This is a genomic window from Siphonobacter sp. SORGH_AS_0500, assembly GCF_031453245.1.
In the GTDB taxonomy this organism is placed as follows: Bacteria; Bacteroidota; Bacteroidia; order Cytophagales; family Spirosomataceae; genus Siphonobacter.
In genome coordinates this window covers 4352501-4410171 of record NZ_JAVIYT010000001.1, presented here as the reverse complement: position 1 = coordinate 4410171, position 57671 = coordinate 4352501, and the positions used below count along the sequence as shown (strand labels likewise).

Annotated in this window: 50 protein-coding genes and 4 tRNA genes (1 of these 54 cut by a window edge); 47 read left to right on the top strand and 7 right to left on the bottom strand. The window is 44.3% G+C overall.

The annotated features are described in order from the left end of the window. Positions 1 to 23: 23 nt before the first annotated feature. Positions 24 to 416: a DUF1398 domain-containing protein gene (locus QE357_RS18610; RefSeq protein WP_106637201.1), complete on the bottom strand. Its 393-nt coding sequence runs from the start codon at positions 414 to 416 to the stop codon at positions 24 to 26. A 187-nt stretch (positions 417 to 603) separates the two neighbouring features. Here QE357_RS18610 and QE357_RS18605 point away from each other — a divergent pair, with 187 nt between their 5' ends. Further along, entirely contained in the window at positions 604 to 2892 is a 2289-nt protein-coding gene (locus QE357_RS18605) for a GH92 family glycosyl hydrolase (RefSeq protein ID WP_106637202.1), read from the top strand. 195 nt (positions 2893 to 3087) lie between these two features. On the opposite strand, the gene QE357_RS18600 is transcribed toward QE357_RS18605, so the two are convergent. Continuing rightward, positions 3088 to 4608 carry an RtcB family protein gene (locus QE357_RS18600; RefSeq protein WP_309710597.1) on the bottom strand — a complete coding sequence of 507 codons (1521 nt, stop codon included), beginning with the start codon at positions 4606 to 4608 and terminating at the stop codon, positions 3088 to 3090. A 312-nt stretch (positions 4609 to 4920) separates the two neighbouring features. Here QE357_RS18600 and QE357_RS18595 point away from each other — a divergent pair, with 312 nt between their 5' ends. Then, positions 4921 to 6186, top strand: coding sequence for a HAMP domain-containing sensor histidine kinase (locus QE357_RS18595; protein ID WP_309710595.1), 1266 nt, complete (start codon positions 4921 to 4923; stop codon positions 6184 to 6186). A gap of 9 nt (positions 6187 to 6195) precedes the next feature. Further along, positions 6196 to 6870: a response regulator transcription factor gene (locus tag QE357_RS18590; RefSeq protein ID WP_309710594.1), complete on the top strand. Its 675-nt coding sequence runs from the start codon at positions 6196 to 6198 to the stop codon at positions 6868 to 6870. Between the two features lie 614 nt (positions 6871 to 7484). Here the strand turns inward: QE357_RS18590 and QE357_RS18585 are convergent. Further along, positions 7485 to 8252 carry a porin family protein gene (locus QE357_RS18585; RefSeq protein ID WP_309710593.1) on the bottom strand — a complete coding sequence of 256 codons (768 nt, stop codon included), beginning with the start codon at positions 8250 to 8252 and terminating at the stop codon, positions 7485 to 7487. On the opposite strand from QE357_RS18585, the gene QE357_RS18580 reads away from it, so the two are divergent. The 39 genes from QE357_RS18580 (at position 8251) to rpoC (ending at position 47660) form a co-directional block, all read left to right on the top strand. After that, positions 8251 to 9276, top strand: a complete 1026-nt coding sequence (locus QE357_RS18580) for a gliding motility protein (RefSeq protein ID WP_309710591.1) — start codon at positions 8251 to 8253, stop codon at positions 9274 to 9276. The genes QE357_RS18585 and QE357_RS18580 overlap by 2 nt on opposite strands. Positions 9277 to 9327: 51 nt before the next feature. Beyond that, positions 9328 to 9771: a hypothetical protein gene (locus tag QE357_RS18575; protein ID WP_106637208.1), complete on the top strand. Its 444-nt coding sequence runs from the start codon at positions 9328 to 9330 to the stop codon at positions 9769 to 9771. A 66-nt stretch (positions 9772 to 9837) separates the two neighbouring features. After that, the gene (locus QE357_RS18570; RefSeq protein ID WP_106637209.1) at positions 9838 to 11655 is read left to right on the top strand and encodes an ABC transporter ATP-binding protein; all 1818 of its coding nucleotides are present in this window, start codon (positions 9838 to 9840) and stop codon (positions 11653 to 11655) included. A gap of 52 nt (positions 11656 to 11707) precedes the next feature. Then, positions 11708 to 12133 carry a Fur family transcriptional regulator gene (locus tag QE357_RS18565; RefSeq protein ID WP_106637210.1) on the top strand — a complete coding sequence of 142 codons (426 nt, stop codon included), beginning with the start codon at positions 11708 to 11710 and terminating at the stop codon, positions 12131 to 12133. A 361-nt stretch (positions 12134 to 12494) separates the two neighbouring features. Next, the gene (locus QE357_RS18560) at positions 12495 to 13724 is read left to right on the top strand and encodes a cytochrome c3 family protein (RefSeq protein WP_309710585.1); all 1230 of its coding nucleotides are present in this window, start codon (positions 12495 to 12497) and stop codon (positions 13722 to 13724) included. Between the two features lie 59 nt (positions 13725 to 13783). Then, positions 13784 to 16846: a TAT-variant-translocated molybdopterin oxidoreductase gene (locus QE357_RS18555; protein ID WP_309710582.1), complete on the top strand. Its 3063-nt coding sequence runs from the start codon at positions 13784 to 13786 to the stop codon at positions 16844 to 16846. 69 nt (positions 16847 to 16915) lie between these two features. Further along, the gene (gene nrfD, locus QE357_RS18550) at positions 16916 to 18328 is read left to right on the top strand and encodes an NrfD/PsrC family molybdoenzyme membrane anchor subunit (protein WP_106637213.1); all 1413 of its coding nucleotides are present in this window, start codon (positions 16916 to 16918) and stop codon (positions 18326 to 18328) included. A gap of 34 nt (positions 18329 to 18362) precedes the next feature. Further along, positions 18363 to 18902, top strand: a complete 540-nt coding sequence (locus QE357_RS18545) for a DUF3341 domain-containing protein (protein WP_106637214.1) — start codon at positions 18363 to 18365, stop codon at positions 18900 to 18902. A gap of 55 nt (positions 18903 to 18957) precedes the next feature. Beyond that, the gene (locus QE357_RS18540; protein WP_106637215.1) at positions 18958 to 19584 is read left to right on the top strand and encodes a cytochrome c; all 627 of its coding nucleotides are present in this window, start codon (positions 18958 to 18960) and stop codon (positions 19582 to 19584) included. Positions 19585 to 19655: 71 nt separating this feature from the next. Then, positions 19656 to 20975: a quinol:cytochrome C oxidoreductase gene (locus tag QE357_RS18535; RefSeq protein WP_106637216.1), complete on the top strand. Its 1320-nt coding sequence runs from the start codon at positions 19656 to 19658 to the stop codon at positions 20973 to 20975. A 54-nt stretch (positions 20976 to 21029) separates the two neighbouring features. Further along, positions 21030 to 22145, top strand: coding sequence for a cytochrome c oxidase subunit II (locus QE357_RS18530; RefSeq protein WP_106637217.1), 1116 nt, complete (start codon positions 21030 to 21032; stop codon positions 22143 to 22145). A 27-nt stretch (positions 22146 to 22172) separates the two neighbouring features. Next, entirely contained in the window at positions 22173 to 24065 is a 1893-nt protein-coding gene (locus QE357_RS18525) for a cbb3-type cytochrome c oxidase subunit I (RefSeq protein WP_106637218.1), read from the top strand. A 172-nt stretch (positions 24066 to 24237) separates the two neighbouring features. Beyond that, on the top strand, positions 24238 to 25257 hold the full coding sequence (locus QE357_RS18520; protein ID WP_309710575.1) for a COX15/CtaA family protein: 1020 nt from the start codon (positions 24238 to 24240) through the stop codon (positions 25255 to 25257). After that, positions 25244 to 26134, top strand: a complete 891-nt coding sequence (cyoE, locus tag QE357_RS18515; protein ID WP_106637220.1) for a heme o synthase — start codon at positions 25244 to 25246, stop codon at positions 26132 to 26134. The genes QE357_RS18520 and cyoE overlap by 14 nt, the downstream gene beginning before the upstream one ends. 36 nt (positions 26135 to 26170) lie before the next feature. Beyond that, on the top strand, positions 26171 to 26677 hold the full coding sequence (locus QE357_RS18510; protein ID WP_309710569.1) for a cytochrome oxidase subunit III: 507 nt from the start codon (positions 26171 to 26173) through the stop codon (positions 26675 to 26677). 13 nt (positions 26678 to 26690) lie between these two features. Continuing rightward, positions 26691 to 26765 carry a hypothetical protein gene (locus QE357_RS25065; protein ID WP_409050271.1) on the top strand — a complete coding sequence of 25 codons (75 nt, stop codon included), beginning with the start codon at positions 26691 to 26693 and terminating at the stop codon, positions 26763 to 26765. A gap of 86 nt (positions 26766 to 26851) precedes the next feature. Continuing rightward, positions 26852 to 27613, top strand: a complete 762-nt coding sequence (locus QE357_RS18505; protein ID WP_232793732.1) for a cytochrome c oxidase subunit 3 — start codon at positions 26852 to 26854, stop codon at positions 27611 to 27613. Positions 27614 to 27632: 19 nt separating this feature from the next. After that, on the top strand, positions 27633 to 27965 hold the full coding sequence (locus QE357_RS18500; RefSeq protein ID WP_198555262.1) for a cytochrome C oxidase subunit IV family protein: 333 nt from the start codon (positions 27633 to 27635) through the stop codon (positions 27963 to 27965). A gap of 42 nt (positions 27966 to 28007) precedes the next feature. Further along, positions 28008 to 28730: an SCO family protein gene (locus QE357_RS18495; RefSeq protein ID WP_309710562.1), complete on the top strand. Its 723-nt coding sequence runs from the start codon at positions 28008 to 28010 to the stop codon at positions 28728 to 28730. Next, positions 28727 to 29281, top strand: a complete 555-nt coding sequence (locus QE357_RS18490; protein ID WP_106637223.1) for a DUF420 domain-containing protein — start codon at positions 28727 to 28729, stop codon at positions 29279 to 29281. The genes QE357_RS18495 and QE357_RS18490 overlap by 4 nt, the downstream gene beginning before the upstream one ends. Then, positions 29278 to 29550, top strand: coding sequence for a hypothetical protein (locus QE357_RS18485; protein ID WP_106637224.1), 273 nt, complete (start codon positions 29278 to 29280; stop codon positions 29548 to 29550). The genes QE357_RS18490 and QE357_RS18485 overlap by 4 nt, the downstream gene beginning before the upstream one ends. 229 nt (positions 29551 to 29779) lie before the next feature. Continuing rightward, complete coding sequence (locus QE357_RS18480; RefSeq protein ID WP_309710558.1) at positions 29780 to 30211, top strand: sigma-70 family RNA polymerase sigma factor; 432 nt, start codon at positions 29780 to 29782, stop codon at positions 30209 to 30211. Next, positions 30159 to 30347, top strand: coding sequence for a sigma-70 region 4 domain-containing protein (locus QE357_RS18475; RefSeq protein WP_309710555.1), 189 nt, complete (start codon positions 30159 to 30161; stop codon positions 30345 to 30347). Before QE357_RS18480 ends, QE357_RS18475 begins: the two co-directional genes overlap by 53 nt. A 4-nt stretch (positions 30348 to 30351) precedes the next feature. Next, positions 30352 to 31119: a hypothetical protein gene (locus QE357_RS18470; protein ID WP_309710552.1), complete on the top strand. Its 768-nt coding sequence runs from the start codon at positions 30352 to 30354 to the stop codon at positions 31117 to 31119. A gap of 54 nt (positions 31120 to 31173) precedes the next feature. Further along, entirely contained in the window at positions 31174 to 32154 is a 981-nt protein-coding gene (locus tag QE357_RS18465) for an outer membrane beta-barrel protein (protein WP_106637226.1), read from the top strand. Positions 32155 to 32423: 269 nt separating this feature from the next. Beyond that, positions 32424 to 32506, top strand: a tRNA-Tyr gene (locus tag QE357_RS18460). A gap of 62 nt (positions 32507 to 32568) precedes the next feature. Beyond that, a tRNA-Gly gene (locus QE357_RS18455) sits at positions 32569 to 32641 on the top strand. Between the two features lie 160 nt (positions 32642 to 32801). Further along, positions 32802 to 32873, top strand: a tRNA-Thr gene (locus QE357_RS18450). A 165-nt stretch (positions 32874 to 33038) separates the two neighbouring features. Then, positions 33039 to 34223: an elongation factor Tu gene (gene tuf, locus QE357_RS18445; protein WP_106637227.1), complete on the top strand. Its 1185-nt coding sequence runs from the start codon at positions 33039 to 33041 to the stop codon at positions 34221 to 34223. 155 nt (positions 34224 to 34378) lie between these two features. Next, positions 34379 to 34449 (top strand) — tRNA-Trp (locus tag QE357_RS18440). 95 nt (positions 34450 to 34544) lie between these two features. Further along, positions 34545 to 34739: a preprotein translocase subunit SecE gene (gene secE, locus QE357_RS18435; RefSeq protein ID WP_094815107.1), complete on the top strand. Its 195-nt coding sequence runs from the start codon at positions 34545 to 34547 to the stop codon at positions 34737 to 34739. 91 nt (positions 34740 to 34830) lie between these two features. Continuing rightward, positions 34831 to 35388 carry a transcription termination/antitermination protein NusG gene (gene nusG, locus QE357_RS18430; protein ID WP_106637228.1) on the top strand — a complete coding sequence of 186 codons (558 nt, stop codon included), beginning with the start codon at positions 34831 to 34833 and terminating at the stop codon, positions 35386 to 35388. A 135-nt stretch (positions 35389 to 35523) separates the two neighbouring features. Beyond that, the gene (gene rplK, locus QE357_RS18425) at positions 35524 to 35967 is read left to right on the top strand and encodes a 50S ribosomal protein L11 (protein WP_106637229.1); all 444 of its coding nucleotides are present in this window, start codon (positions 35524 to 35526) and stop codon (positions 35965 to 35967) included. A 71-nt stretch (positions 35968 to 36038) separates the two neighbouring features. Beyond that, positions 36039 to 36737, top strand: a complete 699-nt coding sequence (gene rplA, locus QE357_RS18420) for a 50S ribosomal protein L1 (protein WP_106637230.1) — start codon at positions 36039 to 36041, stop codon at positions 36735 to 36737. A gap of 3 nt (positions 36738 to 36740) precedes the next feature. Further along, positions 36741 to 37277: a 50S ribosomal protein L10 gene (gene rplJ, locus QE357_RS18415; RefSeq protein WP_106637231.1), complete on the top strand. Its 537-nt coding sequence runs from the start codon at positions 36741 to 36743 to the stop codon at positions 37275 to 37277. Between the two features lie 107 nt (positions 37278 to 37384). Continuing rightward, positions 37385 to 37768, top strand: coding sequence for a 50S ribosomal protein L7/L12 (gene rplL, locus QE357_RS18410; protein WP_106637232.1), 384 nt, complete (start codon positions 37385 to 37387; stop codon positions 37766 to 37768). A gap of 399 nt (positions 37769 to 38167) precedes the next feature. Next, a complete protein-coding gene (gene rpoB, locus QE357_RS18405; RefSeq protein WP_106637233.1) occupies positions 38168 to 42031 on the top strand; it encodes a DNA-directed RNA polymerase subunit beta in 3864 nt (1287 codons plus the stop codon). 70 nt (positions 42032 to 42101) lie between these two features. After that, positions 42102 to 43250, top strand: a complete 1149-nt coding sequence (locus tag QE357_RS18400; RefSeq protein WP_309710538.1) for an acyltransferase — start codon at positions 42102 to 42104, stop codon at positions 43248 to 43250. 90 nt (positions 43251 to 43340) lie between these two features. Next, entirely contained in the window at positions 43341 to 47660 is a 4320-nt protein-coding gene (gene rpoC, locus QE357_RS18395; protein ID WP_106637235.1) for a DNA-directed RNA polymerase subunit beta', read from the top strand. A gap of 127 nt (positions 47661 to 47787) precedes the next feature. On the opposite strand, the gene QE357_RS18390 is transcribed toward rpoC, so the two are convergent. The 4 genes from QE357_RS18390 to priA all read right to left on the bottom strand — a co-directional run bounded on the left by QE357_RS18390 (position 47788) and on the right by priA (position 53465). Continuing rightward, positions 47788 to 48036: a hypothetical protein gene (locus QE357_RS18390; protein ID WP_106637236.1), complete on the bottom strand. Its 249-nt coding sequence runs from the start codon at positions 48034 to 48036 to the stop codon at positions 47788 to 47790. A 77-nt stretch (positions 48037 to 48113) separates the two neighbouring features. Next, the gene (locus tag QE357_RS18385) at positions 48114 to 49283 is read right to left on the bottom strand and encodes a heparan-alpha-glucosaminide N-acetyltransferase domain-containing protein (RefSeq protein WP_309710534.1); all 1170 of its coding nucleotides are present in this window, start codon (positions 49281 to 49283) and stop codon (positions 48114 to 48116) included. A gap of 71 nt (positions 49284 to 49354) precedes the next feature. Beyond that, the gene (locus QE357_RS18380; protein ID WP_309710531.1) at positions 49355 to 50878 is read right to left on the bottom strand and encodes a M20/M25/M40 family metallo-hydrolase; all 1524 of its coding nucleotides are present in this window, start codon (positions 50876 to 50878) and stop codon (positions 49355 to 49357) included. A 91-nt stretch (positions 50879 to 50969) separates the two neighbouring features. Continuing rightward, entirely contained in the window at positions 50970 to 53465 is a 2496-nt protein-coding gene (gene priA / locus QE357_RS18375; protein ID WP_309710528.1) for a primosomal protein N', read from the bottom strand. 136 nt (positions 53466 to 53601) lie between these two features. Here priA and QE357_RS18370 point away from each other — a divergent pair, with 136 nt between their 5' ends. The 5 genes from QE357_RS18370 to trpA form a co-directional block, all read left to right on the top strand. Continuing rightward, positions 53602 to 54318 carry an RluA family pseudouridine synthase gene (locus QE357_RS18370; RefSeq protein ID WP_106637240.1) on the top strand — a complete coding sequence of 239 codons (717 nt, stop codon included), beginning with the start codon at positions 53602 to 53604 and terminating at the stop codon, positions 54316 to 54318. Positions 54319 to 54345: 27 nt separating this feature from the next. Next, positions 54346 to 55146 (top strand): indole-3-glycerol phosphate synthase TrpC, encoded by an 801-nt coding sequence (gene trpC, locus QE357_RS18365; RefSeq protein ID WP_106637241.1) that lies wholly within the window; start codon positions 54346 to 54348, stop codon positions 55144 to 55146. A gap of 45 nt (positions 55147 to 55191) precedes the next feature. Further along, the gene (locus tag QE357_RS18360; RefSeq protein ID WP_309710522.1) at positions 55192 to 55839 is read left to right on the top strand and encodes a phosphoribosylanthranilate isomerase; all 648 of its coding nucleotides are present in this window, start codon (positions 55192 to 55194) and stop codon (positions 55837 to 55839) included. A gap of 435 nt (positions 55840 to 56274) precedes the next feature. After that, positions 56275 to 57474: a tryptophan synthase subunit beta gene (gene trpB / locus QE357_RS18355; protein ID WP_106637243.1), complete on the top strand. Its 1200-nt coding sequence runs from the start codon at positions 56275 to 56277 to the stop codon at positions 57472 to 57474. 24 nt (positions 57475 to 57498) lie between these two features. Further along, on the top strand, positions 57499 to 57671 hold the 5' portion of the coding sequence (gene trpA / locus QE357_RS18350) for a tryptophan synthase subunit alpha (protein WP_309711413.1). It continues 607 nt past the right edge of the window; only the first 173 of its 780 coding nucleotides appear in the window; it begins with the start codon at positions 57499 to 57501; its stop codon lies off the right edge, out of view.

The following is a 57671-nucleotide window of genomic DNA, read 5'->3' as shown; positions in this document are numbered from 1 at the left end:
GGCAGGAAAAGCCGAGTAATAAGTTAGTAACCAGGAATCTGTTCCACCAAAATCTCATTACCTGCCTGATCATAATAAGTACAGGTCATCTGCTGTAAAGAGACTATCCATTTCTCAATGCCCGTTTCAGCACAATGCTGACAGAATGTGTAATAATCCGTTTCTCCTCGCTGGTGAGTTTTCAGGTATTGCTTGAATGCTTCAGATTGATTGGTAGCTGCAATGCTTAGCTCCTCATATTGTGGCTGAGATGAAGTCTGATAATCATTTTCGCCGAAATAGTCCGTGTGACTGTCCTTTACCCAGGTTTCAAATGTCGTTACGCCTAGGGCCTTGATTTCCTGAATATATTTTGGAAAATCGGCTCCTGATTTTACTCTTTCATGAGCCTGTTCAATCTGTTCTACGGTAAACATGAGTGTAAGGTTTGGATTAAGGTTGAGACTAGGAGGGGAATCGTTTGTTTAAAGTCCGAATAGATCAATGGCTACAAACTTCGTTTGGCTTTCCAAAGGTTTTTCGGCTTTCTTCTGCTGGAAAATGAGTTGAAACCACCAAATTGCTACTTTTTCCATTGAATACCACTTTCTAAACATTTCATTAATGATACGCTCTTGTCTGCTTAGCCTGCTGGGCTTGTCGATGTTGACGGCAACCGCTCAGGAGGTGACCAAAGTAGCCGAACCCGTGGAATGGGTGAATACCCTCATGGGAACCCAATCGAAGCACAGTCTCTCTACTGGTAATACTTATCCCGCCATTGCCCTGCCCTGGGGAATGAATTTCTGGATGCCCCAGACAGGTAAAATGGGCGATGGATGGGCTTATACGTATGACTCGGATAAAATTCGCGGGTTCAAACAAACTCACCAACCCAGTCCCTGGATTAATGACTACGGTCAGTTTGCCATCATGCCTACTACAGGTAAGCTTCGTTTCGATCAAGACGAGCGGGCCAGCTGGTTTTCGCATAAATCGGAAGTAGCTAAGCCTTATTACTACAAAGTATATCTGGCGGATCACGACGTAACCACCGAGATTGCTCCGACTGAGCGAGCGGCGGCTTTACAATTTACTTTCCCCGACAGTAAAGAATCCCGTGTGGTTATCGATGCCCTTGACAAAGGTTCATTCGTGAAAATTATTGCTGAAGAGAATAAAATTGTAGGTTACACGACCAAAAACAGCGGTGGAGTGCCTTCCAATTTCAAGAACTACTTCGTTATTCAGTTTGATCGTCCCTTTGCCAACACGATGGTTTGGAGTGGAAAAGATGCTGTCCCCAACAAAATGCAGGTGCAGGATAACCACGTAGGAGCAGTCGTTGGTTTTATTACCAAGAAAGGTGAGAAAGTATATGCTCGGGTGGCGTCTTCCTTTATCAGTGCCGAGCAGGCGGAATTGAATTTAAAAGAAATTGGTAAGGATGACTTTGCGACGGTCAAAGAAAAAGCCCGCAAAATCTGGAATAAGGAGCTGGGCCGTCTGAACGTAGAGGGCGGTTCGGTAGACCAAACCCGGACGTTTTATTCCTGCCTGTACCGTTCGATGCTATTTCCCCGCAAGTTTTATGAGCTGGATGCATCTGGAAAAGTCATGCACTACAGTCCTTATAATGGTCAGGTGTTACCTGGGTACATGTTTACGGATAACGGTTTCTGGGATACCTTTCGGGCACAGTTTCCTTTCTTTAACCTGATGTACCCCAGTATGAATGCCCACATCATGGAAGGTCTGGCGAATGCCTATAAAGAAAGTGGTTTCTTACCCGAGTGGGCCAGCCCTGGTCATCGTGACTGTATGATTGGCTCGAATTCAGCTTCGCTGATTGCGGATGCTTACCTGAAAGGGGCTCGTGGTTTTGATATTAATACGCTGTACGAAGGAATCCTGAAAAATACCCAGAACGAAGGCCCATTGAGTTCCGTTGGCCGAAAAGGGGTAAAGTACTATAATGAGCTAGGTTACGTTCCTTACGATGTCAAAATCAACGAAAACGCGGCACGGACGCTGGAATACGCCTATGATGACTGGACGATTCATCAGTTAGCGAAAGCCCTTAACCGTCCGCAGGCGGAGATTGATTTGTTTGCGAAACGCAGCCAGAACTACCGCAATCTGTTTGATCCTGAAACCAAGCTGATGCGGGGTAAAAATAAGGACGGTAAATTCCAGTCGCCCTTCAATCCTTTCAAATGGGGGGATGCCTTCACCGAAGGAAACAGTTGGCACTACACATGGTCGGTCTTTCATGATGTACAGGGTCTGGCTGATTTAATGGGCGGTAAGAAAGAATTCGTGAAAATGCTGGATTCGGTATTCGTAGTGCCTCCGATTTTCGACGATTCGTACTACGGTGGAGTTATCCATGAAATCCGTGAAATGCAGATTATGAATATGGGCAATTACGCTCACGGCAACCAGCCCATTCAGCACATGATTTACCTCTACAACTACGCGGGCGAACCCTGGAAAGCTCAGTACTGGCTGCGGGAAGTAATGGAGCGGATGTATAAACCCACGCCTGATGGCTATTGTGGGGATGAAGATAACGGTCAGACTTCGGCCTGGTATGTATTCTCCGCGATGGGTTTCTATCCCGTTTGTCCCGGCACCGACCAATATGTATTGGGTACGCCCTTGTTCAAGAAAACAACGGTTGAGCTGGAAAATGGCAAGAAAGTGGTGATTTCAGCGGCTAACAACAATGATAATAATCGCTACGTACAGTCTTTAAACGTGAACGGCAAGGCCTCTACGAAAAACTGGCTGAGCCATCAGGAATTAATGAAGGGAGCCACCATCAATTTCCAAATGTCTGCCAAGCCTAACAAGCAACGTGGAACGGCTGCCTCAGATGCCCCTTACTCGTTCTCAACGGCTAAAAAGTAGTTGTTGGTTGTTGGGTTGAGAGTTATTAGTGCAAAGTTTTAACCACAGGGTTACTCAAAAGTCAACACAGTAAACGCTGTGCATAACTCTGAGTAACTCTGTGGTTTATTAGTTTGACAGGTTTTGATTTCGTTTGAAGATTTGATAGAATCAAAACGTTTTCAAACCCTGTCAAATCAAATCTCTCAAACCAGATTAATCTTCCGCTTTCTCGCGACCATCAGCCATGCGGACGATTTTGGGTGAGAACTTCGCTAATACACTAACCAGATCCGTTTGAGCCGCCATGACATGCTCCAAGTTTTTATAGGCCATGGGAGCTTCGTCCAGATCGGCTCCAATAAGCGTAACGCCCGCCTCTTCCAGAGCTTTCTTTACGTCAGACTTTTGAATCGTCTGGATAGCTTTGGTTCTTGACATGAGTCGCCCTGCTCCGTGTGAAGCTGATTGCAGCGAAGCATCGAGCCCTTTTCCACGAACGACATAACCAGGCTGCGTCATCGAACCGGGGATAATCCCTAAATCCTTTTCACCCGCAGGCGTAGCTCCTTTGCGGTGAACGATCACTTCCCGGCCATCGGCCAGCGTTTCTTTCCAGGCAAAGTTGTGGTGGTTTTCCACCATTACCAGAGGTGACTGATTCAACGCTCGAGCCATTTTATTATGGATTTCGTGGTGATTGGCTGAAGCGTAGTCTCCCGCCAGATTCATGGCAATCCAGTATTCCTGCCCTTCTTGAGAATCTAAATCCAGCCAGGCCAGATGCTGAGCTTCTTTAGGAAGCTTTGTCTTCTGCATAGCCAGTTTAGAATAATGATTGGCAATGTTACCACCAAAACCCCGCGAGCCTGAATGGGAAAGCAAGGCCAGGTATTTTCCAGCGGGTAATAACTCGTTGGAAAGTACTTCCAGCTCGCCCCATTCCACAAAGTGATTTCCCGTCCCGGATGTTCCTAACTGACGATAGGCCTTATCGCGTAACTCGCGAATGGGCTTGGTTGCCGACCATTCAGGTTTTTCAAAAAGGGTATCGTCAAATTTCTTCCGTGACTCACTTCCCATACCAAAATGCGTATGTTCGTTTAAAAGCGACTTCAGCAAACGGGTTTCGTTTTGAATCATCGAAGCAGGTAAGTCAAACACGCTCAGGCACATCCGGCAGGCAATATCCACACCAACGGCGTAAGGAATGACGGTATTAGCCGTCGTTGCCAGCACCCCGCCGATGGGCAAACCATAACCCTGGTGAGCATCGGGCATCAAGGCTCCGGCTTCTGCAATGGGTAACTGCATCGCCGTCTGCATCTGTTTGATCGCTCCTTCTTCGATAAAATCCGGTCCGTAAACCTGGTAGGGCAGGGGTTCTTCGCGTAAAATAAACTCCCGCGTAGTCTGACCGGGCCGTGCAGGTAACTCATATACGGGGGTGCGGGCGGCTTCTACCGCCAGAATTTCCCGGGCATAATCAGTCAGGGTGATGGATAGCCCGGCATCTGCCATCTTCTTTACGGCGAGTCCGAGGTTGGTTAATTTATTTTTAGAGTACGCAAACTTCTTTGGGTTCTCCAACAACTGAGCAAAGAGCGTCATTACCTTATCTTTAGGATAAACGCCGTTTGAAATCAGGCCGTTAGAGACTCGTAGAAATTGCTTTTGTAATTCGGGAGAGTCAATGCCCAGGGCCAGTAACTCGTCCTGGGTAATAAGGGTTTCCATGTGAATTGAGGTTGAAATAAAACAAAAAAGCCCGAAACACGCAGTTCCGGGCTATATAGGGATACTTAGGCCTAAGTCATCCTTGAGGTGCTATCTCATCCGCCCGGAACCATCACGATCCTTCCGTCCAAAATCCGATGCCGGGTTTTGACGTAAGCTCATCTCTTGACGGTATGCTAGGGCGAAATTTTGCATTGCGGGGACAAAGATCGCACTTTTTCTTTATTTCCAAATTGGTAGCTGTCTGATTTTTATGAGTTAATGAAATGTTAATAACAGGCGGGCTTTCAGCACAACTGCTATTTTTGTTACATGTCCAGTCGTACACTTCGCATTTTTACGGTATTATCCGTCCTGCTGTTGCTGGGGTTGGCTCTGGTGCAATTTTACTGGTTCCGACAGGCCTATCAACTGGAAGACCGTGATTTTGATCAGCGAGTTACCTCTGCTCTACGGATCGTTTGCCGGCGAATGATCGACTATAATAATCGCCCCAATAGCTTACCTTTAAGACCCGTCGAACGGGTATCTGCCAATTATTATACCGTTCAGATTAATGATCAGATGGATCCGTCTGCTCTGGAGGTTTTTCTGAAACAGGAGTTTTCCCGGCATGACCTTAAAGCTAATTTTGAATACGGGATTTACGATTGCGAGCAGCATCAGATTCAATACGGCGGTTTTGTCTGCCATACCGCTAACTGCGATGAGCAGAAGGCCATTAAAACGTCTTTTCCTAAAGTAGCCGGACAGAATTATTACTTTGGGGTCTATTTTCCCGAAAAGCGTAATTATGTCTTTGATCAGCTTAAATCATGGACCATTTCTTCGGTAGGAATTCTATTGGTTATCCTTTTTTTTAGTTACGCTTTATACGTCATTTTTAAACAGAAACGATTGTCGGAGTTACAAACCGATTTTGTGAATAACCTGACGCATGAATTCAAAACGCCTTTATCGACGATCCTTATTTCGACGGATGTATTAAGTAAACCCAATCAATCCTCTGAACGGCTGGCCAGTTATGCGGGTATTATTCGCAAAGAGGCATTACGGCTGAAGCAACAGGTAGACACAGTACTACAAACGGCTCAAAGCAATCAGCAAAAACTACAATTAGAAAATCTGGATATTCACGAAGTCATTAAGGATTTAGTCGATCGCTTTCAACCCCGCATTCAGGAAGAACATATTCACATTACCCTGGAGCTAAAAGCTCAGCCCTCGATTATTCAGGCCGATCTCATGCACCTGACGAATGCTTTGTATAATTTGCTGGATAACGCTATTAAGTATTCCAGTCAGCATCCTGAAATAAGCATTCGTACGGAGGTAATTAAGCAGCGGGTGAGGATAGATATTCAGGATTGGGGTATTGGAATTTCGAAGGAACATCAATCCCGCATTTTCCATAAGTTTTTCCGCGTTCCTACGGGTAATGTGCATAACGTGAAGGGCTTTGGATTAGGGTTATACTACGTAAAAACCATAACCGAAGCCATGGGTGGGCAGGTAACCATGGAAAGTGTGGAAGGGCAGGGCAGTTGCTTTACCTTGATTTATCCTGTCTTGAATTAAAAGAAACGTATGATTAAAATCTTGCTGGTTGAAGACGATGAAACGCTCGGCTTTGTCGTGGCGGATAATCTGCTTCAGGAAGGGTACGAAGTACATTTACAAAAAGACGGCAAACGGGGTTGGGAAGCTTTTTCGCAGCAATCCTACGATGTCTGTTTGCTGGATGTGATGTTACCGGAAATGGACGGTTTTGCTTTAGCCGAAAAAATTCGTTCGACCGGCAGCCAAGTTCCTGTTATTTTTCTGACGGCAAAATCTTTACCGGAAGACCGCATTCGGGGCTTTAAACTGGGGGGCGACGATTACCTGACCAAGCCTTTTAGCATGGAGGAATTAACCCTTCGCATTGAGGCTATTCTTCGACGAATGGATGCTAAAGCAGTGACTAATCAAGGCTTAACGTTGGGAGCGTATCAACTGGACTTAAAAAACCAGCGACTTATTTACGGAGCCAGTTTTATTAACCTAACCGCCCGGGAAGCGGATCTACTAAAAATGCTGGCCGAGCGGCCCAACGAAATCATTCCCCGTGAAGAAATCTTAAGCAGACTTTGGGGGAAGAGCGATTACTTTTTAGGAAGGAGTCTGGATGTCTTCATCAGCCGCCTTCGCAAATACCTTATTCAAGATAAAAACCTACGCCTCGTAAGTGTACACGGCGTAGGTTTTCGGATTGAATTCTGATTAGTTTTCAGTTGTCGGTTTACTGTTTTCAGTTTAAGTCATTACAGAACTCAACTCAGGCGTACGCTTGGTGCCTTTTCCTCTTAAAAGCTGTCTGAAACTTCTAATCGAAGACCTGCATGCAATCAGGGCTTCTGAAACCTTGAGCAATAACGGCAGGTGGAACCTGCCTGATCGTAGGAACGAGATGGAATCTCGCAGCAATGATTAACCCTTAACTGACCTCTCGAACGTAGCGAGAGACCTTGGGTGGAATGGGCGGAGCTAATTTAGCCAAGTTACCGAATGACCCAACCAGCTCGAAAAAGGTCATAAGATCCTTCGCTTTGCTCTGAATGACAGACGTTGATGATGACCTTCAGGTATGGGTCTCAAATACCAACCGTGTCCCCGGATTTCATCCGGGGCTATTCATATTCAACCCCGCTAGGGTTGTTGTTAACATTATTAAAATAGGTTTACTAAAAATAACCCTGGAAGGGTTAAATACGGATAGCCCCGGATGAAATCCGGGGAAGCTCTTTCTCTAATGTTCCCTGAAGTAGGGAGAGGCTGTTTAAGAGAGTCCCCTAGTGGCAAAAATTGACAACGGCAAACTGAAAACAGACAACGGTTTAAAACTTATACGCTAAATCCAGAAAGAAGCAGTTATTCTTAATAGATAAATCATTGTCTCGGTAAATGTTAATCAGGCCTCGTTGGTAGCTTATCCCAAAAACCAGGGCATCACTTCCGGATAAGGCATATTCTCCGCCGCCGGCTAGTAGCAAGTTAAAATCTCCGAATCCAAAAGCCCGGGTGCTTCTGTTCTTCGATTCATTATAGATGTAAAGAGCGTTAATAGGAGCATTAATGGCTTTTTCGGCCAGCTTGATATCCGCTACCCCACCAAACTGCATAAACAGCCGCAGCCGATCGGCTACTTCGTTAGTTAATAATTTAAAAGTCAAAGGAATTTGCAGATACTGGAGGTTATATAAGGAAGACGTCGCCGTGCCGGGAGGGGTTAAGTCCTGCAGGAACGAGGTTGAATTTCTTACATGAACGCCCTTTACGGTGTACCACAAGCCCGTACTGAAGGCATATTTTTCAGAAAAGAAAATATCCGCAATGGGTCCGAGACTCATTCGCACTACCGCTCCGTTATTATCGAAGGAGTTATAATTCCCCCGGCTTTCCAGGCGGTTGCCACTAATAAAAGGCGATAATTTAAAACCCATTTGTACCCCCATGGGCCGATAGCGAACCATGCCCCTGGTGGTAGGATACGTTTCTTGCACTTTTCGGTATTGAGCAGAGGCTGAAAACGAAAGAATAAAGAAAAGCCCCAACAGGCCATTTTTTTGACTAATTTTGCACGATTTTTTGAAGAACGTTTTCATGAGAAAAATTTTGATTATCAGCTTTTTAGCTGGAATCTTGGGTGGTTTGGTAGCCTGCGATCAAACAAAGGATTCCGATCAATATACGGTAAAAAGCCTTCCTGGAGCTGATGCTATTCAAATTCAGTTGTCCATCGAACGGCTGGATTCTTCGCTTTTTGCTAGTACTACGCCTCAGCAATTCAAGCTCTGGGTTGATTCGCACGCGGCGTTTGTCAACAATTATTTCCTGAAAAATGGACTCCAGGACTCAACGCAACTGCTAACAGAATTGTACCGGAGAGTCAACGAGCCCAGCCTTCGGGAATTTTATAAACAAACGCAAGCCAGCTTCGGTAACTTTGACACGCTAAGCTCGGAACTCACTACGGCCTTCAAAAATATGAAAGCTTATGATTCCAGTTTCAAAGTACCCCGCATTCAGCTGGCATTTTCTGGTTTTCTGGGCTCTGATCTAATCGTTAGCGATAGTGTAATCATTATTGGTCTGGATTATTTTCTCGGTTCGAAAGCTAAGTTTCGGCCTGACGTGTATGGCTATCAGATGTGGCGGTATAATCCCAAAGCTCTGGTACCTCAGATTCTCTTCGTTTTGTCTGAGCAATATGCCAAAAACAATCCACAAGACCAGACTATGCTATCCGAGATGATCAACTACGGCAAAGGTTACGTTTTTGCTCAAACCATGTTACCTCAAACGCCCGATAGTTTGCTAATTGGCTACACGGGCCGGCAGTTAGCGGAAACGAAAATCGCCCAGGATTTAGTGTGGGGGCATTTCATAGATAATAAACTTCTCTATGAAACCAATCCTAACAAGTGGATAAAGTACCTCGGTGATCGTCCCCAAACACCGGAGATTGGCCCTCGTTGTCCGGGCAGTATTGGTCGCTGGCTGGGTTGGCAGATCGTTCGGTATTATGAAATGAATAACCCGAATGTTAGTCTCCAGGAATTGATGAAAAATCAGAATGCCCGACAGATTCTCGAATCTTCTAAATATTGGGGGCAGGCGGAACAATAAATGACTTTTTTCACTTAAAGCTCAGGACTCAAACGTCTGCGGCTCCTTCTCATGTTTTTACTTTTTGCTTTTGCATTTGTCGTATTATTAGGTTTGGGCGGAATTATTTTTCTGATTGTGACGCTCTCTCAGGGAGAGTCCATGCGGGAAGGCCGTCTGAAAAAACTCATCTCGGAACGTCCTTCCATGGATGAGCAAACGTTTATCGCCGCTCTCATCCAGAAGGGTTACGAAGAGTCACTAGTCAAAAAGCTTTATTCTGAATTAGCCTGGTATCTTTCTGAACAACCTCAGTTTGGCCTTAATCCTTCAGATAATGCCGAAAAAGATTACTGGATTCCCAAAGAAAACATTACGGATTTAGCAGAGCGGCTATATGCCCAGGTTCAGGGCCGCCGCCCCTTGCTGGCTGATTGGGCCGCCTGGGACCAGCGGACGGGTAAAGCACCCATTGCAGTTTTGGAAAACATGCTCCGCTTTGCCACTAATAAGTAGAAAGATTGGGGTTAAGTGACGGATGAATGAACGCAAAACCCCGAACTCAAAACGTAAAACGCATTTATGGCTAAACGTCAAAGCTCCTTTGGTCAGGAACCATCTCCCGAAGACAAAAAGAAAGTCAGTCGGGCGGGGCTTAATAAAGCATTACATATTTTTCGGTTCGTTAAACCTTATCGTGGGCTTTTTCTGATCGGTTTGGTTTTTCTGGCTCTTTCTCAGTTAACCATGATGTCTTTTCCCTTACTGATTCGGGAAATCGTGGCAGTACTGGAAAAGAAATCACAGTTCTCACTCAATCAGGTACTCATTGCCTTATTTGCAGTATTGGTAGGACAGGCGATTTTCTCTTTTGCCCGGATTTATTACTTCACACGGGTGAGTGAGCGGTCAATGGCCGATGTTCGCAAGAGTTTATACACAAAGATTGTAACCTTACCCATTCGGTTCTTCGAGCAACGCAGAGTAGGAGAGCTGATGAGTCGTATGACTTCCGACGTCACTCAGTTACAGGACGTGTTAACCATCACCCTGGCAGAGTTATTACGGGGCGTGGCAACCCTGGTGATTGGAATCGTAGTGATTCTGACGATTTCCTGGAAACTTACCTTATTCATGCTGGCTACTTTTCCAGTGCTAGTAGTAGCCGCGATGGTGTTTGGGAAGTTCATTCGCACGATGTCCAAGCAGGCCCAGGACGAACTAGCTTCGGCTAATATTATTGTGGAAGAAACGCTTCAGTCTATTAATATAGTAAAAGCATTCACTAATGAAAAACTGGAAGTAACCCGTTATACGACGGCTTTGAATCGGGTAGTTAACACCGCCTTGAAAGCTTCCATGTACAGAGGTGGCTTTGTTTCCTTCATCATTTTTGCTCTCTTCGGCGGCATCATTGGCGTAGTTTGGTACGGAGCAACACTAGTATTAAACGGTGAAATGATCATGGCCGATCTTTTTGGCTTCGTATTATACACTGCCTTCATCGGTGGGTCAGTGGGTGGTTTAGGTGACATGTATGCTCAGGTGCAGAAAACCATTGGTGCTTCCGAGCGTATTCTGGAAATTCTGGAAGAATCTTCAGAAGTTGAACTTGATCAAACCAATCTGATTCGCAAACCTACTCTGGACGGCAGTATTGAATTTAAGAATGTAGGCTTTAGTTACCCTTCCCGCCCCGATATTCAGGTATTGAAAAATATTAACCTCCACGTTCAGAAAGGCGAGAAAATTGCTTTAGTGGGTTATTCAGGAGCCGGTAAGTCGACTATAGTGCAATTATTAATGCGGTATTACCGGAGCCAGCAGGGACATATCTTAGTGGATGGACAGCCGATTGATCATTACTCAATCACTGATTACCGCAGCCACATGGCCGTTGTGCCGCAGGAAGTGATGCTATTTGGGGGTACCATTCGCGAAAATATAGAATACGGTCGTCCTGGAGCTACGGACCAGGAAATCGTAGAAGCGGCCCGTAAAGCCAATGCCTATGATTTTATTACCTCTTTTCCCGAAGGATTCAATACCATTGTCGGCGAACGGGGGGTTAAACTTTCGGGTGGTCAGCGGCAACGCATTGCCATTGCCCGGGCGATTCTGAAAGATCCCGCTATTTTAATTTTGGATGAAGCGACGTCTTCACTGGATGCGGAATCAGAAAAACTCGTCCAGGAAGCCCTGGATGGCTTAATGGAAAATCGGACTACGATTATTATTGCTCACCGTCTGGCCACAATTCGTAATGTTGATCAGATTTATGTACTTCAGCAGGGAGAAATCATCGAAAGAGGAACGCACGAGGAATTGTCTTTACTCGAAGATGGTTTATACAGTGGGCTCGTGAAGTTACAATTTGAAAATGCCCTGAAAATGGAATAACTTGGCTTCCAGCTTCCCACGGAGTTTTGCCAGCCTAACTATACTAATACCCATGAACAAGCTCGTGCCTGCTACGTTAAAGCAACATAATCTGCGGCATACCGAAGCCCGGGAAGAAGTGCTTGACTTATTTTATAATAAAAGCTTTGCCCTCTCGCATGGGGGGCTGGAAAGTGAGCTACAGGAGCGTTTCGATCGGGTAACGATTTATCGAACCCTAAAAACCTTTCTGGATAAAGGCATTATTCATAAAGTTCTGGATGACGAAGGAACTGTGAAGTACGCCATGTGCAAAGATGCCTGTCAGTCGGAAGATCACACCCATCATCACGATCATGTGCATTTTAAGTGCCTGTCTTGTGGTCAGACTACTTGTCTGGATCACGTAAAGATACCCAGCCTAGCTCTACCCGAAGGATATAAACGACAGGAAATCAATCTTCTTGTGCAGGGCACCTGCCCCGATTGTAAGTCTTGATAATTGAATACTAAAACAAAAAGCTCCTACCCTCTTGGGTAGGAGCTTTTTGTTTTATTTGTAGATTTTATTGTGCAATACTTTGAAAATTTGTTAGAAGTTATTGATTATTAGAACATTAATCATTTTTCAGTAAAAAGAAGATTGAATTAATAGGAGAAGGGGCTTCTAAATCGCTGATCAGGCTGACAAAAGTTTGCTTACTTATTTAGAATAAATTTAAATAGATATTTTTCATCTAGTTTTGGCATTTCGGAAAAATCCTGAGTTTGAAGAACAACGATCCGATTGTAGTTTTGTGAGCCCGGAATGGGTCTATACGGGCATCCCGTACTGAAAATAAAAGTTGAAAAGTATTATTATGATCAAACGAGCACTTAGCTACTTCTTCGGGACCGCAACGGCTATCGTTCTGACGTTGTGGAGTAGCACGTCCGGCTTTGCACAGGATCCCGCAAAAGGCGAACAGCTCTTCACCAACAACTGTGCTTCCTGTCACAATGTAGGAGAGCAAAAGCTGATCGGCCCCGGTTTAAAAGACGTTGACAAGCGTCATGACGAAGCCTGGTTAATCAAATGGATTAAAAACCCAGCCGGCATGGTAGCTAGCGGTGACGAAGCAGCTACTAAACTGTACGATCAGTATAAGCCTATTATGATGACCGCCTTCGGAAGCCTTTCCGACGACGACATCAAAAGCATTTTAGCTTACGTTAAAGAAAAGAATTCAGCTCCAGCTGCTCCAGCAGCAGGTACAGCAGTAGCTGGCGGCGGCGGTGGTGCTGCTCAAGGCGACGGTGAACAATCATCTGGTTTCTTCGGTATTGTTTTAGTAGCTCTACTGGTAGTAATGATTCTGATGCTGGTTGCTCTGTTTGGCATCCTGACGGTTCTGAATCGTTTAGCGACAGTTGATCCCTCTTCCCCCGAAGCTCAGAAGATTCCCTTCTTTGCTCGTTTGAAAGAAAGTACTGGCAAACTAGGTAGCAGTCCTGCGTTCCGTACAGGTGCTTTATTATTATTCGTCCTGTTGGCAGGTAAAGCTACTGTAGATGGTATGTACGGAATTGGTATCCACCAGGGTTTTGCTCCTAAGCAACCCATCGCGTTCTCACACAAGCTGCACGCAGGTGAATACAAAATTGACTGTAACTATTGCCATACGGGTGTTAACAAAGGCAAGCAAGCGAATATTCCTTCGCCTAACATCTGTATGAACTGCCATAATGCAATCAAAGGATCTTCCCCTGAAATTCAGAAAATTTACAGAGCTATCGAGAAAGATCAACCTATCGAGTGGATTCGCGTTCACAACTTACCTGATCTGGCTTACTTCAATCACTCTCAGCACGTAAACGTAGGCGGTCTGCAATGTCAGCAATGCCACGGTGAAGTAGAGAAAATGGAAGTAATCGAACAACGCTCTACGCTGACCATGGGCTGGTGTATTGATTGCCACCGTAAAACTAGCGTGAACTCTAAAGACAACCATTACTATGACAAACTGGTTGAGATTCACAAAAAAGACGGTGTTAAAGACATGAAAGTGGCTGACATCGGTGGGCTGGAATGCTCTAAGTGTCACTATTAATATAATAGGGCGGCTCTGATAAAGAGCCGCCTTTCCCCAACACGAGTTTTTCTAATAGAATGGAAAATACTACGAAGCGATACTGGCGAGGAATAGAGGAGTTACGAAACGATCCTGAGTTCGTAAAGAATGCTCATCGCGAATTTGCCGATTCATCTGATATTACCGACGGAGGTGGAACCTACCGTCGTGACTTCCTTAAAATGCTGGGCTTTGGTGTAGCAGCTGTTTCTTTAGCTGCCTGCGAAGCTCCTGTACGGAAAGTTATTCCTTACTTAAACAAACCCGTTGATGTTGAACCAGGGATTGCTAACTGGTACGCATCAACTTTTACTGATGGGGGTGAGTACTGCTCCATTTTGGTAAAAACCCGTGAAGGTCGGCCTATTAAAATTGAGGGTAACCCTCAGTCAAGTATTTCTCAGGGTGGCGTAGGTACTCGCGTACATGCTTCAGTGCTGAGCTTATACGACAACGAAAAACTGCGTGATCCTCAAAAAGGGGGCAAGAAAATTGAGTGGACTGCTTTAGATAAAGAAGTAGCCGCTGGATTAGCTTCTGCTCAGAATATTCGCATCGTCTCTGGTACGATTTTGAGCCCAACGACGAAAGCGGTTATCGAAGCATTCAAAGCGAAATACCCTTCTACAGTTCATGTAGCTTACGACGCCAGTTCTGCTTACGGCTTAACCCAAGTACATGGTGGACAACTACCTGCATTTGATTTCAGTAAGGCTAAAGTTATAGTAAGCCTTGATGCCGATTTCTTAGGTACCTGGATTGCTCCTGACGAATTCTCGAAACAGTGGGCTGCTGGTCGTAAGTTATCTTCGGCAAAAGGTGGTAATAAGCAAATGTCTCGTCACTATGACTTCAGCACACTGATGACATTGACGGGTGCTAATGCGGATTACCGGGGTCGTTTGAAGCCTTCTCAGTCCGGCTTGGTAGCGTCTACGTTACTTCGCCTGGTGGGTGGTTCTTCAAGTACGGCTGACGTTAAAGTTGAATTCCTTGAAAAAGCAGCACGCGATCTGAAAGCAGCTGCTCCCGGAACTACACTGGTAGTTTCTGGTTCGAATGATCCTAACGTACAGGTAGTTGTTGCAGAAATCAACCGTATCTTAGGTAACTACGGTACAACGATTGCTGGTACAAGTAACTACAAACAAGGTAATGACGCGGCTTTTGACGGATTTGTAAATGACCTGAAAGGCGGTCGTGTTGACGCGGTTCTGTTCTACGGAGCTAACCCTGTTTACGACAGCCCTCGTGGTAAAGAAATCGCTGACGCCCTTGCTCGTACGAAACTAAGCGTATCGTTCTCTGATCGTGCGGATGAAACGGCTTCTCTATGTCAATTCATTGCTCCTGATTCTCACTACTTAGAATCATGGGGTGATGCAGAACCTAAACCAGGGTTCTATTCTATTGTACAGCCTACAATCTCAACGATTTTCAATACGCGTCAGGCTCAGGCAAGCTTATTAACATGGGCTGGACAAAATGCTGATTACTACGAATTCCTGACTCAGAACTGGGCTACGAATATCCTGAAAACAGCTAGCAAAGAAGCTTGGAACAAAGCTGTTTACGAAGGCGTATTTGAGCCTGCTAAAGGGACGGTAGGAGCTGCTCCCGCAGTAACAGGCGATCTGATTACAGCTTTAGGTAAAATCAGTGGTACCTATAAAGCTTCGTCTACCGTACTTGAATTCGTACCTTACGAAAAAGTAGGTATGGGTACTGGTTCTCAGGCTAATAACCCTTGGTTACAAGAATTCCCAGATCCGATTTCAAAAGCTACGTGGGACAACTACGCAGCTATTTCTCAGGCTACTGCGAAGAAATTGAGCGTTCACCAGAATGACATGGTGAAACTGGAAATCGCTGGTAAAGAAGCTATTGAACTTCCCGTTCTGATTCAACCTGGCCAAACTAACGACACCGTATCGGTTGCTATCGGTTACGGTCGTTCGAAAGCAGGTAAAGCAGCAGATGGCGTAGGTAAGAATGTATTCCCCTGGATTAAATCAGTTGGTGCTGAAATTAAGGTAACGCCAACCGGTAGCCAATATAAGTGGGGTATCGGTCAGACTCAAACTCACAACACCGTAATGGCTCGTGAGTCTGTGTTACAAGAAACGATTCTGGCGAAATACCAGGAAAACGTACAGGCTGGCCGCTTTATTCCTAAAATTCAGACTTCTGAAGGAGCAAAAGATGCTACGGACATCACGCTCTGGAATGGTCACGAAAAGAAAAATCACAGCTGGGGAATGGTCATTGACCTGAACCTTTGTACAGGTTGTGGTTCTTGCGTAGTGAGCTGCCAGGCTGAGAACAACGTTCCTGTAGTAGGACGTAAAGAAGTAGTGATGCGTCGTGAAATGCACTGGATTCGCATTGACCGTTACTATTCTTCAGTACAGCCTAAAGAAGGCGAAAGCGTATTCCAGGAATTAGAAACGCTTGAAATTGCTTCTGATAACCCAGAGGTAGTATTCCAGCCTATGCTTTGCCAGCACTGCTCGAATGCTCCCTGCGAAACGGTATGTCCAGTATTAGCAACGACGCATAGTAATGAAGGTCTTAACCAGATGACGTACAACCGTTGTATTGGTACTCGTTACTGTGCGAACAACTGTCCTTACAAGGTACGTCGTTTTAACTGGTTCAAATATTTTGATGAAGATCGCTTCCCTTATCACTACAACAATGATCTGGGTAAAATGGTCATCAACCCTGAAGTTACTGTACGTAGCCGTGGGGTAATGGAGAAATGTTCATTCTGCGTTCAACGTATTCAGGCGACAAAACTGGCTGCGAAAAAAGAACGTCGCAGACCTTATGCTAACGAAGTACAGGTAGCTTGTTCGCAATCCTGCTCTACGGGTGCGATTATCTTCGGTGATATGAACAACCCAGAAAGCGAAATCTCACAAATTCTGGCAGTGGAACAACAAGGTCGTGCCTTCCACATGCTTGAAGAGATTAACGTGTTGCCACAGATCAGCTACCTGACGAAGATTCGGAATAAGGATGAAGCGGACTCGCAAGCTCCTCACAAAGAGGAAAAGCACAAAGAGAACGAACACAAGCATCCTAAGTCACACGTATAAGTAAGTAAACACTGAGTTCAGACTTGTTCTGGACTCAGTATTCATTCGAAACTCTGAAAATTTAGAAATATGTCACACGTTAGTGCTGTTGTAAGGCCTCCTTTGGTGACTGGTGGGAAATCCTACCACGATATTACCGAGGACGTATGTCGGCAGGTAGAAGGCAAGCCTACTGCTTCGTGGAAAATCGTTTTCGGCATTTCTACTATCGTACTGCTTCTGGGAACTGCTTCAGTATTCTGGACCTGGTGGGACGGTTTAGGAAACTGGGGATTAAATAAAACGGTAGGTTGGGCCTGGGATATTACCAACTTCGTATGGTGGGTAGGTATCGGTCACGCTGGAACGCTGATTTCAGCAATCTTACTTTTATTCCGTCAGAAGTGGCGGACTTCAGTTAACCGTGCTGCGGAAGCAATGACAATTTTCGCGGTTATCTGTGCAGCTAGCTTTATCTTAATGCACGCAGGTCGTGCGTGGCTAGCTTACTGGTGTATTCCTTTCCCTAATACCTACGGCTCAATCTGGGTTAACTTTAACTCTCCGCTGGTATGGGACGTATTCGCTATCTCTACGTACTTCTCCGTATCTTGTTTGTTCTGGTACGTAGGTCTGATTCCTGACCTTGCTACGATTCGCGACCGTGCGAAAAACAAAGTATCCAAGTACATCTACGGATTACTCTCCATGGGTTGGAACGGTAATACTAAAACTTGGTTCCGTTACGAATACGTATCGCTGATCTTGGCTGGTATTTCTACTCCTCTGGTACTTTCTGTACACACGATTGTATCGTTTGACTTTGCTACGTCTGTTATTCCAGGCTGGCACACCACGATCTTCCCTCCTTACTTCGTTGCAGGGGCAATTTTCTCTGGCTTCGCCATGGTAAACAACCTGCTGTTGATTATTCGCTGGACCTTTAAGTTACAGGATTACATCACGATCGAGCACATCGAAACGATGAACAAAATCATCACCGTAACGGGATCGATTGTAGGTATTGCTTATATTACTGAGTTCTTCATTGCCGCTTACTCGGGCGTAGAATACGAAAGTTATGCCTTCATTAACCGTGCCTTCGGTCCTTACTGGTGGGCATATTGGGCGATGATGAGCTGTAACGTAATCACTCCTCAGTTCTTCTGGGTTCGTAGCATCCGTCGTAGTATTACCTGGACTTTTGCTCTGTCTGTAGTAGTAAACATCGGTATGTGGTTTGAGCGTTTCGTAATTATCGTAACCTCTCTGCACCGTGATTACCTGCCTTCAAGCTGGGCTATGTTCTCTCCAACAATCATCGATATTGGTGACTACGTATTCACATTCGGTTTATTCTTCTTCCTGTTCCTGCTTTTCGCTAAGTACTTACCCGTAATTAACATGGCGGAAGTAAAAGGAGTAATGAAGAGTTCTTCGGAGCGTTTCCCTTACAAAGTGAAACCAAACACGAAGAAACCAGGCGAACACGTGACCGAATAACCTCATTAATAGGATAAAGCATACAATCCGTATTATGGATACTAACAAAAGATTTTTAGTAGGGGTATACGATGATGATGATGAAGTAATGGCTGCTGTAAAAGCAGTTCGTTCCAGCGGCATCAAAATCCACGATGTATACACGCCCTTCCCCGTTCACGGTTTAGATAAAGCCATTGGGCATCCCCGTACTCGTATTCCTATGGCAGCTTTTATGTTCGGCTGCTTAGGTTTGCTAACCATGTTTGTATTCACACTATACACCATGGCAATCGACTGGCCTATGAATATTGGTGGTAAGGACTTTTATGCCTTCCCTGATTTCATCCCTCCGATGTTTGAGTTTACAGTATTGTTTACTGCATTCGGAATGGTATTTAGCTTCTTTATTACAAATGGTTTATGGTGGGGTAACAAAGCGGTTATTTTCGATCTGCGTAGTACGGACGATAAATTCGTAATGGCTATTGACACCGCTTCTAACCAGAAATCAGAAGCAGAAATCGAGAAAGCTCTTCGTGATACAGGAGCAATCGAGGTGAATGTGAAAGAAGTAATTGAAGAAGAAGCTTAAAAATCCGATAGAACTACCTCTGTGTTTCTATCAGTAATTATCAACTGATTGTACAATGAAAAAATACCTACCGTTTGTGTGGATTGCAGCCTCCCTCGTGGTGGTTGGGCTAGCGTCCCTGAAACGTGATCCTCAGCATCAGGCATGGGAGTTTGCTCCTAACATGTACTATCCAGTAGGATACGAGCCCCTGTCTCAAATTGACGCTAACCCTATTAACAGTGCAACGGGTAAAGGAAATTTGAACATGCGTGTTCCGGTAAAAGGCACGATTCCTCGTCAGTACTTTGCTAGTACAGATGGAGATTCAGTTATTTCCAAATTGGAAAAAATGGACATGATTGCCCGTAACATTGGTCCAAATGACTTGGCTGTCGCTGAAACTGCACTAACTAATCCTTTCCCAACTGATGAGAAAGTGACCAAACAGGGTGAGTTACTTTACGGTCGCTACTGCCTGCATTGCCACGGCGGAAGCGGTAAAGGAGATGGCCCTGTAGGTAAGAAATATGGTGGGGTACCGGTTTACTCTAGTGATGCATTGAAAGATTTGAATGACGGACATATCTACCACGTAATTACCTACGGAAAAGGACGGATGTGGCCTCACGGTTCTCAGGTTTCTCCTGAAGATCGCTGGAAGATCGTTCAATATGTTCACAAACTTCAGCAAGAACCCTAATCAATCAAGAGAGTTAGTTGTTAATTGTGTCAACGATTGGCGAATAACTGATAACGAATAACGTAAGTATAATGGCAGAGCACAATCACCATTTTGATCCAGCGGAGATGGAAGAATGGTATGACTTTACCTCCTCCTCGAAACGGAAGCTGATTATCGGTATGCTGGCAGGTCTGGCTACTCTTTTGATTGGTGCGTTTTTAGTATCGAAAGGTCTTGGAATCGGAATCGAACATGCCCACGAGCACGCAGAACACGCCGCTCATGGTCATGAAGCTCATCATGGTTTACCCGTTTGGGCGAAACGTGTAGTAGCTAACCTTTGGATGAACGCTGAGTTTTTTACAGGTATTTCAGTAATCGGAATGTTCTTCATTGCGATTCAGTACCTTTCGTGGGCGGGATGGTCTTCGATCATCAAACGTATCCCTGAAGCTTTCCCAGCATTCTTACCTTTTTCAGGAGCAGTACTGTTAATTCTTTATTTTGCTTTTGGACAGGAATTGTTCCACTGGCGTCATGAAGGAGTAATGGATCCTGAAAGCGATCATTACGATAAAATCATTGCTGGCAAGAGCTGGTATTTGAATAACGCGTTCTTTGTTATTAGAACGGTACTTTACATTGGTTTATGGTATGGCCTTTGGGTATTCCTGCGGAACCTTTCGAAGCAGGAAGATGAGATCGGTGGAACCGAGTGGTGGTACAAAATGAAAAACCTTTCACGGGCTTTCGTTTTAGTATTTGCCGTTACTTCTTCTACCTGTGCTTGGGACTGGGCTATGTCGATTGATACGCACTGGTTCTCAACGATGTTTGGTTGGTACCACTTTGCTTCATGGCACGTATCAGGCTATGCTGTTATTACTCTGACAGTTATTTTCCTGAAAGAAAAAGGATACCTGCGTAGTGTAAATGAGAACCACTTACACGATTTAGGTAAATTTATGTTTGCCTTCTCTATCTTCTGGACTTATGTATGGTTCGCTCAATTCCTGTTGATCTACTATGCAAACATGCCTGAAGAAACGATCTATTTCCGTGAGCGTTTCAGCGGATACGGTGGAATCTACAAAGCTCCTTTCTTCATCAACTTAATTATGGGCTTCTTGGCTCCATTCTTATGGTTCATGACTCGTGATGCTAAACGTAACTTTACCTTCCTGAAAGTTGGAGCTTGTGCAATCCTGGTGGCTCACTATTTTGATTTCTATCAGATGATGATGCCAGGTATTATGGGTGAACACGGTGGAATTGGTTTGATCGAATGGGGAACGACTCTTTTCTTTGCTTCTGCTTTTGGTTTTGTGATCAACAACCAATTAACGAAGCTTTCGTTAGTGGCTAAAAACCACCCGATGTTAGAAGAAGCTGTTCATCACGATATTTAGTCTAGTATTCGTAGAGCTGTTTTGAAATAGAAAGTATTAAAAACAAAGATTGTCATGGTTTATATCGTTGGTTTGCTGGCGGCGGTTCTTTTGGTACTAACTCTGGTAGTACTGAATAGAATGTCCGTGTTTACCAAAGGATTCGCTTCTGCTCAGGACGCGAATACCCCGGGTATGGCAAACAAAATCAATGCGGCATTATTGCCAATTGTATTCCTGCTTGGAAGTGCTGCCGGAGTTTGGTCTTTCGTTGAGGCGGCTCCTAAATTCTTGCCTTCTCCTTCTTCGGAGCACGGCGTGCATACCGATACGATGTTCTGGTGGTTTATGGCAATTGTTACAACTGCCTTCTTCCTGACTAGTATTTTATTATTCGTATTTGCGTTCAAGTATCAATACGATCCGAAACGTAGAGCTACGTTTTATCCTGTTAACCACCGCCTTGAATTAGCTTGGACCGTAGTTCCTGCTATTGTAATGGCAATCATGGTGTTCATGGGTTGGAGAGTATGGCGTGATATCACTAGCGAAGCACCCGCAGATGCTTATGTAATTGAAGTGACGGGTAAACAGTTTAACTGGATTGCTCGTTATCCCGGTGTCGATAACAACAAGTTAGGTAGTTACAATTACAAGTTAATTGACGCTACTAATGAAGTAGGTATCGATATGACGGACGAGAACTCATTCGATGACGTAATCAGCAATACGCTTTACATTCCTAAAGGTGTTCCCGTTCTTTTGAAAATCCGTGCTCGTGATGTATTGCACAGTGTGTTTTTACCTCACTTACGCGTGAAAATGGATGCCGTTCCTGGTATGCCTACCAAATTCTGGTTCAAGGCTACTAAGTCAACGGACGAAATGAAAGCTGAAACCAATGATCCTAAATTTGAGTACCGTTTGAACTGTACTGAAATTTGTGGTCAGGGGCACTTTTCTATGAAGATGAACGTAGTTGTATTGGAAGAAGAAGACTTTCAGGCTTGGTTGAAGACTCAGAAATCTTTCCTGGCTACCAATGCTAGTTATTTAGATCGTGTACCTGCTCGTTTAAAAGCTAAAGCGATGAAGTATACAGAATCTGGATCGGAAGAAGCTCCTGCTGAAGGAGAAGCTCCCGCTGATAGCACTGCGTCAGCATCCGCTGCTACTGCTTCACTTCGTTAATCTTGTATCTTTAAATCATAACGCGATATGGCAACGGCTGCACTGACTCACGACGCTCATGATGCACACGAGCACGAGCATGAGCATCACGAGCAAAATTTTATTCAGAAATACGTTTTTTCTGAAGACCATAAAATGATTGCTAAGCAATACCTGATTACGGGTATTATCTGGGCTTTCATTGGTGGTTTGCTTTCTATCTTATTCCGTCTTCAGTTAGGTTTCCCTGACATGAAGCTGGACGGACTCCGCTGGCTATTAGGCGAGTGGATCAATCCAGAAGGAAAATTAGAATCTGAGTTCTACCTAGCTCTGGTTACGATGCACGGTACCATCATGGTATTCTTTGTATTGACAGCCGGTTTGAGCGGTACGTTCTCCAACTTCTTAATTCCTCTACAAATTGGTGCTCGTGATATGGCATCGGGCTTCTTGAACATGCTTTCATACTGGTTCTTCTTAGTGGCTAGTATCATCATGTTAAGCTCTCTGTTCATTTCTACAGGTCCAGCAGCGGGCGGTTGGGTAATTTATCCTCCCTTATCTGCTATTCCAACCGCATCGAATGGTTCAGGAATGGGTATGTCGCTATGGCTGGTTGCAATGGCTCTATTCATTGTCTCTCAGTTGATGGGTGGACTTAACTACGTAACGACGATTATCAACTTACGTACTCGTGGTCTTTCATTCAGCAAATTACCTCTGACCATCTGGTCATTTTTCCTGACAGCCGTATTAGGTATTCTTTCATTCCCTGTACTGTTATCAGCAGCTCTGTTACTGATCTTTGATCGTAACTTCGGAACGAGCTTCTATATTTCTGAAATCTACATTGGTGGAGAAGCTCTTCCCCAACAAGGTGGTTCTGCGATCTTATTCCAGCACTTATTCTGGTTCTTAGGTCACCCTGAGGTATACATCGTATTATTACCTGCTTTAGGTATTACTTCAGAAGTTATCGCTACCAACGCACGTAAACCTATTTTCGGTTACCGTGCCATGATTGGTTCGATGTTAGGTATTACGCTGTTAGCGTTCATCGTTTGGGCTCACCACATGTTCGTAACAGGTATGAACCCCTTCTTAGGTTCTGTGTTCATGTTCTTAACGCTGATTATTGCCGTACCTTCAGCAGTAAAAGGCTTTAACTACATTACCACACTCTGGAGAGGGAACATCGTCTTTACGCCTGCGATGTTGTTCTCTATCGGTCTGGTGTCTCTGTTCATCGCTGGTGGGGTAACGGGTATCATTCTGGGTAATGCTGCTTTGGATATCCAGTTACACGATACCTATTTCGTAGTAGCTCACTTCCACTTGGTAATGGGTTCTGCTTCATTCTTCGGTCTGATGGCAGGGGTTTACCACTGGTTCCCCAAAATGTACGGTCGCATGATGAATAACACCTTAGGTTATATTCACTTCTGGCTGTCATTCATTGGTGTATTCTGTGTATTCTTCCCCATGCACTACATTGGTATCGCTGGTTTCCCACGTCGTTACTACTCATTCTCTACGTACGATATGACGAACTCTTTCGCTGACTTGAACCAGTTCATCAGCGTTGCGGCGATCATAACGTTTGCAGCTCAGGGTATTTTCGCCTTTAACTTCTTCTACTCGATTTTTAAAGGTAAGAAGTCGGTTCAAAACCCATGGCGTTCCACTACATTGGAGTGGACTACACCAGTAGTAGTAGGTCACGGCAACTGGGAAGGTCCTATTCCTGCGGTATACCGTTGGCCTTATGACTTCTCGAAACCAGGAGCAGTAGAAGACTTCATTCCTCAGACGGTTCCTTTCTCTGCTACGCCAGAGTCTAACCTTCCTGAAGAAAATGAGCAAATTGCTCTCGAGAAAACAATTGAGGAGTTACACCCTTATCAAAAAGAAGTTTCAGCTAAGTCTGGTGGACACTAAGCCAGAAGCGATTCTAACTTTCAAAAACGGAACCTTACGGGGTTCCGTTTTTTTGTGAGCCTGGCAAAAGGAAAGGTTGAATTTTAAGCAAATACTTAAAGATTAGATTGAAATCTTTTTATCATTGAAGAAAATTCAGTAGTATCTTTGTAGGCAAGTAACGAAGGGCAGTATGAATTACAGAAAGTTAGGTATTGCTACCATTATTGTCGTTTATCTGGTTGTTGTAGCCGGAGGCGTGGTACGTAGTACAGGTGCAGGAATGGGTTGTCCTGACTGGCCCCGCTGTTTTGGTAGCTGGGTTCCTCCCACTGATATATCCCAATTACCCGCCAATTATCAGGAAATTTTCGGAGCAAAACTCAAAGGTGAAGTTCTTTTCAATCCAGTAAAAACATGGACTGAATACGTAAACCGACTGGTAGGAGTATTAGCGGGAATATTTGTTTTTGCTACCTTTATTGCCTCCCTTAAATACTGGAAACGTGACAAGACGATAGTAGGGCTGTCTTTCCTCTCTTTTCTATTAATGGGTTTTCAAGGCTGGTTGGGAGCAAAAGTGGTATCAACTGAGCTGAAACCTTTGATGGTAACCCTGCACATGCTGGTAGCCATCATCATAGTTTTCGTATTGATTTATGCTGTTGCCCGAGCTTATTCTGAGGTTAGTGAAGTTGAAAAAGTAACTCATAAGCCTAAGCTGAATTTTATATTAGCGACGGCTATTATTTTATCAGTGGTTCAAATCCTGATGGGGACGCAGGTACGTGAAGCCATTGATGAAGTAATATTCAGAATTGGTTATGATAACCGCGATCAGTGGATTGAACAAGCCAGCCAATCAGGACTTTGGTTTTATGTACACCGCTCTTTTTCTCTAATCGTATTTGGTTTTCATATTTGGTTCATTCGTTCGTTAATGAAGAATACGAGTCAGAATGGCCTACTGCGATCGTATGGAAAAGCGATGCTAGCTCTGGTAGGGGTAGAAATCCTCACGGGCGTAATCATGGCGTATTTTTCCATTCCTGCGTACTTACAGCCGGTACATTTGACGCTGTCGATTATCATGTTAGGCGTACAGTTTGTAGCCTTTTTATTATTGAATGCCGAGAACGTTTTCGGTAGAATTAATAGGGTAGACGCGGAAGTATTCGCAACGCCCTTACATACGAGCAATGTCCGAAATTAAAACGAGCGTACTGGATCTTACCTGGCAGGAAAAAGCCAAGGCTTACTTCGAGTTACTCAAGCACCGCTTAAGTAGTTACGTAGCCTTATCAGGAACTTTTGGGTATTATCTGGCAGTCAAAGAGATTAACTGGTTTAATCTGATTCTCATCACGATTGCTGGTTTCCTCATTACGGGAGCTTCCAATATAATCAATCAGATTTACGAGAAAGATACTGATTATATGATGAAACGGACGCGAAATCGTCCCTTACCATCCAATCGGTTGACGGTTACTGAAGCGACTGTGTTCTGCCTGATTTTAACGGTAATCAGTCTTTTTCTGTTTGTCCACTTCTTTAATTTCCGCTCGGCTGTTGTAGCTCTGCTTTCGGTAGTACTATACGGATTTGTCTATACGCCTCTTAAGCGGTCGGGAGCGATTGCTGTTTTTGCGGGAGCCTTTCCCGGAGCTTTTCCCCCTATGATTGGATGGGTAGCAGCTACCAATGCGTTTGGCTGGGAACCGGGTGTATTATTTGCAATTCAGTTTTTCTGGCAATTTCCTCACTTTTGGGCTTTGGCCTGGATGATTGATAGCGACTATAAGCAAGCGGGCATTCAATTATTACCTTATAACGGAAGTAAAGATCGCAAGACGGCTAAGGCCATTATTGGGTACACCCTTTTTCTGTTACCCTTAGGCTGGATACCTTATGAATTGGGAATTACAGGCATTACCTCGGCCATTCTAGCAACGATTGGAGGTCTGCTCTTCCTGGCTCATGGCATTTACTTATTCCGGGTTGTGAATGATGCCGCCGCCCGTCGATTATTCTTTGTTTCTATATCCTATCTGCCGATCCTTCAGATCGTGTTTTTGTTAGATAAAGCGTAAACTCATTTAATTCCCACGGGAGTAATCACTGTAGTTATGAATACGGAAGTAACATCGGTAAAAAACTTTACGGAAGAAGCGAAACCTACGTTTTCGTTTAATCCGAAAAAATTTATGCTTTGGCTGGCTATTGCCAGTATTACCATGTCTTTTGCTGGTTGGACGAGTGCGTATCTGGTTCGCCGGGCAGAAGGAAACTGGTTAGAGTTTGAAATCCCCATGATTTTCTGGTATAGCACAGGGGTATTGCTGATTAGTAGCATTTTTATGCATTTATCAGTACGTGCTGCAAAAAAAGACCAATTTGGTCCTCTGAAAACAGCGATTTCGATTACTTTTGCACTCGGCTTGGTCTTTCTTTACTTACAGGTTCAGGGATTTTATGAATTGGTAAGCCAGAAGCTATTCCTCGTCGGCAATCCAGCAGTTTCTTTTTTTGATGTTTTAATTTTCATTCACGGTTTGCACGTCATCAGTGGCTTGATTGTTTTGATCGTCTCTTTTGTGTCGGCCTGGCAAATGAAGATTCATTCTAAACAATAGAAACCGTATCGAGATGGCTGCCATGTATTGGCATTTTCTGGATGGATTGTGGTTATACCTGTTTGTCTTCCTTTTGAATTTCCGGTAGAACAAACGCCTCGGTGATTTATTCACCAAACGTCTCTCAACGGAGCGAAAAAACGAAATTATTAACTGTAAACCGAATTAGCGTACATGGCAACACACGCTGCTGCTGAACCGAAACAACTATGGCTGGGTGGTGCTGAACCAATGAAGGCCAGCTATGGTAAATTGATGATGTGGATCTTCCTTGTATCGGATGCATTTACATTCTCTGGATTACTCATTGCTTACGGCTTAGTCCGTTATAGTCACCCTGCATTCGAGGGAGAGCCAAAAGATTTCGTTTTTTCTACGGAATACTGGCCTGTTCCTGAAAAAGTATTTGAGGCAGTACCCTTCTTCCACGGTTATCAGTTACCCCTGGTTTTCGTAGGTATCATGACGTTCATTCTGATCTTCAGTTCTGTAACGATGGTATTGGCGGTTGAAGCAGGACACCGCAAAGACAAAGCAGATGTAGAGAAATGGATGCTTTGGACGATTTTAGGTGGTATTACTTTCTTAGGTTCTCAGGCTTGGGAGTGGGGTCACTTTATTACCGGAACAGACAAGCCAACCATTGTAACCGACATCATCAACGGAGTACAGGTAACTAAAGAAGTATTTGGAGCTAATTTACACGTCAACCAATACGGCCCTCAGCCATTTGCTGATTTCTTCTTCTTCATTACAGGTTTCCACGGAACGCACGTAACGTCTGGAGTTATCCTGAACATCATCATCTTCTTCAACGTTTGTATGGGATTATACGAGCGTCGTGGACATTATGAAATGGTTGAAAAAGTAGGTCTTTACTGGCACTTTGTAGACTTGGTTTGGGTCTTCGTATTTACATTCTTCTATCTGGTTTAATTGAAAAGCATAAGTCGTCATGGCATCTGAATATAACGAGTTTATCGAGAAGGACGGTAAGATGGTTGCTAAGCCTCAAACCAAAGCCATCTGGAAAACATTTTGGATTTTATTAATTATCACTGTACTGGAATTCGTGGTAGCATTCTCGTTGCCTCACCACTATCACATTTTGAAGGTAGCCATCTTCGTAGGTATGACGCTTATTAAAGCGGCTTACATCATGGGCGACTTCATGCACTTATCACAGGAAACAAAAGGTCTTTTCTGGACCATCCTGGTTCCTATCGTGTTTATTGCATGGTTAGTACTGGCTCTTTTACTAGAAGGTGGTTTTATATCTACTTACTAATAACATTAATATGTACTTTTGTGCATATTAAGAGAGCTAGTTATGTGGAATTTTAAAAAAGCCGGAATCCTGACTCTCATGTTGGTGATTCCGGTTTTGTTTTTTTTGTGGATTCGTTTTGGGGGCGTAAATCATTATACTTTACCCCGGTACTTCCCCCTCCGTGATTCAGTTACGAATCAGGTAGCAATCGTAAAAAATGGTCCTGACCGCGAATGGTGGGAGCCTGAACAGGATACACTTTTCCATACCATTCCAGATTTTCATTTATGGAATCAGGATAGTGTAGCTGTCGATAGAAACCTGATTAAAGGAAAAATTGTAGTAGCAGATTTTTTCTTTAGCCGTTGCCCAACGATTTGCCCTAAAATGTCGAGTCAATTGAATCGGATTCAGGATGTATTTCTGAATTATCCCGAAGTATTGCTTGTTTCGCATTCTATTGATCCCGTTCATGATACACCGTCGGTGTTGAAAGCCTATGCCAAACGTTATGATGCGGAAACTAATAAATGGGTATTTCTGACAGGAGATAAATCCCAGATCTACCAGCTAGCGATAAAAGGCTACAAACTGGCCGTTCAGGATGATGCTCCAAAAACGGGCTCGAATGAAACTTTCACGCACGACAGTAAGTTGGTTTTAGTGGATAAGGAAGGCGTGATCCGAGGTTATTACGACGCAGAAGATAAAGAAGAAGTGGATCGTCTGATTCTGGAAATACGGGTATTGCAGGATATTTACAAAAAACGAGAATCAAAATGAGTCAGTTAATTATACCCCAGGAAAAGCAGAAGAGCTATCTGATGTGGATTCGCATTTTATCCTTTGCGATTCCTATTGCGGTGGCCGTTTTACTGAACCCTCGTGTACCTAAAGTAAACTTAGGAGAGTGGACCAAGATATTACCCCATTTAAACGCGGCTATTAATACCACCACTTCAATTCTATTACTGGCAGGTTACATCTTTATTAAAAAGGGAAACATTGCCGGGCACCGTAGAAGTATGCAGGCGGCTTTTGTGCTGGGATCGTTGTTTCTGGTTAGTTATGTACTGTATCACCTGACCACCGAATCAACAAAGTTTGGTGGTGAAGGGGCGTTTATTCGCGGCTTTTACTATACTATTTTAGTGACGCATATTGTACTATCAGTGGTAGTTGTGCCGTTCGTTTTATTAGCAGTATACTATGCCTGGAGTAATCAGATCCCACGGCATAAACGTATCGTGAAGGTTACGTATCCTTTATGGTTATATGTGTCAGTAACTGGTGTCATTGCTTATTTAATGATTAGTCCTTATTACCACTCATGAAAAAACTCATTGCCGCTTTTGTATTGCTCCTTTGGAGTTCTACGATGAGCTTTGCTCAATGTGCCATGTGCCGGGCTTCTGTGGAAAGTACCTATAGCGATGGGCATTACTTAAATGGTTCTGGACTCAATACCGGCATTCTATACTTACTGGTTATGCCTTATTTGTTAGTAGCTCTGATTGCCTATTTGTGGTACAAAGGTAGCCGCAAAGAGCACGCTCAGAAACTGGCTTTGTGGGAACGAATGAAGAGTATTACCCAGTCTTAAGAACTTTGTGATTAGATTTATTGCCTGATAATAGCCTCCTGAACTTCGGTCAGGAGGTTTTATTTTTAGTAACCCCAAAAGATAGAGTTAATAAGTTTCTGGGAATCAAAAGGATAAAAAAATAATGAACGTGAAAAACAATATTTTTAAAATTAGTTAAACAAATTATGCAACCCTTTCTAATGGATGTGCATCTGTCTTGCAGGTAACTAGCCTTAGACCGAGTCCCGTGAAAATCTTATCTTTATTTCAAACAGAAGAACAACTGGTAAAAGCCTGTCAAAAGGGCGACCCCAGAGCTCAACGGAGGGTATATGATAAATATTCCAGCCGGATGAATGCTGTTTGTCGGAGATACTTTAAAGATGAGTACGAAGCGGAAGAATGCATGATTGAAGCCTTCGTCAAAGTTTTTGAGAAGATTAGTCAGTTTAAATTAGAAGGTAGTTTTGAAGGTTGGATTCGCCGGATTGTGGTAAACGAATGTTTGATGGCTCTACGAGCAAAAAAACAGATGGGGAATCAGATGAGTTATGATGATATAATCTATGAACCTAATCCGCAATTGCCTGAAACGTCATTAGAAGCTCAGGACCTTTTAAAGCTGGTTGAACAATTGCCGCGTAGGTTACCGAACCGTATTCAACCTGTATGCCATTGATGGGTATACGCATGAAGAAATCGGTCAGAGTTTGGGAATTACGGAGAGTACATCTAAATCGCAACTACACCGGGCCAGAGCTTTGTTGCAACGCATGATTGCTGAAAGCGATACCCGGTTGTCAATAAATTATTAAGCTTATGAAACAGCCAAAAGAAAATCATCCGATTGATGAGTTGTTTGCCAGAAAGCTAAAAACCCATGAGCAGGCACCGCAATCTCAATCGTGGGAAAAGATACAGAGCCGACTCAACTCCAGCTATACCCAGCGTAGAGGCTTGCCCCTTTGGGCCAAGTATTCTGCTGTGGCTTCCATTGCTTTATTAATGATGGCAGGTTGGTGGTTCCAGAAAGCGAGTCAGCCTAACTCACAGGAGTTAGCGGTGCAGCAGCCTAAGGCAATTACTCCTCCTAAAGTCGTTACCCCTGAACCAGCTTTTACCCCTGAGACGGAAGTGGCAATAGCTACTAAGGAGGGTCGCACGGAACAAGAGAAGCCCCAGGTACAGGAATCTAAAGTAAAGGTAGTGCCTCACAAGAACACTCGTCCGGTACCAAGTCAGGACAAGATGACTCTTGAGACGATCCCGGTGGTAGAATCAGTAGCCAGAAACGAAGCCGAGGTAAAGGCACCTACACCACTAACTATAGAAATACCTAAAGCGACAGAAGTGGCGGTTTCTAAGCCAGAAAAGCCTGAGGAAGACAAGACCTTTATTGTTAAAGTAGTTGAATCGGAAATCGCAGCGGTAGATGTTAAGGATGAAAAGCCTGCTAAGAAGAAGAAATTTTTCTCCAGAATAGCTAAAAGCCTGAAGCATATCCAGGAGGGCGAATGGAAAGAAGTGGGATTAGATGGAAAAGCTATCCTAGCCCGGACAGAAGATAATATTTTTAAGAAGCACTAAGCAACTTTTGCTCCTTCAGTTACATCTGAAAAGTAAATCCTTTGAATTAAGAACATGAAACGCATCGTATTCGCTTTGCTTGCCGTTTTAGGAACGTTCGGAATCGCTTCTGCCAAAGAGGTTCAAAAAGATTCCATTATAGTGGTGATGGGGGATAATTCCCGGATTATTATTTACGGTGAGAATAAAGAGGAACTTAAGAAGTTACTCCATTATGATGTAAATAAGTTATTGAAGGATGTAGGAGCTAAAATTGACGCAGCTGATTCCAACGGGACAACTCGTATTGTATTGGATGAAATCAACGGGGAGCAGTATTTAATGAATGAAACAGTAATTGAACGTAATGGGTATAAGATTACCGCTAAAGGTGATACCATTCGTTACACCAAAAGAACCGTAAAAAAGACCCGTCCCTGGTGGCAAAATGATCAGGACAATTTTGTTATTTCAATCGGTTTGAATGCGTACGGCAGCAAGGAGAATACGGCGGCGTACCCGAATCCAGATGATTATGACCTTCGACCTCTGGGCTCTCGTTACTTTGCTTTAGGCTTTTACCGTAATCCTACGTTAGTGAAAGGTCAGGATGCCGCTTTACGAGTAAGGCTAGGGTTGGAATTTTCCTGGTATAACTTCATGTTTGATGGGGATAAGGTAGCTTACAAAGGAGAAGAACGAGTAGAATTCCGGGAGTTTGGGCAACCGCTTCGGAAAAATAAATTAACCGTTTGTTACGTAACGGTTCCAGTTATGCCAAGCATTGCGATTCGAAAAGGAGTCATATCGCACATTGGGGCAGGAGGGTATGTAGGCTATCGGCTGGACAGTTATACCAAGACTAAAACAGAAAATGGCAAAAAAGACCATAACCATGGAGGGTACTGGCTAAACGATTTTCGCTACGGATTAATGGCTGAGATTGGTTTCCGTAACTCGGTGGATTTGTTCTTCCAATATGACCTGAACGAGTTATATCAGGTAGCTCGTGGACCCCAGGTACAGGCAGTCAGTTTTGGCGTGCGTCTGAATTAAACAAAGGAAATACGAGAGAAAGGGAGCTAGTCTAAAAAGATGGCTCCCTTTTTTTGTAGATTTTTTTTGATGGATTGCTCTGAAAATGAAAGAATTAAGAGGAATGGAAGATTAAATTCCGTAAAAAAGTATAAGTTTTTTTGAGTCACCTCTTGACAAGGGCTCGAGAACGCTATACTTTTGCAACTCCAAACCGGAAGGTAAAACAAAACTTACTCGAAGGAAGGGGAGAAAACGTTCTTTAATACAAGCTTAGTAACATCTCATTTGGGGCGATACCAGAGTGGCCAAATGGGGCAGACTGTAAATCTGCTGGCGTCAGCCTACGGTGGTTCGAATCCATCTCGCCCCACAATTTCAATGACTATTGATTGTGTAAGTGTATTATAAAATCGATAGTCATTTTTAGTAAATGCGGGCGTAGCTCAGTTGGTAGAGCGGCAGCCTTCCAAGCTGCAGGTCGCGGGTTCGAGCCTCGTCGCCCGCTCAATAAGTTGAGCGTAACATTTTAAAGTTATTTCGCTTTCGTAGCGATAAAACAGTTTCTACTACGTTCATAAGATTTACAAGTTACGCGATAATTGATTTACGTAACGTTCTCTCGTAAATCCTTTCTCAAGCTTGTAAATTTAAGATTTTAGAGTATTGCCTTTGTAGCTCAGGGGTAGAGCACTTCCTTGGTAAGGAAGAGGTCAGGGGTTCAAATCCCCTCAAAGGCTCTGAAACTTTCGGTCCGAGTTTTAGGTTGAAAGATCAGATATTGCGAAATCCCTCTCCGTATAGAGAGGGACTTTTTTCGTAACGAAAGGTGCAAGTGACTCTTTTCGCAAGTACACTTTCATCAGAACAATAACCAATCGCGAAACCGATAATTCTTTCAAAAAATGGCAAAGGAGACTTTTGACCGCTCGAAACCACACGTCAACATTGGTACTATTGGACACGTTGACCACGGTAAAACGACTTTGACTGCTGCGATCACGAAAGTTCTTTCTGAAAAAGGTCTGGCAGAAAAGAGAGATTTCTCTCAAATTGATAATGCTCCTGAAGAGCGTGAGCGTGGTATTACGATCAACACGGCACACGTTGAGTACCAAACTGAGAACCGTCACTATGCACACGTAGACTGCCCAGGTCACGCCGATTACGTGAAAAACATGGTAACAGGTGCTGCTCAGATGGACGGTGCAATCATCGTAGTAGCTGCTACGGATGGTCCTATGCCCCAGACTCGTGAGCACATCCTGCTTGCTCGTCAGGTAGGTGTACCCCAGCTTGTTGTATTCATGAACAAGGTGGATATGGTTGACGATCCTGAGCTGTTAGAACTTGTTGAGATGGAAATCCGCGAGCTTCTGAGCTTCTACCAATTCGATGGTGACAACATTCCTGTAATCCAGGGTTCTGCTTTAGGTGGTCTGAATGGCGAGCCTAAGTGGGTTGAAACGATCGATCAATTGATGGCTGCTGTTGATAGCTGGATCCCAACTCCTGCTCGTGAGACTGACAAGCCTTTCTTGATGCCTGTTGAGGACGTATTCTCAATCACAGGTCGTGGAACGGTAGCTACGGGTCGTATCGAAACAGGTGTAATCAACTCTGGTGATCCTGTAGAGATCTTAGGTATGGGTGCTGAAAACCTGAAATCTACGGTAACGGGTGTGGAAATGTTCCGCAAAATCCTTGACCGTGGTGAAGCTGGTGACAACGTAGGTCTGCTGTTACGTGGTGTTGAGAAAACTGATATCCGTCGTGGTATGGTTATCTGTAAACCAGGTTCAGTGAAGCCTCACGCTCACTTCAAAGCTGAGGTTTACATCCTTTCTAAAGAAGAAGGAGGCCGTCACACGCCATTCTTCAACAAATACCGTCCTCAGTTCTACTTCCGTACCACGGACGTAACAGGAGAAATCATGTTACCTGAGAACGTAGAGATGGTTATGCCTGGTGATAACATCACGATTGACGTAACTTTGATTAGCCCTATCGCTATGGATAAAGGTCTGCGTTTCGCTATCCGCGAAGGTGGCCGTACTGTAGGTGCTGGTCAGGTAACTGAAATCTTATAATTTATTATAAGCAGCAAAAGAAAGCGTCCTTTAATCGGGACGCTTTCTTTATTTAAAAATTATTTTTTGTTTTCAGAAAAAAAAGTCGGCCAAAAGTTGACCTAATTAAAACAAAAACGTATTTTTGCAGTCCCAAAATTAAGGTACAAGCACACACGGGCATAGTATAAGGGTAGTACAGAGGTCTCCAAAACCTTCGGTCTGGGTTCGAATCCTGGTGCCCGTGCAACTAAGTTTCAGGTTTAAAGTTTAAAGTGAATTCTGACATTATCTTGATAGTCAGGCTTTAAGCTTTAAACCTGAAAGCTTTAAACTAAACACATGGAAAAGGTAACGTCATTATTTAAGGCTTCCTGGGACGAAGTGACGCAACACATCACCTGGCCTCCTTTCAAGGATTTGCAATCGAGCTCATGGTTAGTGTTGATCGCCTCTCTGATCTTCGCTATTGTAGTAGGTCTGATGGACGCGGGTTTCCAGAATTTGCTGGATCTTTTCTATAGCCTCTCCAAGTAAGTAACGCGTTTCCAGTTTGAGGTTTTCAGTTGACGCATTCATTCCGCTATCACTGGAAACTGAAGATTGAAAACTGAAAACTGAGAAGAATATGAGTAACGTGAATTGGTACGTTTTGCGGGCTGTTTCCGGACAAGAGAAAAAAGTAAAGTCTTATTTGGAAACGGAAGTAGCCAGACAAGAGCTTCAGGAGTCTATTCCGCAAATTCTGATTCCGTCCGAGAAAATTGTTGAAATGCGTAACGGTAAGAAACGCATTCGCGAAAAAGCATTTTTCCCCGGCTATATCATGATCTCGGCTGACTTGTCTAACGGCGAAGTGATGCACTTGATTACCAGTATGCCAGGCGTAATTGGCTTCCTCGGAAGTAATGATAAAGATAAAACCAAAATTCCTGTACCACTGCGAGCTTCTGAAGTAAAGCGTATGCTGGGTCAGGTGGATGAAGTCGTTGAAGAAACGTCTACCTCTTCGGTATCTTTCCTGAAAGGAGAATCAGTGAAAGTAATGGACGGACCATTCAGTGGCTTTACCGGCACCATCGAAGAAATCTTCGATGACAAAAAGAAACTTCACGTAACTGTTAAAATCTTTGGCCGAAATACGCCAGTTGAACTGAGTTACGCTCAAGTGGAAAAAGAGGGCTAATACGAACCATTCTTTCCGCAGATGTTGTGAGCCATCGCGGTACTGGCACTTCAAGCTTCCAAGGAATTGCCCCTTCGTTAATGCTTCTTTCGATAAATGTAACGTGGGCCTTAGAGCCTCAAATATTATTATACAATGGCTAAGCAAATCACCGGATATGTAAAGTTGCAGGTTAAAGGTGGTCAGGCAAACCCTTCGCCCCCAATCGGTCCGGCACTGGGTTCCAAGGGTCTGAACATCATGGAATTCTGCAAGCAGTTCAATGCTCGTACCCAAGACAAAATGGGTCAGGTATTGCCTGTACTGATTACGTACTACTCAGACAAATCGTTTGATTTCGTAATCAAAACTCCTCCCGCTGCTAACTTATTACTGGAAGCTTCTAAAATTAAGTTGGGTTCTGCTCAGCCTAACCTGAAGAAAGTAGGTTCAGTTAGCTGGGATCAGGTTAAAACTATTGCTGAAACCAAAATGCCTGATTTGAACTGCTTTACAATCGAAGCAGCAATGAAGATGGTTGCTGGTACAGCTCGCAGTATGGGTATCACGGTATCTGGTACTGCTCCCTGGCAAGAATAATTTCCTAACGGGGGAGAATAACCTTCAGCGTACCGAAGCACATTCGATATTACCCCAAAATAACCATTCTCATGGCTAAATTAACTAAAAAACAAAAAGAAGCTCGCTCGAAATTCGATCAGACTCAGGCGTACGAACTGGCAAAAGCTGCATCGATTTTGAAAGAGATTTCTTACACTAAATTCGACGCTTCGATTGATATCGACGTTCGTTTAGGTGTAGATCCTCGTAAAGCGGATCAAATGGTTCGTGGTGTAGTTGCACTGCCTCACGGAACTGGTAAAGATGTTCGCGTATTAGTATTATGTACTCCTGATAAAGTTGAAGAGGCGAAAGCCGCTGGAGCTGATCACGTAGGTCTGGACGAGTATATCGAGAAGATCATGGGTGGATGGACTGATATCGATGTAATTATTACCATGCCTACGGTAATGGCAAAAATCGGTCGTCTGGGTAAAATCCTGGGTCCCCGTGGTTTGATGCCTAACCCTAAATCTGGTACAGTGACTTTGGAAGTTGGCAATGCCGTTCGCGAAGTTAAAGCGGGTAAAATTGACTTCAAAGTTGATAAAACGGGTATCATTCATACCTCCATTGGTAAGGTCTCTTTTGATTCCGATAAGCTGGCAGAAAACGCTCTGGAAGTAATCAATACTCTGGTGAAGTTGAAGCCTTCTTCGGCAAAAGGTACATATGTGAAGAGCATCTTCCTGTCTAGTACCATGAGCCCGAGTGTACAAATTGATAAAAACACTGTAAACGGTCTGTAAGTCATGACGAGAGAAGAAAAAGGCTTAATCATTGAGGAGCTGGCTGAAAAATTCAAGACCACTCCTTACTTCTATATCACCGATGCCGCTGGTATGTCTGTAGCTCAGACAAACGATCTTCGCCGCAAATGTTTCCAAGCTGGTGTTGAGTATCGGGTAGTAAAAAATACACTGATTGCTAAGGCTCTTGAGCAACTGGATACAGATTACTCTTCATTCAATGAAGGAGTATTGAAAGGATTCAGTGGTATCATGTTCCACACGGAGTCAGGTAAGGTTCCTGCGAAATTGATCAAAGATTTCATCAAGGAATCAGGTAAAGCTAACAAGTTGAAGTTTAAAGGTGCTTCTGTTGATTACAGTGTATTCGCTGGTGAAGATCAATTAGATACCCTGGTTTCTCTGAAATCGAAACAAGAACTCGTTGGCGAAATCGTTGGTCTGTTACAATCTCCTGCCAAGAACGTTATCAGCGGTCTGCAAGGTGGTGGCAACAAACTGGCTGGTATCCTCAAAACGCTTTCAGAGCGTCCTGAGTAATCCCCTCAATAGGCTGTTGAAGCTTATTGACATTGAAGTGGCTTCCAAGCCTGAATATATATCACTCTGTTTTTAACTCATTTCGAAAAAATTAAAATCATAATACAATGGCAGATTTAAAGGCATTCGCTGAGCAGCTTGTAAACCTGACGGTTAAAGAAGTTAATGAACTTGCACAAATCCTGAAGGATGAGTATGGTATCGAACCTGCTGCTGCTGCTCCCGTAATGGTAGCTGGTGGTGTAGGTGGTGGAGATGCTGCTCCTGCTGCTGAAGAAAAAACTTCTTTCGACGTAATCTTGAAGTCAGCTGGTGCTGGTAAACTTCAAGTAGTGAAAGTTGTTAAAGATCTTTCTGGTCTTGGCCTGAAAGAAGCGAAAGAACTGGTTGACGGTGCTCCTAAAGCCGTTAAAGAAGGTGTAACGAAAGATGAAGCTGAAGCACTGAAGAAAGCTCTTGAAGAAGCTGGTGCTGAAGTAGAAATCAAATAATTTCTATTGCACAGAGATGTAATCTCATGGTTAGGACCCAGTCTTTTGGCTGGGTCTTTCCTGCGTTAAAAGGTCTTGGTTTTGATAGACTTATTTTTGATCTTAATAATCTGATTATTAATTGATTAAAGATTAGTTGCTTTCACCTTGAAACTTAGATCGCTATTCATTTGTTGATTATAGACTTGGGCCTAAAGGCTTTGAGTACATGATCCCAAAGGATGAATCTTCATCCTACTAGTTCTTACCCCTGAGTATTAATTCCGACACACGATTCCACTCGTAGGGGAGTCGCAAGGGAATTAATGCTGTCAACTACGAGGTACTAATTTGAGATTTAGGCAAAAAGCCTGATCGATTTTCAAATAGTCAAATTCGGACTTTAAAAACCGTAGTGCCTTGGCAACAAACCGAACTTCCAGACACAACTTTGCCCGAATCCGTGCAGTCATTGATTACCCTGACTTCCTGGATTTGCAAGTAAAGTCCTTTAAAGAGTTTTTCCAGTTAGATACGCCATCTGACCGCCGGAAAAATGAAGGCCTTTTCAAAGTTTTTGCTGAAAACTTTCCTATTTCTGACTCTCGGGAAAATTACATTCTTGAGTTCGTTGACTTCTCTATTGATCCTCCTAAATACTCTGTAGATGAGAGTATCGACCGTGGATTAACGTATGCGTTGCCCTTAAAAGCGAAATTGCGTCTGCGTAGTGAAGATCCTGATAATGAAGACTTCGAAACTATTGAGCAGGAAGTTTTCTTAGGTAATATTCCTTATATGACCGAACGCGGTTCCTTCGTGATCAACGGAGCAGAACGCGTAATCGTGTCTCAGTTGCACCGTTCTCCTGGTGTGTTCTTCTCTATGAGTAAGCACACAAACGGTTCAAAACTGTACTCTGCTCGTATCATTCCGTTCAAAGGTTCATGGATTGAATTTTCGACGGATATTAACAACGTAATGTACGCTTACATTGACCGGAAGAAGAAATTCCCGGTTACGACGTTGTTACGGGCGATTGGTTTTGGTTCTGATAAAGAAATCCTTGATCTCTTCGGTCTTTCTGAAGAATTACAAGCTACTCCTGCTGCTCTGAAACGAGCGTTAGGTCGTAAGCTGGCTGCTCGTGTACTGCGTACCTGGCAGGAAGACTTCGTAGATGAAGATACGGGTGAAGTAATGTCTATCGACCGGAACGAAATCCTGATGGAACGGGATTCTGTTGTTTCGGCTGAAGACGTTGATATGATCTTACAAAGCGGCGTTAAATCAATCATCCTGCACAAGGAAGATATGAACATCGCCGATTATAACATCATCTACAACACTTTACAGAAAGATTCCGCTAACTCCGAGAAAGAAGCCGTAGAGCAGATTTATCGCCAGTTACGGAACACGGAAGCTCCTGATGAACAGACGGCCCGTGACATTATTCAAAGCTTGTTCTTCTCTGACAAACGTTACGATTTAGGTGATGTAGGTCGTTACCGGATTAACAAGAAACTTCAATTAGATATTTCAATGGATACGAAAGTTCTGACCACTCAGGACATCGTTTCTATCGTGAAATATCTGATCGGACTGATCAACTCGAAGGCAGTAGTCGATGATATTGACCACTTGTCAAACCGTCGCGTTCGTACAGTAGGTGAGCAGTTATACGCTCAGTTCGGTGTAGGTCTGTCTCGGATGGCTCGTACCATCAAAGAGCGGATGAACGTGCGTGATAACGAAGATTTCAAGCCCGTTGATTTGATCAACGCTCGTACGTTGTCTTCGGTTATTAACTCGTTCTTCGGAACTAACCAGCTTTCTCAATTCATGGACCAGACTAACCCGCTGGCTGAAATCACGCACAAGCGTCGTATGTCAGCTCTGGGGCCTGGTGGTCTGTCTCGCGAGCGTGCTGGTTTCGAGGTTCGTGACGTTCACTATACGCACTACGGTCGTCTGTGTACGATTGAAACACCTGAAGGTCCAAACATTGGTCTGATTTCTTCGCTGTGTGTACACGCGAAAATCAACTCAATGGGCTTTATCGAAACGCCTTACCGGATTATTAAAGATGGTAAAGTAACGGACGATTTACGTTTCCTGACGGCTGAAGAAGAAGATGGTCAGTACATTGCCCAGGCAAATGCGGCTGTTGATGAGAATGGAAATTTCGAAGTAGATCGAATCAAAACTCGATTTGAAGGTGACTTCCCAATGGCATCGCCTAGCGAAACGCAGTTGATGGACGTTGCTTCAAACCAGATTGTTTCGGTAGCAGCTTCGTTGATTCCCTTCCTGGAGCACGATGATGCGAACCGGGCCCTGATGGGTTCTAACATGCAACGTCAGGCCGTACCTCTGTTACGTCCTGAAGCTCCAATCGTAGGAACGGGTCTGGAAGCTCGCGTAGCGGAAGATTCACGTGCGATGGTTGCTGCTGAAGGTGACGGTGTCATCGAATCAGTGGATGCCACCAAAATCGTGGTTCGTTACGATCTAACGGATGAAGAAAAACTCGTAAGCTTCGATAGCGAAGTACGTACGTATAATCTGGTTAAATTCCGTCGTACCAACCAGGATACCTGTATTAACCTGAAGCCGATTGTATTCAAAGGCGAACGGGTAGTAAAAGGCCAAATCCTGACGGAAGGTTATGCAACTCAGCAGGGTGAATTAGCCTTGGGTCGTAACCTGCTGGTAGCATTCATGCCCTGGCAAGGATACAACTTTGAGGATGCGATTGTGATTTCGGAGAAAATCGTTCGTGACGACGTATTTACTTCGATTCACATTGAAGAATTCGACCTTGAAGTGCGTGATACCAAGCGTGGTGAAGAAGAATTAACTTCTGAAATCCCGAACGTATCTGAGGATATGGTTAAAAACCTGGACGAAACCGGTATCATCCGGATTGGTTCTGAGGTGAAAGAAGGAGATATTCTGATTGGTAAGATCACTCCTAAAGGAGAAACCGATCCTACTCCTGAAGAAAAACTGCTTCGTGCCATCTTCGGTGACAAAGCCGGTGACGTGAAGGATGCTTCCAAAAAAGCACCCCCATCGCTCAAAGGCGTGGTAATCGATACCAAACTCTTCAAGCGTCCAAGCAAGGAGAAAGAAGTACGTGAGAAAGCGAAAGCAGATCTCAAAGTACTGATGAAGCAATACAGCCGTGACTTGAATAAGATCAAGGATACCATGATCGACAAGCTGGCTCAGTTGTTGGAAGGTAAAACTTCACAAGGTGTAAAACACAAGTTCGGTGATGAAGTAATGCCGAAAACGACTCGTTTTACCCGTGCGAATATTGAAAATTACTTATTCCCTGAAAAGAACCCTTACAGAGATGAAAGTAATTACGCCGTTCCTGAAGAAGTAAACCTGCTGACCGATCTGGATTTAAATAACTGGACGGATGATCAGCATATTAACGAACTCATTGTAACACTGGTTAAAAACTACATCGTTAATCGTAGTGAAGTAGCCGGTCACTTCAAGCGTGAGCGTTTTGCTTTGGAAGTAGGGGATGAGTTACCCGCAGGTATCGTACAATTAGCTAAAGTTTACATCGCTAAGAAACGTAAACTGAAAGTAGGGGATAAAATGGCAGGTCGTCACGGTAACAAAGGGGTAGTAGCCCGGATTGTTCGTGAAGAAGATATGCCATTCCTCGAAGACGGTACGCCGGTTAACATCGTATTGAACCCTCTAGGGGTACCTTCCCGGATGAACATCGGTCAGATTTACGAGACCGTATTAGCCTGGGCTGGTCTGAAACTGGGTAAAAAATACGCAACGCCAATCTTTGACGGAGCTACTGAAGAAGAAGTAGTGAGAGAATTGGACGCAGCAGGTCTGCCCTCGTTCGGTCGTACGTTCCTCTATGATGGTTTATCAGGAGATCGTTTTGATCAACCCGTAACGGTAGGTATCATGTACATGCTGAAACTGGGTCACTTGGTTGATGACAAAATGCACGCCCGTTCTATCGGACCATACTCACTTATTACGCAGCAACCGCTGGGTGGTAAGGCTCAGTTTGGGGGTCAGCGTTTTGGAGAGATGGAAGTTTGGGCACTCGAGGCCTTCGGTGCTTCTCACATTCTGCAAGAGATTCTGACGGTGAAGTCAGATGACGTGCAGGGCCGTGCGAAAGCGTACGAAGCCATCGTGAAAGGTGAAAACCTGCCTAAACCAAACATTCCTGAATCCTTCAACGTATTGATTCACGAATTGCGTGGTCTGGCGTTAGAAATCACGCTGGATTAATAAGTCTGAGAAATTAGTCAGAGTGAGAAAAACTTACTCTGGCTAATTTTAATTAAATACCAACCTGTAAATGGAAGTAAAAACCAGCTATTTCCGACAAATAGATTCCCTGCGAGCGTATGCCGTATTATCCGTTATTATTTTTCACTGGTTTGCAAAAGATAGTTGGATTAATAAACTGCCTAATGGTTCGATCGGAGTTACCTTATTTTTCGTGATTAGTGGTTTTCTGGTTTCTCGTATTTTAATGATAGCAAGAAACCGGATTGAGAATAACGAGCGATCGTTTAGAGAAGAGTATCGGGATTTTTTAGTACGGCGGGCGTTACGAATTTTTCCTTTGTATTATGGAATATTATTCGGGGTTTATGCGTTAAACAAGTTCGCTCATATCCGAATTGAAACCGACTTTTTTGAACATCCTCTTTATTACTTATTCTATTTATATAATCATTACCTGGATTCAACGGGGAACTGGCAGGATTTACTCTCGCCGTTCTGGAGTTTATCTGTTGAAGAACAGTTTTATGTTGTTTGGCCCTTATTACTGTTACTAATACCGGCTAAACATCAGCCTTACTTAGCTCTTGCGGCTATAGCCGTAGGGTTGGTATCAAGGGTTATACTAGCCTTATCAGCTACTGGATCGGATGGATTAGCTACCATTTATTGTCTGGATGCTTTCGGTATTGGTGCGGTATTTGCCTACTTGTTTACCAATAGTAAGGATACAGTAGAATCGGTTGATAAAAGGAGTAAGCAGTTATTGGTTATTGGCTTATTATTGTTTATTCCATGCCAGCTAATGGATCCTCAGTCGTGGTTTGTTCTGGTTTTTAAACGATTCTCAATTGCGGCTGTTTCTATGTATTTTGTATGTGGAGCCAGCCTTGGGTTTAAAGGAATATTTGGACGAGTTTTAAACAGCCCCGTGCTGATCTACATCGGAAAAATAAGTTATGGGCTTTATGTATTCCATATGCTTATCCCCAGTGTGTTTGTTCCAAGATTATTAACTTATACACCCAGCCGGATTTCACAGTTCATTACCAGCAGTCAGGCTATCTACATTTCATTTTGTTTCATTTTTCTGATGGTCTTAGCCAGCTTGTCCTGGTACTTGTTTGAGAAGCGTTTTACTGATTTGAAAAAGTATTTCGATTATAAAAGAGCTTCCGGCAATGAGATAAGTAGTACGAGTAGAGTTCCAGTGAAATAATGTACAGGTAGATTAGTTCTATTTACCTTTCTGATTTGACATCGGAAAAGCCTGATAAAGCATCATTTTCATTCAAAACCATATTTGAAAATGTCATTAAAGAAAAACAAAAAACTAAATAGTGACTTCTCGAAGATCACTATTAGTTTGGCGTCTCCCGAGTCGATTCTTGAGAACTCGTTCGGTGAAGTGACCCAGCCCGAGACGATCAACTATCGGACTTACAAACCCGAAATGGGTGGTTTGTTCTGCGAGCGGATCTTCGGCCCGGTTAAAGACTGGGAATGTCACTGTGGCAAATACAAGCGGATTCGCTATAAAGGCATTATCTGTGATCGTTGCGGCGTTGAAGTTACCGAGAAGAAAGTACGTCGTGAGCGGATGGGACACATCGAACTGGTGGTTCCTGTAGCTCACATCTGGTACTTCCGTAGCTTACCTAATAAAATTGGTTATCTGCTCGGAATTTCTTCCAAGAAGCTTGATCAAATTATCTATTACGAACGGTACGTAGTCGTTCAACCCGGTGCTAAAGCCGAAGACGGTGTGCAGATGCTGGACTTCTTAACGGAAGACGAATATCTGGATATCATCGACAAGCTGCCCCGTGAAAACCAATTGCTGCCAGACACTGATTCCAATAAGTTTATTGCGAAGATGGGTGCGGAAGCTTTGGAAATGTTGTTGTCACGCATTCAGTTGGATGAGCTTTCGTATGAACTGCGTCACGCCGCTGCTAATGATACGTCACAACAACGGAAACAGGAAGCTCTGAAACGTCTGAAGGTAGTAGAAGCCCTTCGTGATGCCAAGACTCGTATTGAAAACCGTCCTGAGTGGATGGTGATCCGTATGGTTCCTGTTATTCCACCCGAATTACGTCCGCTTGTCCCTCTGGATGGGGGTCGTTTTGCTACGTCTGATTTGAACGATTTATACCGTCGTGTAATCATCCGTAACAATCGTCTGAAGCGTCTGATCGAAATCAAAGCTCCTGAAGTAATCCTCCGTAATGAAAAACGGATGTTACAGGAAGCAGTAGATTCGCTCTTCGATAACTCACGGAAAGTAAACGCCGTTCGTTCAGAAGGTAACCGTGCCCTGAAATCACTTTCAGACATGCTGAAAGGAAAGCAGGGACGTTTCCGTCAGAACTTATTAGGTAAGCGGGTGGATTATTCAGGTCGTTCGGTAATCGTCGTTGGTCCTGAATTGAAACTGCACGAATGCGGTCTGCCTAAAGATATGGCTGCCGAGTTATTCAAGCCGTTCATTATTCGGAAACTGATCGAACGAGGTATCGTTAAGACCGTAAAATCAGCTAAGAAAATCGTTGACCGGAAAGATCCCGTTGTTTGGGACATCCTGGAAAACGTACTGAAAGGTCACCCTGTATTGCTTAACCGGGCTCCAACGCTGCACCGTTTAGGTATTCAGGCTTTCCAGCCCAAGCTGATTGAAGGTAAAGCAATTCAGTTGCACCCACTGGTTTGTACGGCATTCAACGCTGACTTTGACGGTGACCAGATGGCCGTTCACGTTCCCCTGGGACATGAAGCCGTTCTGGAAGCCTCTCTGTTAATGTTGGCTTCGCACAACATTCTGAACCCTGCCAACGGTGCTCCCGTTACGGTACCTTCTCAAGACATGGTTCTTGGTCTGTACTACGTAACGAAAGGCCGTGTGCACACGGAAGAATACCCGATCGCCGGAGAAGGTATGACATTCTACGGTGCAGAAGAAGTGATTATTGCCGTAAACGAAGGTCGTATTTCGAAACACGCCAATATCAAGTGTAAAGTACGGGTTCGTAATGAAGATGGTACATTCGAGACCAAAATCATTGAAACCGTAGCGGGTCGTGTACTCTTCAACCAGGCAGTTCCTGAAGAGGTAGGTTACCTGAATGAACTGCTGACGAAGAAGAAACTTCAGCAAATCATTTCTCACGTATTCAAAATCGCGGGTGTTGCCCGGACTGCTCAGTTCCTCGATGATATCAAGGAATTAGGTTTCCGGATGGCATTCAAAGGTGGTTTATCTATCGGTCTGAACGATATTAAAATCCCTGAAGTAAAAGACGAGTTACTCGTTGGAGCAGAAGGTGAAGTGAAGGGCGTTTGGGATAACTACTATATGGGTCTGATTACAGACAACGAACGTTATAACCAAATCATTGATATCTGGACTCGGGTTAACTCGAAAATCACAGATACACTGATGAAACAACTGGAAACAGATCAGGGTGGATTTAACTCGATCTACATGATGATGCACTCGGGAGCCCGTGGTTCTCGCGAGCAGATTCGTCAGTTGGGTGGTATGCGGGGTCTGATGGCCAAGCCTCAGAAGAACTTACAAGGTTCGGTTGGGGAAATCATTGAGAACCCGATCCGTTCGAACTTCAAAGAAGGTCTGGACGTATTGGAGTACTTCATCTCTACGCACGGTGCTCGTAAAGGTCTGGCCGATACTGCCTTGAAAACGGCGGATGCTGGTTATTTGACTCGTCGTCTCCATGACGTAGCCCAGGATGTGGTTATCAATGAAGAAGATTGCCAAACGCTACGTGGTATTACCATTTCGGCTCTGAAAGAAAACGATGACGTGGTTGAACCGCTGTCAGAACGTATTCTGGGTCGGGTAACTACCTACGACGTAGTTGATCCTCTTTCAGGAACAACGATCGTAAAAGCGGGTGATGTTATCGATGAAGATAAAGCCAAGCAGATTGACGAAACCAGCATTGAAAGTGTTGAAATTCGTTCGGTATTAACCTGCGAAACTCGTAATGGAGTTTGTGCCAAATGTTATGGCCGTAACCTGGCAACGGGTCGTATGGTGAACATTGGTGAAGCCGTAGGGGTAATTGCCTCACAATCCATTGGTGAGCCTGGTACGCAGCTGACTCTCCGTACGTTCCACGTAGGGGGTACTGCTCAAAACATTGCTCTGGATGCAAGTATCCGGGCGAAGTTTGACGGTATCGTTCGTTTCGAGGAATTACGTACGCTGGAAACGCAACGTCCAACGGGTGAAGATACACTGGTAGTAATGGGTCGTTCAGGTGAACTTCAAGTTGTTGGAGCTCCCGGAACTACGTATGCTGGTCAGGTTCTGATCTCAACGAACGTACCTTATGGTGCTTACCTGAGCGTGAAAGACGGAGAAACGGTAACTAAAGGTCAGGAACTTTGTGCCTGGGATCCTTATAACGCCGTGATCTTGAGCGAAATCAGCGGTAAAGTTGATTACGAAGCCATTGAAGACGGATTAACCTTCAAAGAGGAATTTGACGAAACTACCGGATTTAAAGAGAAGGTAATCGTTGAAAGCCGTGACCGTACGAAAAACCCAACGATTTGGGTTAAAAACGATACGGAAGAGGGTTCTCGTGGGTATAACATGCCTGTAGGTGCTCGTCTGGGCGTAGAAGTAGGAGCTGAAATCAAACCAGGTCACATCCTGGCTAAGATTCCTCGTTCGGTTGGTAAGACCCGGGATATTACCGGTGGTCTGCCTCGGGTAACGGAATTGTTTGAGGCTCGTAACCCATCGAACCCTGCGGTTGTTTCTGAAATCGACGGTGTGGTTTCTCTGGGTGCTGTAAAACGTGGTAACCGTGAAATCTTCGTACGTGGTAAAGACGAAACGGAGAAAAAATACCTGGTACCAACGTCTAAACACATTCTGGTTCAGAACAATGACTTCATCAAGGCGGGTCTGCCATTATCCGATGGAGCCATTACACCAGCCGATATTCTTTCGATCAAAGGGCCAACCGCCGTTCAGGAATACCTGGTAAATGAAATTCAGGAAGTATACCGTCTGCAAGGGGTAAAAATCAACGATAAACACATTGAATGTATCGTTCGTCAGATGATGCAGAAAGTGGAAATTATCGACTCAGGCGACACGAACTTCCTTGAAAATCAAGGTGTAGATAAGTGGACATTCCGTACTGAAAACGACGCGATCCTGGATCGTAAAGTAGTTATCGATGCGGGTGATTCAAGTAACGTTAAGTTAGGTCAGATCATCACTGCTCGTCAGTTACGCGATGAAAACTCATCTCTGAAACGTCAGGATAAAGCTCTGGTACTCGTTCGCGATGCCATGCCAGCGGTATCTCGTCCAACGTTGATGGGTATTACACAAGCGTCTCTGGGTACTGAATCGTTTATCTCAGCAGCCTCGTTCCAGGAAACTACGAAAGTACTTTCGGAAGCAGCCGTTCGTGCGAAAGCCGATCGTCTGGAAGGTCTGAAAGAAAACGTTATCGTAGGGCACCTGATTCCTGCAGGTACCGGCGTTCGTCGCTATCAGGACCTGCTGGTAACCAATCCAGAAGAAGGAGAGAAATTCACTGAAAGCAAATCTACTTCTCGTAAGAAGAAAGAGCTAGCTTAAGTCAATTCTCTTAAACAATAAAAAAGCCCCGTTCGGCAATTGCTGAACGGGGCTTTTTGTTGGTAATTCAACAAAGACTGACATAAATAACATCCAAAATAATTTAGATCAGTCTTTGTTAAATGTACTATTTTTTAGTATGCTTGGCTCGTTCGCGAGCTTCTTCTGCATCCAGCAGAGCGTCCACTTTTTGTTTTTCGAGGGTCGAAGCTTTTACTTCACCGGAGGTATCACTTTCTCCGTCGGCAACTGTATCGACGATTGGCATTTCACCCGTGCGTTCTACTTCAGTCAGCTCAGCCGTTCCTTCGGGTCTATCTTTGATGGGGACACCCTGGGTTCCCGGATCTTTTGTATTAGAGGTGTGATTGCTCATGACTTTTTCACGTTGGTTGAGCTTTGTAAAATAAAAAGGTCATTCCAATCTTGAAATTGGGGAATTATATCCAGAGCTTACAAATAACTCCAAAGGCGATGACGTTGCCGCTTTTTAAATGCTCCATAGGCTTTACATAAAGGGTACAAAAAGGCTAAGACCGTAAGCCAAACCAAATAAACTCTCCAGATAGGAAGCCCAACATGAGGAGTAACCCCAGCACTGCCATTCTGAAAATTCAGATTTTCCCAGGAAATGCCTTGATAGAGGTGCAGTAGTACTGAAAGTCCGTGGATGAGGTAGAAATGCAACACATAATAAAACAAAGGCACTTTCCCATATACTTCAATCCAGGAAAAATAACCTGTATTACGACCTTCCAATAAAGATAAGGCCAGTAAAGTGGGGCCAAGGGTCATTAAGGTATAAAGCAGGGAAGGGGGATACTTAGATGTATTAATGAAGGAAAGAAAGGTGATACCGAAAGAAGAGTACGATTGCCAGGGGGAGGGGTCCCCATAGTGATTAATCCAGCGAATAATTAAGAAAAGAAGCAGAGCTCCTAAACCCAGAGAAGCCAACCATTGCTTTCGCTCAGCAGAGCTAACCTGAGGGCGAAATAAGGCTCCTACTCCATAACCTGTTAACAAAATTCCCGTCCAAGCTAAAAAGGGATAAAGATTCAGCAAGAAACGACCTGAACCGATAGGTAGCGATCCTGGTTGATGGCTAATCCAAAGTAAAGAACCTTCAGTGGGGGCGATCGTGTCTAGTAAATTATGCCCTGCAATGATGAGCACGCCAAGCAATAAAATAGCATAACTCGGTAGCCCAAGTAAAGCACTTAGAAGGAGAAGGCTTATACCAATCGCCCAGATTACCTGAAGTGTGATAAAAGAAAAATGAATATCAAACCATAGCCCGAAGGTAATTACGGTTAATTCGAGAAAAATAAGCCAGAGGCCACGGGTGAATAGAAACCAGCGGTGTTGACGAGTCGTTTTTTTTAGCCCAGATAGATACGCTGAAATTCCCGCTAGAAATACAAAGTTGGGAGCACAGAAATGAGTAACCCAGCGGGTGAAAAATAACAAGTAAGAAGGGTGTTCGAGGTCCAGCGGGTTAGAGAAAAATGCATTTGCATGTAGGTATTCGCGGCAGTGATCAAGAGCCATGATCATCATAATTAAGCCACGGAGCCAGTCTATGCTACTGACTCTAGAACGGTAAGAGATTGATAACGACATGGTTAGGAGGGGAGATTTAGCCTCAAGATACAAAGTTTTTATCTGTAATGAGGCTAAATCCTACCAGGAACTTACATGGTCATAATGGAAGCCATGGACTCAATGCCGTCCCAAAGGTTTTGCAAACGAATGTTCTCGTTTTCGCCGTGTTGGTTACTGTCGTAATTGGCAATGGGAACGGTAATAATAGCTTTTTGCTGAAGAATATCGCTGAACAGATACAGCGGTAAGCTTCCCCCTAAAGAGGGCATGATTACGATCGGATCTTTGGTAGTACTTTGTACAGCTTTCACTACTTTCTGAGCAATGGGTAAATCCAGCGGCGTTCGCTGAGCCCGGTATCCTTTCAGAGGTTTTACGCGGGCCACGAGTGGATAGTTGAGTAACTCTTCCATCGTGGGTTCTTTATCCGTTACATAATATCCCTGAGCTTTCACGTGGTTAATGAGTTTTTGTACCTGTTTATGAGGGTCATTACCCGCTACCACCCGCAAATCAAGCGTAGCTACAGCCGTGGAAGGAATGACGTTTGCTGCCTGAGCCCCAACGCCAGCACTAACGATGCCGTTGATATTTAAGGATGGTTCATTGATTAATTCAGCTAATGTTTTACCCGCTCCATCCGTTTGTCCAATGCCTAGTTCTTTCTGAACTTCCTTTTCAACGGGAGGAATCGCCGCAATGGCTTTCTTTTCTGATTCGCTTAAAGGCGTTACATCATCATAAAAACCCTTGATTAATACCCGTCCATAATCATCCTTCATCGACGAAAGTAACTTTGCCAGTCGCATGGCAGGGTTAGGGGCCCAGTTGCCATAGTGGCCGCTGTGCAGGGGGCGACGCGGGCCGTAAGTAGCGATCTCAACATTAATATCACCCCGACAACCGAAAACAATAATCTTGTTATCTGACTGGTGAACAGGGCCATCGCAGAAAATCCAGCAATCGCCGTCGAGCAGATTCTTGTATTTGGTTAAATATTCACCTAAATGCTGCGAGCCGTTTTCTTCCTCGCCTTCAAAGAAGAATTTGAGATTATAGGTGGGCTTGATGCCACTTTTCAATAAAGCTTCATAAGCCGAAAGAATGGCAAAAACACCAGCTTTATCATCGGTTGCACTACGGGCGATGATGCGATACTCCGGCGAAAGCTTACCTCTCGTTTCAGCTTCGGATAAAATCTTTCCGCCATTTTCAATGGAATTCGTGGCTAATACGGGTTTGAATGGGGCTGTTCCCTTGGCCCATTTTGATGGATTCGTCGGCTGCCCATCGTAATGAGCGTAGAATAAAAGCGTCTGCGTAGCTCCAGGAGTTTTCACTTCACCGAATACTACGGGCGGGGTTTTCGCATCCAGTTCTAATAATTGTACCGGAATTTTCATCCGCTTCATCAAATCCTGAATGAAAAAGGCATTCTTGCGAACGTCATTAGTGGTATCAAGCAGAATATTCGGAATGGATAAAAACTTAAAGTATTCCTGCAATAAAGCTTGCTCATTTTGCTGACGATACGCCCGCACTTTAGCGGGTGTCTGGGCAAAAAGTGTGGGAATACTAAATAGAGCCCAAAGGCAGAGAAACCATTTTTTCATAGGGAAGACGTTTAGGAAAGCCTATAAAGAAAAAAGGATATACTCGTCTTTACAAGTATATCCTTTTGAAAAGGGTAGAAAAGTCGAATGATTATACGGGGTCCACGTCAATGACGATACTCACGCCTTTAAAATCCTTAAGGGTTACTACTTCCTCAATTGTTTCTTTGATGAATTCTTTAATGGCTTTCAGATTGAGGTTTCGCTCAAACTTTAGTAACACATCAAAAAGAAACTGATTCCGAATTCGCTCGACGAGGGGCGTTTCCGGTCCTTTCACGCGATCACTCCCCAATTTTTGCATCAGTAGAGTGGCCAGTTTTTTAGAAGCTGCCTCCGCTACCTGCTGCTCAATATGGCGGGTTGTTAAGCGAATAACCCTTGAAAAAGGCGGATAGGCGTACGATTGTCGTTCCTCGATTTCCTCCGCATAAAAACCCTCGTAATCGTTGGTAATAATCTTGGCCAGCAGCGGATGCTGGGTATTATTGGTCTGAATTAATACGCGACCCTGTTTACCACTGCGTCGACCCGAACGGCCAGAAACCTGCGTTAATAACTGAAAGGAACGCTCGGTTGCCCGGAAGTCGGGAAAGTTAATCATGCGGTCGGCATCGAAAATGGCGACCAGACTTACTTTGTCAAAATCGAGGCCTTTGGAGACCATCTGTGTTCCTACAAGCATATCCGTTTCGCCTTTTTCAAAATCAGAAATCATCTGCTGAAAAGCGGTTTTCGAGCGGGTCGTATCCAGATCCATCCGTTGAATGCGGGCGGCGGGAAAATGCAGCTGTAAATCTTCTTCGAGTTTTTCGGTACCAAATCCCTGCGTTCGCACTTTCGTACTTCCGCAGGCGGGGCAAGTTTTGGGTAGCCGCTCTTTATGGCCGCAGTAATGACAACGAAGCTCGGCATCGCGTTGGTGATACGTCAAACTCACATCGCAACTATCACACTTAGCAATCCAACCACAATCATCACAAGTCAGGTAAGGTGAGTAACCCCGGCGATTTTGAAAGAGAATGGTCTGCTCGTTTCGCTCCAGATTTCCACCCAGTTCAAATAATAACTCACTCGAAAAATCGCCCTTCATGGCTTTATTCTTTCGGGCCTGCCGAATATCAATAAGCTCAATGGAAGGCAATGAAGCATTTCCAAATCGCTCTTTTAGTTCCACAAGCCCGTACCGACCCTGTGTAGCATGGTGATAACTTTCAATACTGGGCGTAGCGGAACCCAATAATACCTTAGCTCCCTGCATTTTGGCAATTACCAGGGCCGAATCCCGGGCGTGGTAACGCGGAGCGGGATCATACTGCTTGTAACTAGCTTCGTGCTCTTCATCGACAATGATTAACCCCAAACTATCGAAGGGCAGAAAAATGGCCGACCGTACGCCAATGACAAACTGAAAACGCCCGGAAAGCACACCTTTCCAGACTTCCACGCGTTCGTTATCCGAGAATTTAGAGTGGTAAATCCCAACCCGTTCCCCAAAAATCTTTTTCAGACGGACGACGATCTGGGTTGTTAAAGCAATTTCGGGTAATAAGTATAAAACCTGCGAGCCGCTTTCTAAAGCTTGCTCGATCAGGTGAATGTAAACTTCAGTTTTACCGGCTCCGGTTACGCCGTGCAGTAATACGGTATCTTTTTCCTGAAACGATTGCGTTACTTCTTGTACCGCTCGCTGCTGGGAATCCGACAGCACAGGCATGGTGGCAATCGTGCCCGTATCTTCAGCAAAACGGCTGATGACGATATCAAAACTTTCGAAGACTCCTTTTTTTAGTAAGGTATCCAGCGAAGAATCTGATAACTCATCGTTTTTTGAAAACGTAGACTTAAGTAACCCCTCAGTATTTTTTTCCGGATCGCGAAGGGCGGGCACATGCCGGAGGTATTCGAGTAAAATATCTAACTGTTTGGGCGTTTTCTCCAGTTGCCCAATCAAGGTTTTTAAGTTTTCAGGATCGGCGAAAAAGGAAGTTAACCGAACTTTACGAACAACTTTGGGCGTATATTTTTCACGAACTTCTTCAAAAACGATAACCGCCCGTTTGCCGATGAGCGACTTGATGAGGTGATACACGTTTTTAACATCCGCAAAGCGGGCCAGCTCGTCGTAACTCAAAGATTGTTTGGCTTTGATTTCTTCAATGATTTCCTTTTCGCGGGGCGTGAGTAAATCCGGGTGTTCAAAATCGGGATTGTACTGTACCTTCGACTGACTCGAAATCTTCAATCCTGAGGGAAGAGCCACGTTCATCACTTCCCCGATATGGCACATATAATAATCGGAAATCCACTGAAATAACTCTAATTGCCAGCGAGTTACCAGTGGCGTGTCGTCTAGTACTTCCAGAATGTATTTGGCCTGATACTGTTTAGGCGGCTGGTTATGAATGCGGGCAATAAGAGCCGTAACAATTTTAGTTTTTCCAAACTGAACAATCACGCGGGCACCCATTTGTAACTGTCCCGTAAATTCCCGGGGCACGCGATAGGTATATAAGCGGGGAATCGGAATGGGCAGAATAACGTCGGCAAACTGCGTTACCTCTTCCGTAAAATCGAGCTGATTCATACAGGCAAGTTAAGATGAATGCAGAATCAGAACGTCTGAGTCGTGATTTTAATTCGAAAGTAAGCCCCGTAATGACAAAGGGAGATTCTATTTACGCCTGAGAATGTGTAACTTTGGGTTTTTACAAGTGCATCATATGGCAAAACCATTTAACGTCGTTTACGAGGACAACCACCTCATCATCGTCAACAAAGCAGCGGGGATACTCGTGCAGGGAGATCAGACGGGCGACAAAACTCTTTCCGATTACGTTAAGGAATATATCAGCGTAAAATATAACAAACCCGGAGCGGTTTTTCTGGGAACGGTACACCGTCTGGATCGCCCGGTGAGCGGGCTGGTTGTATTTGCCCGGACCTCCAAAGGCCTCGAACGCATGAATGAACTATTCCGTCGCCGGGATATTCAGAAAACGTATTGGGCCGTTGTGGGTAAAAAGCCCGAGCAGAAAAGCGGAAAATTAACGCATTGGCTCGTAAAAGACGAGGCTCGCAACGTAGTAACGGCTTACGATTACGAAAGACCCGGCTCGCAAAAGGCGGAGTTAACCTACAAGTTAATTGGTGAAATGAATCACCATTTTTTACTGGAGGTGAATCCCGTAACGGGCCGTCCCCATCAGATTCGGGTGCAACTGGCTTCGATGGGCTGTCCCATTCGCGGTGATTTGAAATACGGTTACCCCCGTCCGAATCCCGACGCAAGCATTAACCTGCATGCCCGCCGTTTATACTTTATTCATCCCATCAAAAACGAAGCCGTGATTTGTAAGGCGGCAGTTCCGCAGAATTCGTTCTGGGAAGAGTTTTTAGAGTTTGACGAAGAAGTAAACGAAGCTATTCACCACGGATAATTTTCCCCTCTGCATTCTAACCAGATCATGAATATTCTCGAAAAGATTGTTCTTCATAAACATAAAGAAGTAGCTCAGGCGAAAGCCAATATTACGGCTCGTGAACTTGAACTGTTCCCTAGTTTCGGACGGGCCACTAACTCTTTATCCCAGCGATTACGTCAGGAAAATTCTTCCGGTATTATTGCCGAATTCAAGCGTAAGTCTCCCTCCAAAGGTATCATTAATGACCGCGTGAAGGTAGAGGAAGTTACCTTCGCTTACTCTGAAGCCGGAGCCGCCGGATTGTCGGTTTTGACGGACGAAGAGTTTTTCGGAGGGAATGCCGACGATCTGCAACTGGCTCGTAAGTCCAACCCCGGAACGCCGCTGTTACGGAAAGAATTTATTGTCGATGAATATCAGATTCTGGAGGCTAAAGCTTGGGGTGCTGACGTAATTCTGCTGATTGCTGCTTGTTTATCTCCTGAAGAAATCAAACGTTTCGGTCAGTTTGCTCAGTCCATTGGGCTGGAAGTATTACTGGAAGTTCACGATCAGGAAGAACTCGAACGCAGTCTGAATCCTTACCTGAATATGGTAGGGGTGAATAACCGTGATCTGAAAACATTTCATGTTTCAATTGAAACCTCGCTTAAGCTCGTAGAACAAATACCTCAAGAGTTTGTTAAGGTATCAGAAAGCGGGTTAAGTAGCACAGAAACGATTCATCAACTCCATAACGCAGGGTATCGCGGCTTTTTGATTGGTGAAAATTTTATGAAAACGTCCCAACCCGGTGAGGCCCTGGCCGATTTTGTGGGAGGTTTACAGTACGTGACTTTATAAGTGCCCCGTGTTTTTCCCTTTGTTGTACCTAAACTCCAGAAACCTATGCGAATTAAAGTCTGTGGAATGAAAGAGGAGGGAAACCTTCAGGATTTACTTGAGTTACAACCCGACTACGTAGGATTTATTTTTTACGAAAATTCTCCTCGGTTTATGGGAGAAACACTCGATGCGGAAGTCGTGAAAAATGTACCTAAAGACACAAAAAAGGTCGGCGTTTTTGTGAATGCCAGCATCAACCAGATCGTTCAGACGGTAAAGACCTACGGACTGGATTTCGTGCAGTTGCACGGCGATGAAATGCCGGATTTTTGCCGCAGCTTACAATTCAAGGGAATCAACATCATCAAAGCTTTCCGGGTAGATGAGACGTTTAACTTTACTCAACTGAACAATTACAAACCCGTTTGTGATTACTTTCTTTTCGATACCAAAGCTGCTGCTTATGGAGGTACCGGAACAGCTTTCGACTGGAGTTTGTTGAAGAGATACGATAATGAAAAGCCTTTCTTCCTTTCGGGAGGAATTCGCCTGGAAGATGCCGAAACCATTCTGGAACTGAAGGAAAAAACGGGTCTTCGCATGCACGCTGTAGATATTAATAGCAAGTTTGAAGAACAACCAGGAATAAAAAACATTGAAGCCGTGCGGGAATTTATTCAGCGGCTAAAGGTGGAAGAAATTGAAGCCTGAGAATGTCTTTCTTTAAAAGTGTTTATGATAAGGGACCGGATTGGGTCCCTTATTTTTTATGGGGATGAAAATTCAGTAAGTAACATCCATTTCAAAAAGAATGAGCTTTCGCCCCTAGCATCCATGTGCTGAGTTTCAGTAAGGATGTGCTACTAGCAATAAGGGTCTATTTTCGATTAAAAGAGAAGAACCTGCTGGTTTTTCGAATCTTCATAAAATTTATCTATCCGATAGGCAATCAAACCAAAAACTTTTCTAAGTTTGCCGTACAATTGAATTCGAAACGAAAATGAACAACTCATTCGCAAAAGCATGGTGGTGGCAACTGGGAATCCTCGGTTGAACAGCTTTCTTTTGCGTAAGGAGTAATCCTCTATATCACACGCCCGCTGTTCAGCTGAACAGCGGGTTTTTTATTAGTCAAAAATCAGGATTATGAAGATTGCAGAGCAGGTTAACAATCCTTATCAGGTTAATGAAAAAGGGTATTATGGTCCCTACGGTGGAGCCTTTATTCCCGAAATGTTATACCCTAATGTTGAAGAACTACGGGAAAACTACCTGAAAATTATGGCCGATCCATCGTTTCAGGCCGATTTTGAACACTTATTAAAGGATTACGTTGGTCGCCCCACGCCACTGTATTTCGCCGAACGCCTTTCGGAGGCTTTTAACGCGAAAATTTATCTCAAAAGAGAAGACCTGTGTCATACTGGAGCTCATAAGGTAAATAATACCATCGGTCAGATTCTTTTGGCCAAGCGTTTGGGTAAACACAAAATTGTAGCCGAAACCGGAGCTGGCCAGCATGGAGTAGCAACGGCCACCGTTTGTGCTCTGATGGGACTCGAGTGCATCGTATATATGGGTGAGATTGACATCGAACGTCAGGCTCCCAACGTAGCCCGCATGAAAATGCTCGGAGCGGAAGTCCGGGCCGCAACCAGTGGTTCCCGTACCTTGAAAGACGCAACTAATGAAGCCATGCGTCACTGGATTAACAACCCCGTCGATACGCATTATATAATAGGTAGTGTCGTAGGACCTCACCCATACCCTGATATGGTAGCTCGTTTCCAGTCAGTGATCTCCGAAGAAATGCGGAACCAATTAGCAGAAAAAACAGGAACAGAATTACCTGATTACGTGATTGCCTGCGTAGGAGGAGGTTCTAATGCAGCCGGAGCATTCTATCATTTCTTAAATGAAGAATCCGTAAAACTGGTTGCTGTAGAAGCGGCCGGTAAAGGAGTGAATTCCGGACAATCAGCAGCTACTACCTTCTTAGGGAAACCAGGGGTGTTACATGGCAGCCGCAGTATCCTTATGCAGACGGAAGATGGACAAGTGGTAGAGCCCTTCTCTATTTCGGCAGGACTTGATTATCCTGGTATCGGACCTATGCACGCCAACCTGGCCACGAGTGGTCGGGGCATTTTCAGAGCTGTTACGGATGAGGAATCGTTAGCCGCCGGATTCCAACTGGCTAAACTCGAAGGTATCATTCCTGCTTTAGAGTCAGCTCATGCTTTAGCCGCTTTAAAGACGTTGACCTTAAATCCTGATGATGTAGTAGTGGTTAATCTTTCTGGTCGCGGTGATAAAGACCTTTCTACGTACATGAAATTCTTGTAGGCCCTCATGAACAGCATTGAAACAATGAATCGGATTACTCAGCTTTTTCAGCAACAATCTCAGAAGTTGCTTAATGTATACTTCACAGCCGGTTTTCCCCAATTAACCGATACGCGTATCATCCTAAAAAGTCTTCAGGAGGCGGGGGCCGATTTAGTAGAAATCGGTATGCCTTATTCTGACCCCGTGGCCGATGG

What these genes read in the sequence shown, in the direction of transcription:
- QE357_RS18555 (WP_309710582.1), top strand. Translation starts at nt 13,784, where the DNA reads ATGGAAAATACTACGAAGCGATACTGGCGAGGAATAGAGGAGTTACGA.
- QE357_RS18605 (WP_106637202.1), top strand. Translation starts at nt 604, where the DNA reads ATGATACGCTCTTGTCTGCTTAGCCTGCTGGGCTTGTCGATGTTGACG.
- QE357_RS18485 (WP_106637224.1), top strand. Translation starts at nt 29,278, where the DNA reads ATGAAAAAACTCATTGCCGCTTTTGTATTGCTCCTTTGGAGTTCTACG.
- QE357_RS18575 (WP_106637208.1), top strand. Translation starts at nt 9,328, where the DNA reads ATGTTTTTACTTTTTGCTTTTGCATTTGTCGTATTATTAGGTTTGGGC.
- QE357_RS18585 (WP_309710593.1), bottom strand. Translation starts at nt 8,252, where the DNA reads ATGAAAACGTTCTTCAAAAAATCGTGCAAAATTAGTCAAAAAAATGGC.
- rplA (WP_106637230.1), top strand. Translation starts at nt 36,039, where the DNA reads ATGGCTAAATTAACTAAAAAACAAAAAGAAGCTCGCTCGAAATTCGAT.
- rplK (WP_106637229.1), top strand. Translation starts at nt 35,524, where the DNA reads ATGGCTAAGCAAATCACCGGATATGTAAAGTTGCAGGTTAAAGGTGGT.
- QE357_RS18360 (WP_309710522.1), top strand. Translation starts at nt 55,192, where the DNA reads ATGCGAATTAAAGTCTGTGGAATGAAAGAGGAGGGAAACCTTCAGGAT.
- rpoC (WP_106637235.1), top strand. Translation starts at nt 43,341, where the DNA reads ATGTCATTAAAGAAAAACAAAAAACTAAATAGTGACTTCTCGAAGATC.
- priA (WP_309710528.1), bottom strand. Translation starts at nt 53,465, where the DNA reads ATGAATCAGCTCGATTTTACGGAAGAGGTAACGCAGTTTGCCGACGTT.
- QE357_RS18580 (WP_309710591.1), top strand. Translation starts at nt 8,251, where the DNA reads ATGAGAAAAATTTTGATTATCAGCTTTTTAGCTGGAATCTTGGGTGGT.
- QE357_RS18470 (WP_309710552.1), top strand. Translation starts at nt 30,352, where the DNA reads ATGAAACAGCCAAAAGAAAATCATCCGATTGATGAGTTGTTTGCCAGA.
- QE357_RS18490 (WP_106637223.1), top strand. Translation starts at nt 28,727, where the DNA reads ATGAGTCAGTTAATTATACCCCAGGAAAAGCAGAAGAGCTATCTGATG.
- trpC (WP_106637241.1), top strand. Translation starts at nt 54,346, where the DNA reads ATGAATATTCTCGAAAAGATTGTTCTTCATAAACATAAAGAAGTAGCT.
- QE357_RS18370 (WP_106637240.1), top strand. Translation starts at nt 53,602, where the DNA reads ATGGCAAAACCATTTAACGTCGTTTACGAGGACAACCACCTCATCATC.
- tuf (WP_106637227.1), top strand. Translation starts at nt 33,039, where the DNA reads ATGGCAAAGGAGACTTTTGACCGCTCGAAACCACACGTCAACATTGGT.
- QE357_RS18565 (WP_106637210.1), top strand. Translation starts at nt 11,708, where the DNA reads ATGAACAAGCTCGTGCCTGCTACGTTAAAGCAACATAATCTGCGGCAT.
- QE357_RS18380 (WP_309710531.1), bottom strand. Translation starts at nt 50,878, where the DNA reads ATGAAAAAATGGTTTCTCTGCCTTTGGGCTCTATTTAGTATTCCCACA.
- QE357_RS18600 (WP_309710597.1), bottom strand. Translation starts at nt 4,608, where the DNA reads ATGGAAACCCTTATTACCCAGGACGAGTTACTGGCCCTGGGCATTGAC.
- rplL (WP_106637232.1), top strand. Translation starts at nt 37,385, where the DNA reads ATGGCAGATTTAAAGGCATTCGCTGAGCAGCTTGTAAACCTGACGGTT.
- QE357_RS18465 (WP_106637226.1), top strand. Translation starts at nt 31,174, where the DNA reads ATGAAACGCATCGTATTCGCTTTGCTTGCCGTTTTAGGAACGTTCGGA.
- QE357_RS18510 (WP_309710569.1), top strand. Translation starts at nt 26,171, where the DNA reads ATGAATACGGAAGTAACATCGGTAAAAAACTTTACGGAAGAAGCGAAA.
- QE357_RS18505 (WP_232793732.1), top strand. Translation starts at nt 26,852, where the DNA reads ATGGCAACACACGCTGCTGCTGAACCGAAACAACTATGGCTGGGTGGT.
- QE357_RS18570 (WP_106637209.1), top strand. Translation starts at nt 9,838, where the DNA reads ATGGCTAAACGTCAAAGCTCCTTTGGTCAGGAACCATCTCCCGAAGAC.
- secE (WP_094815107.1), top strand. Translation starts at nt 34,545, where the DNA reads ATGGAAAAGGTAACGTCATTATTTAAGGCTTCCTGGGACGAAGTGACG.
- QE357_RS18525 (WP_106637218.1), top strand. Translation starts at nt 22,173, where the DNA reads ATGGCAACGGCTGCACTGACTCACGACGCTCATGATGCACACGAGCAC.
- QE357_RS18590 (WP_309710594.1), top strand. Translation starts at nt 6,196, where the DNA reads ATGATTAAAATCTTGCTGGTTGAAGACGATGAAACGCTCGGCTTTGTC.
- QE357_RS18520 (WP_309710575.1), top strand. Translation starts at nt 24,238, where the DNA reads ATGAATTACAGAAAGTTAGGTATTGCTACCATTATTGTCGTTTATCTG.
- QE357_RS18610 (WP_106637201.1), bottom strand. Translation starts at nt 416, where the DNA reads ATGTTTACCGTAGAACAGATTGAACAGGCTCATGAAAGAGTAAAATCA.
- QE357_RS18595 (WP_309710595.1), top strand. Translation starts at nt 4,921, where the DNA reads ATGTCCAGTCGTACACTTCGCATTTTTACGGTATTATCCGTCCTGCTG.
- QE357_RS18385 (WP_309710534.1), bottom strand. Translation starts at nt 49,283, where the DNA reads ATGTCGTTATCAATCTCTTACCGTTCTAGAGTCAGTAGCATAGACTGG.
- QE357_RS18530 (WP_106637217.1), top strand. Translation starts at nt 21,030, where the DNA reads ATGGTTTATATCGTTGGTTTGCTGGCGGCGGTTCTTTTGGTACTAACT.
- nusG (WP_106637228.1), top strand. Translation starts at nt 34,831, where the DNA reads ATGAGTAACGTGAATTGGTACGTTTTGCGGGCTGTTTCCGGACAAGAG.
- cyoE (WP_106637220.1), top strand. Translation starts at nt 25,244, where the DNA reads ATGTCCGAAATTAAAACGAGCGTACTGGATCTTACCTGGCAGGAAAAA.
- QE357_RS18560 (WP_309710585.1), top strand. Translation starts at nt 12,495, where the DNA reads ATGATCAAACGAGCACTTAGCTACTTCTTCGGGACCGCAACGGCTATC.
- QE357_RS18400 (WP_309710538.1), top strand. Translation starts at nt 42,102, where the DNA reads ATGGAAGTAAAAACCAGCTATTTCCGACAAATAGATTCCCTGCGAGCG.
- QE357_RS18535 (WP_106637216.1), top strand. Translation starts at nt 19,656, where the DNA reads ATGGCAGAGCACAATCACCATTTTGATCCAGCGGAGATGGAAGAATGG.
- QE357_RS18545 (WP_106637214.1), top strand. Translation starts at nt 18,363, where the DNA reads ATGGATACTAACAAAAGATTTTTAGTAGGGGTATACGATGATGATGAT.
- QE357_RS18390 (WP_106637236.1), bottom strand. Translation starts at nt 48,036, where the DNA reads ATGAGCAATCACACCTCTAATACAAAAGATCCGGGAACCCAGGGTGTC.
- QE357_RS18540 (WP_106637215.1), top strand. Translation starts at nt 18,958, where the DNA reads ATGAAAAAATACCTACCGTTTGTGTGGATTGCAGCCTCCCTCGTGGTG.
- trpB (WP_106637243.1), top strand. Translation starts at nt 56,275, where the DNA reads ATGAAGATTGCAGAGCAGGTTAACAATCCTTATCAGGTTAATGAAAAA.
- rplJ (WP_106637231.1), top strand. Translation starts at nt 36,741, where the DNA reads ATGACGAGAGAAGAAAAAGGCTTAATCATTGAGGAGCTGGCTGAAAAA.
- QE357_RS18495 (WP_309710562.1), top strand. Translation starts at nt 28,008, where the DNA reads ATGTGGAATTTTAAAAAAGCCGGAATCCTGACTCTCATGTTGGTGATT.
- nrfD (WP_106637213.1), top strand. Translation starts at nt 16,916, where the DNA reads ATGTCACACGTTAGTGCTGTTGTAAGGCCTCCTTTGGTGACTGGTGGG.
- QE357_RS18500 (WP_198555262.1), top strand. Translation starts at nt 27,633, where the DNA reads ATGGCATCTGAATATAACGAGTTTATCGAGAAGGACGGTAAGATGGTT.